The organism is Corynebacterium mastitidis DSM 44356, assembly GCF_000375365.1.
GTDB classification, from domain to species: domain Bacteria; phylum Actinomycetota; class Actinomycetes; order Mycobacteriales; family Mycobacteriaceae; genus Corynebacterium; species Corynebacterium mastitidis.
Genome location: NZ_AQXB01000004.1, coordinates 1 through 54,868, shown reverse-complemented (window position 1 = coordinate 54,868; position 54,868 = coordinate 1). Strand labels below are relative to the sequence as shown.

Below are 54,868 nucleotides of genomic sequence, written 5' to 3'. Positions count from 1 at the left end.
CGTCACCAGGTATTCCGTGGGCGTGGAGACTTCGCGCAGCACCACCGCCTCGTCCTCGGCCAGCGGGGCGGGGCTGGTGCCCAACGCCACCAGCACCCGGTCCGGGGTGGTGCACACCGACCAGGTGCGCGCGCCCTCCTCCGGGTTGTGCGCGGCGATGAGGCCCGGGGCGTCGGGAATGCCCAGGGGGTGCCCGTGGCGCAGCCCGGCCAGCGCCTCGTCCCCGATATCGGCGGGTTCGGCGGGCTCCCCCAGGACGAGCCGGGCCGAGGCCAGGTTCGCCACGGGGTGCACCTTCTCCCCCTCCCGGACGTACAGGGCCCCGCTGGCGGCGCGCAGCAGCGGCTCGTCCTCGCCGGGCGTGGGCTTGGGGTCCAGCGCCGCGAGGAGCCCCGCCCCCATCACCAGGAGCAGGGAAAAGACCGCGCCCAGGGTGGCGGCGCGCTGGCGGGTGCGCAGCGGGTCGTGGATCATACGCGCGTCCCCGAACACCAGGCCGTGGTACATCCTGCGGGTCAAAAAGCGATGACCCGATACCTGCGCGTGAGTCGTGGGCGTGAGCAGGCCCCGGTGCTGCGACATCCCCCCGTATCCTTCCCCCGAAAGTCCCCTGTGCTCACCCCATCATAGCAACCGACCCGGCCGCGCCCACCACCGCAAAGCCCCCGCCGAGCCCCGCATGCCCCCGCTAGAAAACCAGCACGGCCGGGAGCGGCCTATTCCTCCACCCGGGCGGGCGCCCCGCCCTCGGTGATCTCGCCCTGCACGGGCCAGTTGGCGTCGTTCTCGGCATCCTCGCTGGGCACGTCCGCGCGGTTATTCGGCTCCGTGGGGCGGTGGAAGTAGGGCTGGTTTTCCTCCTCCTCGGAGGTCGCCACCCCGGCCTCGCCATTGGTGGGCACCGGGTACAGCTCGTCCAGCGGCTCCGGGGAGTTGCCCGGCTCGCGCATCTTCTCCAGCTCCGCGTCCGTGAACGCCTCGTTGACGGCAAAGATCGCCACGTTCTCCTCCGCGTACACCGGCGTCACGCCGGGCGTGTGCCACAGGCCGTCCATCATGCGCTCGTTGCGCGGCTGGGACATCCAGAAGTTCTCCGGGGAGATGAAGATGTAGTTGACGCCCATGCGCTCGGCGGCCTCGTCCACGTGGTTGCGCTCGTTCGGGGCGCCGGGGTTGCCCGCGCCGAGGGCGTTGGGCCACCAGTAGAGCAGGCGGGTGTCGGAGTCCTTGAAGTCGGTGGGCCAGTCGTAGTGGCGCATGACCGTGGGCAGCGAGTTGTAGGCGTACATCCAGCTATGCCCGTCGGCGGGCTCGCCCATGATGATTCCCTCGTAGGCGTGGGGCTGGCGGGCCAGCCACTCGAAGGCGCGCAGGTCCACCTGGCTGACCATGCGGTCATCCACCCGCGAGGAGTTGATGGTCCACTCGGCCCCCTCCTCCATCTGGGACCACAGGTTGGCGTACATCGCCAGCCCCACCGGGAAGGCCAGGATCACCGACGCCACGGCGGAGCCCACCGCCCACTTCTTCACGGGCGCCAGGCACACCAGGCGGATGAGCACGGCCACGCCGATCCCGGCCGCGGCAAAGACCAGCATGGCCACCGGCAACACCAGGCGGTGCGCCATGGAATAGTGCAGGTCGCCGATGGCGCCGAGCGCGTCGCTCCAGAAGCCGCCGAAGGGGCGTAGGGAGTTGACCGCCACCGCCACGGAGAACAGGTACAGCAGCGGGGCCCAGAGGTTGCGCCGCCACCCGATCAGCGCCACCGCCCCGATCCCTGCGGCCCAGAACACCCAGGTCAGGCTCATGCCCTCGAAGGCGTCCACGTGGCGGGTGGTCATCCCGAGCACCTTGGCCCAGGCCTCCCCGTAGGAGATGTCCTCCTCCCCGGAGAAGGCGGCCACCTCCCCGGTGACCTCGGAACCCACAAGGATCTGGGGCAGCAGCAGGACCATTCCCGCCGCGCCCACCGCGCCAAGCAGCCCGACGTCGCGCAGCCGCACCGTCAGCGCCCGGCGCGCCCCCTCGGCCCTGCGCGAGGGCACCCACAGCAGCCAGCACAGCCACCACAGCAGCAGGGCGACGACCACGATGGTCACCGCCGAGGGGTGCATCTGGGCCACGCCCATCAGCGCGGCCGCCGCGGCGTAGCCGAAGCGGGGGTTGCTGGGCACGGTCATGAAGAGAGCGATGACCACGCCGGTGAGGGAGACCGCCGCCACGTAGGGCCAGGCCCCCACGTAGCTTCCCACCCAGTAGCCCGCCGGGGCGCCGAAGATGAGCAGCCCCGCCAGCGCCGCCCCGAGCTGCCCGGTGATGGAGCGCAGCCCCATCATCTTCCAGGCGAGAAGCGCGACGGAGAGCGGGAAGCCCACGCCCGGAATCACCGCGCTGGCCACGTTGACCGCCTCGATCGGGGAGACCCCGGCGATCTGCGCGATGAGGTAGGTGCCAGCGTGCCACCCGCTGGGATAGAACATGGTGGCCTGCGTCTCGATGTTGTGCAGCTCCCCCATCCGGGTGGGGGAGGCGATGCCGGCCTCCATGATCCACCGCACCACGTTGGCGTGCCATTGCACGTCCCAGCCCTGGAACACGTTGTTGAGCCCGTCCGGGGCGCGCTGGATGAACTCCAGGGACTTCCCGATGATGACGTGCGCGCCGAGGATCACGCCGAGGGCGGGCAGGACCCAGGCCGGGTCCAGCAGGCTGCCGCGCCGCCCGCTCGGATCGGTCCACCACTCCCGCAACGTCCGGCGCTGCTCCTCGGGGCGCGCGGGTGCTGCCACCGCCAGGGCCGCCGGGGCCGCGGGCGGCAGCGCCCGCCGATACACCGTGGGGTTGGGATCCATCCCGGTGGCCCTGGCCAGCCAGGTGGCGTCCCCCAGAATGTCCGCGTTGGCGGGCAGGTGCGCCACGGACACCGCCAGGTCGCACCCCCGGTCGCGGCGGGCACCCGCCCGGCCCCGGCGGCGCAGCCCCAGGCCGCGCAGCCACTCATAGCCGTAGCGCCACGCCAGCGCCAGGACGAGGAAGAGGACCCAGATCGCCGCGATGGAGATCACGTCGTAGCGCCACGGGGTCAGCCCGATGAGCCACGCGGCGAGCCCGTAGACGCAAAAGCTCACCGGCATCGCCGCCGCCGCGGCCCAGGGGGTCTTTAACCCGGAGGCCCAGCTCAGGAGGAATCCCGGCAGGGTAAAGATCAATACCGCGAGGTACGCGATCTGGGCAGTATCCATTGAGGGAGACCTTAGGATCCTTTCTAGGTCTAGTGGCAACCCCTAAAGTGTATAGGCACCCGGGTCACCCGGCGAGACCGGCGCACGGCGATCCCTGGTGATGAGGCTGCGCGCGGCCAGCTCCCTGTCCTCGGGATAATCCACCCCCACCAGGCTCAGTCCCCGCGCCGCCGCCACGGGCACCCGCGAGGACCGCGTGCGCTCCCCCAGGAACTCCCCCGCGCGGGCGGGCGGGAACCGCCCCTCCCCCGCCGCGAGGCAGCACCCCACCAGGGCCCGCACCATGGACCAGCAGAAGGCGTCCGCCACCACCTCCGCCTCGTAGAGCTGCGGCTCCAGGGCCGTGGAGGCGTCCCGCCAGCGGAACACCTGAAGATCGCGCACCGTGGTGGCGTGGGGCTTGGCCTTGCAGAAGGCCGCGAAGTCGTGCAGGCCCAGCAGCCGATCCGCCGTCTCCTGCATCACCGCGAGGTCCACCGGCTTGGGCCAGGCGGTGGTGTCCCGGGCGCGCGTGGGCAGCGGCCCGGGGGCCGCCGTGGTCACCCGGTAGAGGTAGCGGCGGCGCAGCGCGGAGAAGCGCGCGTCGAAGCCCTCGGGCGCGAAGGAGCACCCGCTCAGCCGGATGTCCTCGGGCAGCAGGCGGGACAGCCGACGCACCAGCCGGGCGGGGTCGCCTCGCAGGGAGCGCTGCTCCAGGCAGCCCTCGGGGACGTCCGCGTGCGCCACCTGCCCGGCGGCGTGCACCCCGGCGTCGGTGCGGCCCGCCACCGTCAGCGCCACCGGGACCCGCAGCACCAGGGCCAGGGCCTCCTCCAGCACGCCCTGCACGGTGCGCAGCGCGGGGTCCTTCTGGCTGGCCCAGCCGTGGAAGTCCGTGCCGTCGTAGGCGATGTCCAGGCGCAGCCTCCTCGTGTCCGTCACTTGCGCCACCACCCGGCGGCCAGGGCGAGCAGCCACAGCGCGGGGGCGTCACACGCCATGCGCTGATAGTAGCCCACCGGGTTGTCGTAGCCGGTGCCGAAGGCCGCGGCCACCACCAGCGCCGCTCCGAGCGCGGAGAGCGCCAGCAGCGGCCAGGTGGCCGCCGCGAGGGGGCCGCCCATGAGCGCCTTGGGAACGCCCTCGGGCCGGATCAGCGCCCGACTCCGGCGCGCGGTCACCGCCGCCACCGCCATCGCCGCCCACAGGCAGGCCAGCGAGCCCGCCAGCAGGCCGTAGTGGAGGCCGGGGCGCTGCGCGGCGTCCACGGGGAGCGCCACCACCCGGAGGAGACCGGACAGCGCGATCGCCGCGCCCACGGCGGCGGCCCCGTGCCACTGCGCGCGCAGCCGGGCCACGAGCGATCCCGCGCATATCAGCGAGACCGCCAGGGCCGCCCCGCCGATCACGAACCACAGGTGCTGCGGGCTGCACGCCACACGCGGGACGAAGAAGTCCTCCACCGGCGCGCAGCCGCCCAGGCCGAGGTCGTCGATCATGTTGAGGCGGGGGAGATACTCGCCGCGCCAACCCACCGCCGCCACCGCCCTGCCCGCGTACCACGCGGCGAGGCCGATGAGGAGCATGAGGGCCGGTAGGCGGAGGGCTTGACGTGGGGCTAGGCGTGAGGCTGCGCGCTTCATAGATAGCAACGCTACCGCACGCCCGCCACGCGAGAGGGCCGGGGCGGAAGGCGCGTCACGCCTGCTCCGCCCCGGCCCTGAGAACCGAGTTGGTCGGGAGATTACTTCTCCTCGGTGGCCTCCTCGGCCTTCTCCGCAGCAGTCTCCTCGGCCGCTTCCGCAACCTCGGTCTCGGCCTGCTTGGAGGCCGCCGCGCGGGTGGCGCGGGTGGCCTCGGTGCTCACGGTCTCCTCGACGACGAGGGAGATCTGGGACATCGGGGCGTTGTCGCCGCGGCGGTTCTCCAGCTTCACGATGCGGGTGTACCCGCCCTCGCGGCCCTCGAACTGGGGGGCGAGCTCGTTGAAGAGGTGGGCCACAACGTCCTTGTGGGGCACCTTCTTGAGCACCTCGCGGCGGTCCGCGACGGTGCCCTTCTTGGCCTTGGTGATGAGCTTCTCCGCGTAGGGGCGGAGCATCTTGGCCCGTGCATCGGTGGTCTTGATGGCACCGTGCTCGAACAGTTGCGCAGCCAGGTTAGACAGAATCTTTCGCTGGTTGCTGGCAGAACCGCCGAGCCGTGCGCCCTTCTTCGGGGTAGGCATGAATAACTCCTCGTGTGAAAATTGAGTTGAGCGGGCGTCTTACTCGTCGGAATCTTCCGCTTCGTCATCCACGAAGTCGCCGGTGGCGGCGTCGTAGCCCTCGAGCACCGTCGGGTCAAAGTCGTCGGGGGCGTCCTTGAGCGTCAGGCCCAGGTTCGCCAGCTTGATCTTGACCTCGTTGATCGACTTCTGCCCGAAGTTGCGGATGTCCAGCAGGTCCGACTCGGTGCACTCCGCGAGCTCACCGACGGTGTGGATCTCCTGGCGCTTCAGGCAGTTGTACGAACGAACGGAGAAGTTCAGGTCCTCGATGGGCATCCCGTAGGCGGCCATGAACTCGGACTCGCGCGGCGAGGGGCCGATCTCGATGCCCTCAGCGGAGGTGTTGAGCTCGTGCGCGAGGCCGAACAGCTCCACGAGCGTCTTACCCGCGGAGGCCATGGCGTTGCGCGGGGTGATGGAGTTCTTCGTCTCCACGTCGATGATCAGCTTGTCAAAGTCGGTGCGCTGCTCCACGCGGGTGGCCTCGACCTTGTAGCTGACCTTGAGCACCGGGGAGTAGATCTGATCCACCGGGATACGGCCGATCTCTCCCCCACCGGTGGGAGCGGCGGGGACGTAGCCGCGCCCGCGCTCCACGATGAACTCGATCTCCAGGCTGCCCTGCTCATTGAGGGTCGCGATGTGCAGATCCGGGTTGTGGATCTCCACCCCGGCGGGGGGCTGAATGTCCCCCGCCGTGATCTCGCCCTCGCCCTGCTTGCTCAGGTACATCACCACGGGCTCCTCGGAGTCCGAGGAAAGAACCATGGACTTGATGTTCAGGATGATGTCGGAGACATCCTCCTTCACGCCGTTGATGGTGGTGAACTCGTGCAGGACCCCGTCGATCTTCACGCTGGTCACCGCCGCGCCCGGGATGGACGAGAGCAGGGTACGACGCAGCGAATTGCCGAGGGTGTAGCCGAAGCCCGGCTCCAGCGGCTCGATGACGAACCGGGAGCGGGACTCCTCCACGACCTCTTCGGTGAGGGTGGGTCGCTGGGAAATAAGCATGGGACTCTCCTTTGGCGCCCGCTATTTGACGCCGGTAGACGGAAAGGGATGGATAACGAGCGTGAGCGATTACTTCGAGTAGAGCTCGACGATGAGCTGCTCCTGCAGCGGCACGTCGATCTGTGCGCGCTCGGGCAACTGGTGCACGAGGATGCGCAGGGTATCGGGCACGACCTGAATCCAGGCCGGCACGACGGCGTCGGCAAGCTGCTCCTGGGCCTCCTCGAACCACTGCATCTTGCGGGAACGCTCGCGAACATCGATGATGTCGTAGCGCGAGACGCGGTACGAGGGGACGTCGATCTTCTTGCCGTTCACGGTGAAGTGGCCGTGGGAGACGAGCTGGCGGGCCTGGCGGCGGGTGCGCGCCAGACCGGCGCGGTAAACCACGTTGTCCAGGCGGGACTCCAGCAGGATGAGCAGGTTCTCGCCGGTCTTACCGGAGAGGCGGTTGGCCTCCTGGTAGTAGCGGCGGAACTGCTTCTCCATCACGCCGTAGGTGAAGCGAGCCTTCTGCTTCTCCTGGAGCTGGAGCAGGTACTCGGACTCCTTGATGCGGGCGCGGCCAGCCTGACCCGGGGGGTAGGGGCGACGCTCGAAGGACATGTCGCCGCCGACGAGGTCAACGCGGAGACGACGGGACTTGCGGGTTGCGGGGCCGGTGTAACGAGCCATAGTTAGTTACCTTTCCTTTCCCTTAAACGCGACGACGCTTCGGCGGGCGGCAGCCGTTGTGCGGGTGCGGCGTCACGTCGGAGATCGAGTTGACCTCGAGGCCGGCGGCCTGGAGGGAACGGATAGCGGTTTCGCGGCCCGAGCCCGGACCCTTGACGAACACGTCGACCTTCTTCATGCCGTGATCCATCGCCTTGCGGGCGGCGTTCTCGGCGGCCAGCTGCGCGGCGAACGGGGTGGACTTACGGGAGCCCTTGAAACCCACGTGGCCGGAGGAGGCCCACGCGATCACATCGCCGTTGGGGGCGGTGATGGACACGATGGTGTTGTTGAAGGTGGACTTGATGTAGGCGTGGCCCTGGGCCACGTTCTTCTTGACGGCGCGGCGGCCAGAGCGGCGGGCGCCAGAGCGAGTCTTCGGAGGCATAGATTACTTCTTCTTTCCGGCGATCGTCTTCTTCGGACCCTTGCGGGTGCGGGCGTTGGTCTTGGTGCGCTGACCGCGAACGGGCAGACCGCGACGGTGACGCAGACCCTGGTAGCTTCCGATCTCAATCTTGCGGCGGATGTCGGCCTGAACCTGGCGGCGGAGGTCACCCTCCACCTTCCAAGAAGCCTCGATCACGTCACGCAGAGCAGAAAGCTGCTCGTCGTTGAGGTCATCGGTGCGCAGGTCGGGAGAGATGCCGGTCTCCTCAAGCAGCTTGGCCGAACGGGCCGGGCCGATGCCGTAGATGTAGGTGAGTGCAACCTCCATGCGCTTGTTGCGCGGGAGGTCCACACCAGCAAGACGTGCCATGTGGCAGTACCTTTCCGGTTGTTACGGTGGTTTTCTCCCCGCTCGCCCCTGCCACGCGGCGCTTTAATCCGGTCCGTGCCCGGACGATGGGCCGTGATTCGCAGGGCTTCAGCCACCGTGGCCGAAGGTTTAAGCAGCGTTCCGGGCGCGATGGCCTCGGGAAAGCCTGGAGCGAGGAGGCGAGAAATTACTTGTAGCGGTAGACGATGCGACCGCGGGAGAGGTCGTAGGGAGAAAGCTCCACCACGACGCGGTCCTCCGGCAGGATACGGATGTAGTGCTGGCGCATCTTACCACTGATGTGGGCGAGAACCTGGTGGCCATTATCGAGCTCGACCTTGAACATTGCGTTCGGCAGGGGCTCGATGACCCGACCCTCCACCTCGATGGCGCCTTCCTTTGCCATATCCTCCAACTCTCCGCTGACATTAGGTGTACGCGATCACGCCCGCCCGGCGCGACGGCGTCGAGCGCAATAAAGGCATGATCGCTGCTAACTGTACACTCAGCCTCCTTGGGGATCAAAAAAGGCGAGCGGGCGCAACGCCCGCTCGCCTCTCGCCCTCCGGGTTCCGCGCCCGGGGCACACGCTTAGTACACGTAGACCATGTCACCGATCTGAAGCTGATCGAAGTACTCCACCGCGTCGTCGTGGTTGAGGTGGATGCAGCCGTGCGAGAGCAGCGAGGTGTTGCCCTGGTGGAAGGCGATGCCGTTGTTGGTGAAGTACACCGCGTACGGCATGGGGGCCTGGTCGAACTCGTAGGAGACCTCGTCCTTGACCTTGCGGTTCACGTAGAAGGTGCCCGTCGGAGTGGCCGTCTCCGGGGACGGGGCACCGGCGGACATCGGAACGGGGCCGTAGGTGACGGTGCCGTTGTCCTGCAGCCACGTGCGGTTGCCCTGCAGGTCGATGCAGGCGCGGGCCTCCGCCGGGCAGGGGGTGGAGGCAAGGTCGGCGGCGCGGGCGTCGGCCTGCTGCTGGGCGGCCACGCGCTCGGCCTCCGCGCGGCGCGCCTCCTCGGCCTGGGCCGCCTGCTCCGCCTCAAGGCGGCGCTGCCCCTCGGCCTGGGCCGGGTCCTGAGTCGCCTCCGGGGTGGGGGCCGCCTCCGGGGCGCTGCTGCCCTGCTCGGTCAGGCCCGGGAAGGCCGTCTCCAGGGAGCCGTCCAGGAGCTGCAGGGCGGGATCGGCCAGCTCCGGGGGGAGCTGACTGGCCTGCTGGTGCAGCGCGTCGCGCACCTGGGCGGCCTGGGACTCCAGGTCCAGACCCGAGGAGGCGGGCACGGGGGAGGCTTCCGCCGCGGACGCGATCGAGGGGGAGGCGAGGAGGGCACCCGTCGCGGTACCAGCGGCAGCGAGGGAGGCCGCCCGACGCCGCGTGGCAGAGGGCTTAGCATGGCGGGGCTTGTATGACATGACCGCAAGTATAGCCCGCCCGCGTGGGGAAACGCTATTGCCCCGCGGGGCGGGGGGTGAGGATCCTCGGCCCCTCGCTCGTGGCCGCCACCGTGTGCTCCCAATGCGCGGCCCAGGAGCCATCGGCGGTGACCACCGTCCAGCCGTCGTCGAGCACCTCGTTGTCCCAGCTTCCCAGGGTGAGCATGGGCTCCACGCACAGCGTGGTCCCCTCCTGGATCACCGGCCCCTTCCCCGGCTTGCCCTCGTTGGCCAGGAAGGGGTCCTCGTGCATCGTGCGGCCGATGCCGTGCCCGCCGTAGCCGTCCACGATCCCCAGCGCCACGCCCCAGCGCTTCTCCGCCCGCCGGGTGGCGGTTTCCAGCGCGTGCGAGACGTCCGTGAGCCGGGCGCCCGGGACCATCGCCGCGACCCCCTGCTCCATCACCCACCGGGTGGCGTCGTTCAGCGCCGCCGCCTCCGGGGCCAGCTCGCCCACGCCGAAGGACCAGGCGGAGTCCCCCACCCAGCCGTCCAGCGTGGCGCCGCAGTCGATGGAGACGAGGTCGCCGCTTTTGAGCACCGTCTCCTTGCCTGGTATCCCGTGCACGATGACCTCGTTGACCGAGGCGCAGATGGAGCCGGGGAAGCCCTGGTACCCGAGGAAGGTCGGATAGGCCCCGGCGTCCCGGATCACGGCCTCCGCCACCGCGTCCAGCTCCAGGGTGCTCACCCCGGGCTTGGCGGCCTCGCGCACCGCGCACAGGGCCCTGCCCACGATCTCCCCCGCCGCCTGCATGGCGTCGAGCTCCCCCGGGGTCTTGCCCGGGATTTTCCTCTTGCCCCTAAAACCCATGTGTTCTCCCTTTCTCTCGCGCTCCGGCGCGGCGCCGTCCGGCTGTACGCATCGGCGTTGCACATCCATAAAAAAATCCCCACGCCGGAGCGTACTCCGTCGCGGGGGTGCTCGTGGCCCGGGGAGGGCTACTCGCCGGCCTTCAGCGCGGCCAGCGTGCGGGCGTTGATCTCCTCCACGTCGCCCTCGGCCTCCACGGTGATGATGTCTTCGCCGTAGTGCTCGATGAGCGGGGCGGTCTCGTCCCGGTACACCTTCAGGCGGGTGCGGATGGTCTCCTCGTTATCGTCGGCGCGGCCACGGGCGAGCATCCGCTCCACCACCACGTCCTCGGAGACGCGGAAGTTCAGCACGCCGTCGAACTTGAGGCCCTTGCGCTCCAGCAGGGCGGTAAGGATCTCCGCCTGCTCCACGGTGCGGGGAAAGCCGTCCAGCAGGAAGCCCTCGGCCGTGTCCGCCTCGTCCAGGCGGGACTCCACCATGCGGGCGGTCACCTCGGTGGGCACGAGCTTTCCGGCGTCGATGTATTCCTTGGCCTCGATGCCCAGGGGGGTTCCCTGGCCGATGTTGGCGCGGAAGAGGTCTCCGGTGGAGATGTGCGGCACGCCCAGCTTCTCCGAGAGGAGCGCGGCCTGGGTGCCCTTGCCAGCACCGGGGGGTCCAAGAAGTACGAGTCTCATTTGAGCAACCCTTCGTAGTTACTTTGCAGAAGCTGGCTTTCGATTTGCTTGACGGTGGTCAGCGCCACGGACACGAGGATGAGCACCGCCGTGCCGCCGAAGGCACCCATGCCCGCGCTGCCCTGCTGGCCGATGCCAAACTCCAGGGCGATGTTGGGAAGCACCGCGATCACGCCGAGGTAGATCGCACCGACGAACAGCAGGCGGTTCATCACGTAGGCGAGGTACTCCGCCGTCGGGCGGCCCGGGCGCTTGCCCGGGATGAAGCCACCGTACTTCTTCATGTTATCCGCCTGCTCGTACGGGTCGTACTGCACGGAGACGTAGAAGTAGGAGAAGAAGATGATCAGGGCGAAGTACAGCACGATGTACTGCCAGGAGGAGGGGGTCTGGAGCACCGAGATGACGTTGCGCTGCCACCAGTTATCCGGCTGCCCCGCGCTGCCCGAGTACACGATCTGGGTGATGAGCACCGGCATGTAGATCAGGGAGGAGGCAAAGATCACCGGGATCACGCCCGCCTGGTTGACCTTCAGCGGCAGGTAGGTGGAGGAGCCGCCGTACTGGCGGCGCCCCACCATGCGCTTGGCGTACTGCACCGGGATGCGGCGCTGGCCCTGCTCCACGAACACCACGCCCACCACGAGCACGATCACGGCGGCGATCACCACGGCGAGCATCAGGCCGCCGGAGTTGTTGAGCACGGAGAGGCCATCGGTGGGCAGGCGGGTGGCGATGCCCGCGAAGATGAGCAGGGACATGCCATTGCCCACGCCCTTCTCCGTAATCAGCTCGCCCATCCACATCACCAGGACCGCGCCGGAGGTCATGGTGATGACGAGCACCACCAGGTCCCACACGGTGCGGTCCGGCACCAGCACCTCCACGCCCTGGCCCAGGAGCTGCTGGCGATCCGCCAGCGCCACGATGCCCGCGGACTGCAGCAGCGCGAGCGCCACCGTGAGGTAGCGGGTGTACTGGGTCATCTTGGCCTGGCCGGACTGCCCCTCCTTCTTGAGCTGCTCGAAGTGCGGGATCACCACGGTGAGGAGCTGCACGATGATCGACGCCGTGATGTAGGGCATGATGCCGATGGCAAAGACCGAGAGCTGCAGCAGCGCGCCGCCGGAGAACAGGTTGATGAGCGAGTACACACTCCCCTGCTCCTGGGTGAGGTCGCGCAGACGCCCGCTAATCTGCGCGTAGTCCACTCCCGGCGAGGGAATCTGCGCGCCAATGCGGTACAAGATGATCATCGCGATCGTGAAGAGAATCTTCCGGCGAAGATCAACATCCTTAAAAGCCTGGATAACGGCGGACACTTATCCTCCTGGCCCCACGCGCGCTCGCCGCTGGGCGATCGAGCACGGCAGAGGTTCTATATCGTTCCAGCCCCTACGCCCCGCATGCACGCGGCCAGGGGCGCCGGACACAATTGACTACACCACCTTACCAGCCTCCCCGGCTTTTCCCATCCCGGGGTGGGGCGCCTAGCCCCTTGGTTCCGGGTCCGACGAACGCAGCCCGGCCCACAGCAGCGCCACGATCCCGGCCCCCACGGCGCCGAGCGCCACGGCAAAGAAAACATCCTCCCCATCCGCGTTCCCGGCGGAGAGCCCCGCCGCCAGCCGCGCCCACCACAGCGCCAGGCCCGCGCCCAGGGCAAAGCCGGTGAGCACGCGGGGAGCGCTGCGGCGGAAGAACAGGGCCACGCCCACCAGCGTCACGCCCGCGCTCGCCAGCGAGAGCCCGCGCAGCAGCGGGGCCTCCCCCTGAAGGATCAGCGCGGAGAGGATCTCTAACACCAGCGCGATCGCCAGCACCGCGCCCGCCAGGTTTGCCCATCCCTTGATGCTCATGGGCCTGAATCTACCTCGCGCGGGCGCGGCGCGCAGCGCCCCCAACGTCCCGGGCACCCCCGCTCCCCCGGCGCCACGCTTAAGCTTCTCGACGCTCACCGCGCCCTCACTGCCCCCCTGACCGCCCCTCTCGGAGCGAGCATAGCAAAGCCGGGCCCCAGCGCCGAGAGGCGCGGGGCCCGGCTGGGCCGTCAAGCGGTAAAAACTACTTGGTGGCGGTCACGGAACCGCCGGCGGCCTCGATCTTCTCCACGGCGGACTTGGAGAACTTCTCGGCGGTGACGCTCAGCTTCACGCTGATATCGCCGGTGCCGAGGACCTTGACCGGCTGCTTCGGGCGCACGAGGCCCTTGGCGGCGATGTCGGCCACGGTGATCTCCCCACCCTCCGGGAAGGCCTTGTTCAGGTCGCCCACGTTGACCACCTGGTAGTAGACCTTGTTCGGGTTCTTGAAGCCCTTGAGCTTCGGCAGGCGCATGTGGATCGGCATCTGCCCACCCTCGAACGCCGCCGAGACCTGCTTGCGGGCCTTGGTGCCCTTGGTACCGCGACCGGCGGTCTTACCCTTGGACGCCTCGCCGCGACCCACGCGGGTCTTGGGCTTGTTTGCACCCTTGGACGGGCGCAGATCGTGGAGCTTGATGATATCGCTCATGTGTTATCTACTCCCCTGCCACTTCTTCGACAACCACCAGGTGGCGCACCATGTTGATCTGGCCACGCACGGCGGCGTTGTCCTGCTTGATGACGCTGTGGCGGATGCGCTTGAGGCCCAGGGCCTCAAGGTTGGCCTTCTGCTTCGGGTTCGCACCCACGATACCGCGAATCTGAGTGATCTTCAGTGCCATTATTAGGCCTCCTGTCCAGCGCGGGCGCGCAGCATACGGGCGGGAGCGACCTCTTCCAGGGTCTTGCCGCGACGGGCCGCGACCTCCTCCGGGCGGACGAGCTGCTTCAGGCCGTCCACCGTGGCGTGCACAACGTTGATGGCGTTGTCGGAGCCCAGGGACTTCGAGAGGATGTCCTGCACACCGGCGCACTCCAGCACGGGGCGGGCGGCGCCACCGGCGATCACACCGGTACCGGGGGCGGCGGGCTTGAGCATCACGCGGCCGGCGGCGGCCTCGCCGATCACCGGGTGGGTGATGGTGCCGGCCACCATGGGCACGCGGAAGAAGTTCTTGCGAGCCTCCTCGGCGCCCTTCTGGATGGCGGCGGGAACTTCCTTGGCCTTGCCGTAGCCCACGCCGACCATGCCCTGACCGTCGCCCACGATCACCAGGGCGGTGAAGCTGAAGCGGCGACCGCCCTTGACCACCTTGGACACGCGGTTGATGGTCACAACGCGCTCGATGTACTTATCGCGCTCGTCGTTGTTGCCGCGGCGGTCGTTGTTGCGCCCGCCGCGACGCTCGTTGTTGTTCTTCTTGTTCTCGTCGGCGGAGCGTCCGCCGTCACGCCGTTCACGTCCCGGCATTACGCGATCCTTCCGTTGATGTTCTGCTGGGTGGCAATCATTAGAACTTCAAACCACCTTCGCGGGCTGCGTCGGCCAGCGCGGCAACGCGGCCGTGGTACTTGTAACCGGCGCGGTCGAACACGACCTTCTCGATGCCGGCCTCCTTGGCGCGCTGGGCGATCAGCTCGCCCACCTTGGCGCCCTTGGTCTTCTTGTCGCCCTCCATCGCCCGGATCTCCGGCTCGATGGTGGAGGCGGCAACCAGGGTGTGGCCGATGGTGTCGTCGATCACCTGCGCGTGCATGTGACGCGAGGAGCGGTGCACCACCAGGCGCGGCGCCTCGGGAGTACCACGCAGGTTCTTGCGAACGCGGAAGTGACGGCGGGCACGGGCGGCGCGGCGGCGCGAGGAGATGTCCTTGCCCACCGGCGTACGCTTCTTGTTCTGTTCTGCGTTGTTGCTCATGCTTACTTACCCGTCTTTCCGACCTTGCGGCGGATCTGCTCACCCTCGTAGCGGATGCCCTTACCCTTGTAAGGATCGTCCTTCCGCAGACGACGGATGTTCGCGGCGATCTGCCCAACCTGCTGCTTGTCGATACCGGCGATGGAGAACTTGGTGTTGCCATCCACGGCAAAGGTGATGCCCTCCGGCGCCTCGATGAGGATCGGGTGGGAGTAGCCCAGGGCGAACTCCAGGTCCTTGCCCTTGGCCTGGACGCGGTAGCCCACGCCGAAGATCTCCATCTTGATGGTGTAGCCCTCGGTGACGCCGACAACGCAGTTGTTGATCAGCGACCGGGAGAGACCATGCAGGGCACGGTTCTTGCGGTGATCGTCCGGGCGGGATACCACAATCTGGTTATCCTCCACGGCCACGGAGATCGGGGCGGGGACGTCCAGGGACAGCGTGCCCTTGGGGCCCTTGACCTCGACGTGCTGGCCGTCGATCTTGGTTTCCACACCGGACGGAATGGCGATGGGAGCCTTACCAACTCGCGACATTGCTTATCACTTCTCCCTTTACCAGACGTAGGCGAGGACTTCTCCGCCTACGCCCTTCTCGCTCGCCTGGCGATCGGTCAGGAGGCCCTGGGAGGTGGAGATGATGGCCACACCCAGGCCGCCAAGGACCGTCGGCAGTTCGGTGGACTTTGCGTACACGCGCAGACCCGGCTTGGACACGCGGCGCAGACCGGAGATGGAGCGCTCGCGCTGGGGGCCGTACTTCAGCTCGAGGGACAGGGTCTTGCCGACCTTGGCGTCCTCGACGGTGTAGTTCGCGATGTAGCCCTCCTGCTTGAGGATCTCGGCGATGTTCGCCTTGATCTTGGAGGACGGCATGGACACGACGTCGTGGTGCGCGTGATTAGCGTTGCGCACGCGCGACAGCATGTCCGCGATAGGATCAGTCATGGTCATAAAGCGACCTATAGCCTTTCTCGTTGCGGTTCCCTAACCCACCGGCGAGGCGTTCTCCGCGTCTCCTTGGGCCACTTGCGCTCTCCCCCGCTCAGTAGCGGGGGCTGCTCGCTGCCACATCACACGCGGTGCGCGTACCCGGCGAGGGGCCTACAACAAAGTAGGTGTTCGATGTATGTATGGAGTATCGCGCCCCGCGGGCACACGGCCGACGGCGCGCAGAAGTCCAGCGTTTAACTGTACCCACCTCGCCCATCGGAGCCAAATCCCCCTAGTGTGGATGCCCATGAGCACCCGCACCCCGCGCGTTTCCGCCCTCCACCTCTCCCCCGACGCCGCCGGGAGCCTCCGCGCCGAGCGCCGCGCGGCCGACGTCCTGGCCGAGGAGGTCCTCACCCTGCGGCTCGATGGCCGCCGATCCTTCCTCATTCCCCGCACGCCCGGGCACGACGTGGAGCTGGCCCACGGCTTCCTCTACGCCCAGGGCCTGATCCGCGACGCCGCGCAGGTTCGCGAGGCCCGCTACTGCGCCGGGGCGCAGGGGCCGGAGGGGTGCAACAGCTACAACGTGCTGGACCTGCGCTCTACCCGCCCCACCGCCAGCGCCCCCGTCCCCGCCGCGCCGCAGGGTGCGGGGGCGGCAACCATCCCCGAGCCAGCCCTGCGCGCGCTCCTTGGCCTCCTGCCCGCGCTCCCCTCGGGCGGCATGCTCCGCGCCGCGATCCTCTCCCCGGAGCATGAGGGCGGGCCCCGCCTCCTGCTGTCCCGGGAGGACGCGCACGCCGCCAACGCCCTGGACAAGGCGGTGGGCGCCCTGCTGCTTCAGCGCCGCGTGCCCGCCACGGGGCTCCACCTCACCCTGAGCTGCCCGCCCACGCTCGACCTCGCGCGCCGCGCCTCGCGGGCGGGCCTCAGCGGCGTGTTCTCCCCCGCCCCGCCCACCGCCGCCGCGGTGGAGCACGCCCGCGCCCACGGGCTCCTCCTCGCGCGGGCGGGCGGGACCCCGCAGCGGCGGCCCGTGGTGCTCTACTCGGGCGCGCCCTCCGGCGGGGCATAGAAAAAAGGGCGGCCCCGGTCCACCCGGGGCCGCCCTGCGCGCGGGCCCTCCGCCCGCCGTGGGGTCCTAGTGCAGGATGCTCTGGTCGCCCGCCGGGATGCTGCCGCAGGTGCTGGGGGCGGGCTTGCCCTCGAAGCGCTCCCGCATCCACTTAGCCGCGTTCACGTACCAGGTGATGCCGCCGGTCACGTGCGGCACGGGGTGCTCCTCGTACTGCACGGGCACGCCCGCGGCGCAGTACTTGTTCGCCAGGGCGCGGGAGTCGTCGGCCACCATCACGCCGTCGCCCGCCTTGCCGATGCCGCGCTGGAGGTCCACCGTGCCGATGGCCTCGCCGCCCACGCCCTGCGTGTAGTAGAAGGGGACGGTCGGGTCCGGGCCGATGCCCATGTTCACCTTGCGCACCACGTCCACCAGCTCCGGGATCGAAGCCGGGTCGCGGTACTCCGGCTTGACCAGGGACTCCCAGGTCAGCCCCGGCGCGGAGCCCACGACCTCGGCGATGGAGGCGTTCTCCACGCGCTTGAGCATCATCTGGCCGAAGTCGTTGAAGTACTTGGCCAGGTCCACCCCGTAGGCGCGGGAGAGCCCCACCACGGCCATGAGCTGGATGGGCGCCCAGTAGGCGGAGCCGCTGACGTAGCCGATGTTGTTGATCGGGTTGACCAGCACGCCGCCGGTGGCCGCGCCCACGAGGTTGTCGTTGATCTCCGGGGCGTAGGTGGGGGCGAGCTGCGCCGCCCAGTTGGTGGCGATCGCCCCGCCGGAGTAGCCGAACAGGCCCACGGGGGCGTCGGCGGACAGGCCGGTGTCCGGCACGGCCAGCGCGGCGCGGATGCCGTCCAGGGCGGTGGTGCCGTACTCCGGGCCCGCCACGAAGTTGGCGCTCTGCCCCTCGATGTCCGCGAAGGCCACGGCGTAGCCCTGGGCCAGGAAGGCCACGACCTCGGCGGCCTCGGCGGCGCCGTAGCCCATCGTCCCCATCGAGATGTCGCCCGCGACCGCGCGCGAGGGAGCGTGGTTGGGGTCCAGGGAGTCGTAGATGGAGTGCATGGACACGAGCTTGCCGTTGCTCGGGGCGGTGGGCGCGAGCACGGAGGTGATGCCGTGGGTCTTGTTGCCCTGGGCGTCGGTGGTCACGTAGCGGATCTGGGTGACGTCCACCGGGGTGGGCAGGCCCAGGGCGTGGTAGGGCAGGTGGCGCACGCCGAGCACCTCGCCGGGGTTGCGCCCGGAGAGGTCCTCGTGGTTTTCAAAGAAGCTGCGGTCGCTCTGCACCACGGAGGAGCCGCCCAGCGGGGCGCCCTCGTGCGACCCCTCCACGGAGGGAAGGGCCACCGCGGGTGCCGCCGGGAGCGCCACCGTCACTGCGGTGAGGAAAGCAAGCAGGCGAGTGCTTTTCACGTTTACCATCCAATCTTTTTCCACGCGTGTACCGGCTATCGCCGAGGCCCCGATCCATCAGGGGAAATTCAGGTGAAGTATAGCCAGGAGATATTTTCTCCAGAAATCATAACAAATTCTTGTTGCGCATGTTACTTGTGTGACTAGTGGGATGTAACGGACCCACGCCGACCCCTCCCCGAAAGGACAGACATGACCCAACCGATCCTCCCCAAGGCCGAGGCCGCCGCCCTGATCGACGCCCGGCGCATCCGCACGGGCACCGCCTGGGCGGACCTGGCCCGGCTTATCGATGCCCCCGTGGTATGGACCACCGCCGCGCTCCTCGGGCAGCACCCGCTGGGCGCCGAGCAGGCCGAGGCGATCGCGCGCCACCTCGGATTCGAGGGCGCCGAGCGCGCCGCCCTGGTGGAGTCCCTGCGCGCGCAGCCCACGCGCGGCGGCGACCCGGCCGCGAAGAACGACCCCACCATCTATCGCCTCCACGAGGCGCTGTCCGTCTACGGGCCCGCGCTCAAGGCGCTCATCCACGAGGAGTTTGGCGACGGCATCATGAGCGCCATCAACTTCCAGGTGGACCTGCGCCGCCGCCCGGACCCGGACGGGGACCGCGTGGTCATCACCCTCGACGGCAAGTTCCTGGACTACCGCTGGTAATCCCCTCCCCCAGATACGGCAAAGGACCCCGGCGCGAGCCGGGGTCCTGCAACGCTCAAGAGCGAGTGCTAGGCCTCCTTGGCCTGCATCTTGCCCTCGCCGTCCTTGAACGGGAAGCCCAGGAGGCGCAGGAGGGAGCGACCCTCCTCGTTGTTCGTGGCGGTGGTCACCACGGTGATGTCCATGCCGCGCGGACGGTCAACCTTGTCCACGTCGATCTCGTAGAACATCGTCTGCTCGGTCAGGCCGAAGGTGTAGTTGCCGTGGCCGTCGAACTGTGTGTCGGAGAGACCCCGGAAGTCGCGGATACGCGGCAGCGCCACGGTCAGCAGGCGATCCAGGAACTCCCACATGCGGTCGCCGCGCAGGGTCACCTTGGCGCCGATGGGCATGCCCTCGCGCAGCTTGAAGTTGGCGATGGACTTGCGGGCGCGGCGGATCTGCGGCTTCTGGCCCGTGATCAGGGTCAGGTCCTCGATGGCGCCGTTGATGAGCTTGGAGTCGCGGGCGGCGTCGCCCACACCCATGTTCACCACGATCTTGGTCAGACCGGGGATCTGCATGACGTTCTCGTACTCATACTTCTCGTTGAGCTTGGCGCGGATCTCTTCGCGGTAGACGGTCTTGAGCCGCGGGGTGTAGTTCTCGCTCATTAGATGTCCTTCCCGTTGCTACGCGCGATGCGGACCTTCTTGCCGTCCTCGTCGAAGCGGTAGCCGACGCGGGTGGGCTTGCCCTCGGAGTCGAGCACCATCACGTTGGAGACGTGGATGGGGGCCTCCTGGGTGACGATGCCGCCGGACTCGGCGCCGCGCTCCGGGGCGGAGTTCGCCACGTGCTTCTTGATGCGGTTCACGCCCTCGACGAGCACCTTGTCATTCTTCGGGAAGGCCTGAATGACCTTGCCCTGCGCGCCCTTGTCGGGCCCGGAGATCACCTGGACCATATCGCCCTTGCGGATCTTCACCTAGATCACCTCCGGTGCCAACGACACAATCTTCATGAACTTCTTCTCGCGCAGCTCGCGGGCCACCGGCCCGAAGATGCGGGTGCCGCGCGGCTCGCCATCGTTCTTGATGAGCACGGCGGCGTTCTCGTCGAACGCGATGTAGGAGCCGTCCGGGCGACGGGTCTCCTTCTTGGTGCGCACGATCACGGCCTTCACCACTTCACCGGCCTTCACGTTGCCGCCGGGGGTGGCCTCCTTGACAGTGGCGACGATGGTGTCGCCAATGCCAGCAAAACGTCGGGTGGAGCCGCCGAGCACGCGGATGCACAGGATCTCCCGGGCACCGGTGTTGTCGGCGACCTTCAGACGCGATTCTTGCTGAATCACTACTGGTCTCCTGACCTGGTTTCATGTGCGCCAGATTTCCGCCCTGCGCGCACGCGGTCTACGTACATATCGCGCCATGCACTCCGCCTGCTCCGGCGGGCGACGAACCATGTGGTCGAAGGGTCTCGGCGAGGGGGCTCGGAACGCACCCCCAGGCCGACCTGCATACGCAACCTGCACATTAAAACACCAGCGCGGCGGCGGAATCAAATCCGCGTCACGCCTGCTTCTCGGCCACCCGGGGGTCCACGGTGAGCAGGCGGTCCCCGTGCTCCACCTCGGCGGGCAGGGCCAGCGCCGGGTTCACGGCCCCGGTGCGCTTGGAGTTGGACACCACCACCGGGGTGGTCAGCTCGTAGCCCGCCTCGCGGATCGCCGCCATATCGAACTCGCAGAGCAGATCCCCGGCGCGCACCTCGTCCCCCTTGGCCCTGTGCGGGGTGAAGTGCTGCCCCTTGAGGTTCACCGTGTCAAAGCCGATGTGCATGAGCACGTCCACCGGCTTGCCGTCGGCGTCCTGGCCGCGCACCGCGAAGGCGTGCCCGGAGGGGAAGGCCACCACGACCTTGCCGTCCACGGGGCTGTACAGCGCGCCCACGGTCGGCTCCACCGCGGCGCCCGCGCCGAGCTTGCCCGCCGCAAACATGGGATCGCTGACCTCGGAGAGCGCCACCGCCCGCCCGGTCAGGGGGGCCACCAGGTCGATGGCGCCCTCCGCCGCCCGGGGAGCCGGATCGACACCGGCCCCGGTTCCCCCCGCCGCAGGAGCGGCGGCAGCCCCCGCGCCCGCGGCGTCCGGGTCTATCGAGCCGCGCTGGCGCACCAGGTAGCGGCCGTAGAACCAGGCGGCGGCGAAGGCCAGCGCAAACACGAGCACAGCGCAGAGCAGGAACTGGCCCCAGTCGTTGCGGCGGATGGAGACCACGCCGATGAATCCCGCTGCGCCCAGCGCGGTGGCCTTGACGTCGAGCAGCGCCACGAGGGCGCCGCCCACCGCGGCCGCGCCCAGGCCCACGAAGAACGGCCAGCGCAGGCGCAGGTTCACGCCGAACACGGCGGGCTCGGTGATGCCGAACAGGGAGGACACGCCGGTGGCACCGGCGAGCCCCTTGAGCTTTTCGCCGCGCGCGAGCGTGTAGACCGCGAGGGTGACCGCGCCCTGGGCGATGTTGGCCATGGAGGCGATGGGGAAGATGAAGGAGCCGCCCTCCGCCCAGAGCTGCATCTCGAAGGGTGGGAAGGACTGGTGCAGGCCCGTGATCACGATGGGCGTGTACACCAGGCCGAAGAGGAAGCCTCCCACCGGCCCGGCGAACTCGTAGCCGGAGGAGAGCCCGGCCCCGAGGGCGTCGCCCAACCAGCGCATGGCCGGGCCCACGGCCACGAAGGTGGCAAAGCCGGTGAGAAGCAGCGAGAGCAGCGGGGTGAGCAGGAAGTCCGCCGTGCCGCTGAGCCGCTTGTGCAGGAACTTCTCGATGGTAGCCAGGAGGTAGGAGACCACCAGCACCGGCAGCACCGTGCCCTGGTACCCGGCCTGGGCTACCTGGAGGCCAAAGACGTCCCAGTACGTCATCGTGCCGTTGGAGACGGTCTCCGCAACCTCGTAGCCGCTGACCAGGGAGGGCATGACCATCGCCATGCCCATGCCCGCGCCCAGGAACTCGTTGCCGCCGAAGCGCTTGGTGGCGGTGAAGCCCACCAGGATCGGCAGGAAGGCGAAGGGGGCGCTGGCCAGGAGGTTCACCAGCTCCGCGAAGCCCTGAAGCTGCGGCACGCTGTCCACCAGGGCGGTGCTCGCGGGGTCGCTGGTGTCCTTGGCGGTGAGCACGTTGTACAGGGCCATGAGCAGGCCGCCGCCCACCAGGATGGGAATGAGCGGCACGAAGATGTCCGCCAGCGCCTTCACCGCGCGGGTAAACCAGTTGCCGCCCCGGGTGGCCACGTCCTTGAGCTCCTCGGTGCTCACGGCGATGGACTTGGAGGTCAGCGAGTCCAGCTCCGCGAACACCGTGTCCACGTCGCCGGGGCCCACGATGATCTGGAACATGCCCCCGGAGCTGAAGGTGCCCTTGAGGTCGGGGTCCTCGTCCAGGGCGGCCGTGTCCACGCGGCCCTCGTCCTTGAGCACCATGCGCAGGCGGGTGGCGCAGTGCGCCGCCGCGACGATGTTGTCCTCGCCGCCCACCGCGTTGAGCACGCGCCCGGCGACCTTGTGGTGGTCCATGTGTGTTCCTCTCGATTGTCAGGAAAACGTTGTGTTAGCTCATAACCTCGGGCCGCGCCCAGTCCCCGTCGGGGTAGGCCTGCAGGCTGGCGGTCGCCGCGCCGTCGGCGGCGTAGATCTCCACCGCCGCGCCGTCGAGGAGCACCGTCAGCTCCCCCGGCCCGGCGCGGAAGGTGCGGGTGTCCGCCGCGTTGCCGTCGCCCCGGTCCAGCCCGCGCACCGCACCGCCCAGGCGGCTGACGCTCAGCGCCCCCGCCTGGGCGTCGTAGCCCAGCCGCACCACCTCGGCGCCGGTGGCGTCGCGCAGGGCGATCCGCGCGTCGCGGTCGCCCAGGCGGGTGGTCCACGCGGCCCCCTGCGGCGCCAGCGGCTCCTGGTAGAGGCGCCCGCCGCGCAGGGTCACCCGGCGCGGCACGGTGAGCATGTGCACCCAGCCGTCGCGGGCGGTGGGGGTGTCGTCCCGGCCGGGCATGCCCATCCAGGCGAGCATGATCGCCTCTCCCCCGGTACTCCCCGGGGCGGCGATGAGCTGCGGCGCGTAGAACTCGTGGCCGTAGTCCAGCTCGCTAAAGCCCCGGGTAACCTCCAGGGTGGTGCCGCGCAGGTGCCCCACCAGGTAGCCACAGCGGTCGGGGTCCGCCAGGTGGGTGAGAAAGACGTCGGGGTTTTCCGGCAGCATCTCCTCGACCTCGTCGAGGCCCTGGGGGCAGATCACCAGGACGTCGTACTCCCGGCCGTCCTCCTGATCCACCATGCGCAGCAGGTTCGGGCACTCCCACATGTAGCCCTCGGGGATCATCAGGGGGCTCTCGCCCTCGCGGGCGCCAGGGGCGACCACGCAGCTCAGCTCGCCCTCGAGGTCCCAGGAGCGCAGGTCATCGGAGGCATAGAGCACGGCGGTGCCGGTGGCGTCGGCGCGCTGGGCGCCCAGGATCATCCGCCAGGCGCCCTCGCGCTCGGGGTGGGGGGTGATGTGGGGGTCGCGGTAGTGCCCGGTGTATCCCGGGGCGGGGCCGTCGATCAGCGGGTTGGCGGGGTCGCGCCGGTAGGACTCCGGGTTGCCCGGCTCGCCGCTAAACCGCACGCGGTTTTGCGAGGGGACGCGGCGGCCGCCCTCCTTGAGGTTCCCGGTGTAGAAAAGCTCCACCCCGCCCCCGGGCAGCGGCACGGCGCAGCCGGAGTAGCAGCCGTGGCGGTCGTAGGGCTCCACCGGCTCCAGCACGCTCCGGCCCTCCTGCGGGCGCCAGGCGCGCTCGCCACCGGTGGGGATCCGCGCGTAGCCCCAGCCGGTGCGCTTGGGGGTCTCGGGGAACACCGGGTCATACTGGTAGTGGACGTGCAGCGCGCCGTCGCTCAGGAACACCCCGTTGGGGTCGTTGAGCCGGCCGCGCCGGGGGGCGATGTGATAGGCGGGACGAAGATGTGGACTCGTCATATCCCTGAGTCTATCCGAGAATATGTCTGTTGCTGACCGATTACTTCCGTATATTGGTTCCGTATCCTCCCGTTAGCCTTGTTCCCCGAGAAAAGCCAGGAGCCCGACCATGATTAGCGTGTACGGCGAGGGGCTCATCGACCTCGTCCCCCAGCCCGATTCCGCCGCCGACCCGGCGCTCGCCGCCCTGCGCCCCGCCCTCGGAGGCGGCCCCTACAACGTCGCCGTGGCCGCCGCGCGCCAGGGGGCGTCCGTGAACTTCCACTCCCGCCTCTCCACCGACGCCTTCGGCCAGGCCCTCGCGGACCGCCTGCGCGCCGAGGGCGTGGGCACCGCGCACCTGCAGCGCGGCCCGGAGCCCACCACCCTGGCGGTCAGCGCCCTCGACGCCTCCGGGCAGGCCACCTTCCGCTTCTACAACGAGGGCACCGCGGATCGCCTGGTGGCACCGGAGGCCGCGCCCGCCGACGTCGCCTGCTTCGGCACCTGCTCGCTGGCCTGGGAGCCCGGCGCGGGCCGCTACGCCGAGGTGCTGCGCTCCCTCTCCGCCCGAGGCACGCTCATCGCGCTCGACCCCAACATCCGCCCCTCCTTCGCCACCGAGGCGCACCGCGAGTTCCTGCTCTCGCTGCTGCCACACGTCACCGTGCTCAAGCTCTCCGAGGAGGAGGTGGAGTTCTTCGGCGGGGAGGACGCGCTCGCCGCCCCCGTGGTCGTCACCACCTGCGGCGGCGAGGGCCTGCGCGTGCGCACCGCCGCCCTGGAGCTGCGCGTGTCCTCCCCCAGGGTGAGCGTGGTGGACACCATCGGCGCGGGCGATACCGTGATGGGCACCCTGTTGCGGCTTATCGACGCCGCCGGGCTCGGCCCCGCCGAGGTCGCGGGGCTGGGCGAGGAATCCTGGCGCGAGATGCTTCAGACCTGCGCCGCCGCGGCGGCGATCACCTGCTCCCGGGCGGGCGCGCAGCCGCCCACCCTGGCGGAGCTGGGATAAGCCGGGCAGGCCTCCCCGCGACGCGACGAGGGCCCTCCCGGAACCGCGAGACGGTCGTCGCGCGGTTCCGGGAGGGCCTTTGCTTAAGGAAGGCCGCCGGGCTAGTCGGCCTTCTTGATCACCACCTCCACGTGGCGCTCGCGCGGGGCGGAGCCGTAGTTCTGCCGCCCCACCGGCTCCCACGTCATCGAGGAGCCGCAGCGCACCCGCTGGCTGGTGTAGTCATCCATGATGAAGCCCCAGGCCAGGGTGCCCTTTTCCCCAGGAAGAAGATCGTAGGGGCCGAGGTTTTGGCCCAGGGACCAGAACATCTCGCGGTTGTACTCCCAGTCGTACTTCTTCTTGATCTCGTCGGTGAGCTTCACCGTGAGGGAGGCGGACCACGTCCACTTTTTCTTCTTGGTCTCCTTGAGCGTCTGCTGCAGGGGAATCACGCCGTCGGTGTCGTTGAAGGAGGACTGCTGCCCCTCCACGTCAAAGTGCGTGTCCTTGAGCACCACGTACTCGCGCACCTGCCCGCGCTGCACGCACCGGCTTCCCGGCTCCGGGCCGCGCTCCTTCTCCTTCAGCCGGGGCACCGGGGCCCAGCTCTCCGGGGTGCGCCCCACGGAGAAGTCCTCGGCGGCCAGCGCCGCCGGGGCCACGCCCGCCAGCAGCGACGCCGAGGCCACCAGAGAGGCCACCGCCGTTACCGTCTTGCCCACGCGCATGGGGATCACGCCTTTCCGTTAATCGTCTGCGAGCCGGGGCCGCCGTCGCCGCCCTTGCCCCACTTGTCCTGCACCGGCACGTAGTTCTGGGTGTAATCGCCCTCGGCGGTGGTGCGGTGCCACACCACAAAGCGGGTGCTCGGCCCCTTGCCGTGGTACGTGCCAAAGTACGGCTCGGTGCGCCACAGGTGCGTCTTCTTGTCGCAGGTGCGCACGCGGCCGATGAACTCCTTCATGTGCACGCCGTAGTCCGCGCGCACGGTCTCGCCCGGCTTCACCTTGATGGGGCCCAGCTTGTCGCCCACCGCCCACTCGGAGGTCTCCACCACGCCGTAGCGGCTCTTGAGTCCCTTGAGGAACACGTCCCAGGTGTTGCCGCTGCTCATCGCCTTGACCGACTCGTTGACCCCCTCGGTGACCTCCAGGGAGTAGCTGATCTCGCGATCCGTCGTATTCGTAAACGAGGTGGTCCCGTTGTAGCGGTCCCACTCGTCCACGATCCACTGCTCCCAGGGGTGGCGCTTGCCGTCCGTGACGGGGTTGCAGCTATCGGTGTTCACAAAGGTGGAACGGTGCTCGTTTTGATCCGGGGAGATCTTCTCCGCCGCGGCGGCGGTGCCCCCGCACATGGTGCTTAAGGCCACGCCCAGGCCACAGGCCGCCGTGATCAGCTTCTTCTTCATCTCCGTGTTCTCCCTACTCCCGCGTGCTCGCCGGGGCGATTAGGCGTCGTTGGAGCGCATGGACACCTTGACGTGGCGCTCCTTGGGGATGGTGCCGTGGAAGGGGCGGCCCTCGTTGACCCAGGTGCCGCCGGAGCAGCGGATGTGGGTGCCCTCGAAGGTCTGGTTGAGGAAGCCGTACTCCAGCACGCCGGTGTAGCCAGGCTTGACCGGGTACGGGCCGAGCGTCTGGCCCACCTCCCAGGTCTGGGAGGACTGGTATCCCGCGTTGAAGGTCACGTGGAAGAGCTTGAGCAGGTCGAAGTCGATGGAGCCGCCCACGTTCCAGGACTTGGTCTTGCCCTCCTTGAGGGTCTGCGTCAGCGGCAGGTTCTCGTCGTTGTAGTTGGCCACGGTGGCCGTGCCCTCCACCTCGAAGCTGCTGGAGGTGATCTTCAGGGACTGCCCGCGCTGCCCCTCAATGGAGCAGGACTCGCCCACCTTGCCCGGCACGACCTTCTGGGCGGCCGAGGCGGCGGGGGCACCGGCGATCACGCCGGCGGTGAGGGCCGTGGCGGCCAGGGTGGAGATGATCTTAGAGCGCATGACGTGGCCTTTCTTTCAGTGTTACGGGCGAGAAAAGCAGGGGTTCGCCCGGTGTGCGCCGCCGCCTTCGGCCTCCCACGTCGGCCTTTCGCGTCAACATCGCACCTTGGAACTGCCTGCAAAGAACTTACGGGTGCAGTATAAAACCCTAAAACACATCTTTAATAGGGGAGAAAGTTCACAGGGGTAGCGTAGTTTTTCTCACACGCGCAAAAATACATAGTGGCACTTTCGGATAAACGGACCGCATGCTGCGCGTTTCCCCGCCGTTTACCCACATCGCGGCCCCGCCCGATCCACATAAAAGATACTTTCGTTCACACCCGTTACACCCCTCCCCTGTGCCCCACCCCGCCTCACCTCCCCAGCGCCCCGCCACAGCGCCCCGCCACAGCGCCCCGCCACAGCGCCCCGCCACAGCGCCCCGCCACAGCGCCCGGAAGCCTGCGCCCGATGCAAGGCTCCGCCGCGCCTCTCAACGCCCCTCTCCTCCCCAAGACCCGGGCTAAAAAAGGAGCAAGGCCCCTCCCTGCCTTAATCGGCCGGGAGGGGCCTTAACATTCTTCTACCCGAAGAACCCGAGCTGGCCTACTTGGCCTTCTCGATGATCTCCACGAGGCGGAAGTGCTTGTCCTTGGACAGCGGTCGCGTCTCCGCGATGCGCACGAGGTCGCCCACGCCGGCGTCCTCGTTCTCATCGTGCACCTTCACCTTGGAGTTGGTGCGCATGATCTTGCCGTACAGGGCGTGGCGCTTGCGGTCCTCGAGCTCCACCACGATGGTCTTCTGCATCTTGTCAGAAACCACGTAGCCGGTGCGGACCTTCTGCGCGCCCTTTTCCTTCTTGGTCACGTTTGCCTCACTCATAATTAAGCCTCAGCTCCCGGGACGACGGACAGGCCAAGCTCGCGCTCGCGGATGACGGTATAGATGCGGGCGATGTCGCGCTTGACCGTCCGCAGCCGGCGGTTGTTGGTCAACTGGCCGGTAGCCATCTGGAAGCGCAGGTTGAACAGCTCCTCCTTGGACTCGGCCAGACGGGTCTCAAGTTCCTCCACGGAAAGCTCGCGGAACTCGTGTGCGGGGGTACCGGTAGCCATTAGAACTGGTCCTCCTTAGAGATGATGCGAACCTTGCAGGGCAGCTTCTGACCGGCACGGCGCAGCGCCTCCACGGCGGTGGCCTTGTCCGGGTAGCTCATCTCGAAGAGAACGCGGCCCGGCTTGACGTTAGCCACCCACTTCTCAACGGGGCCCTTACCGGAACCCATACGCACGCCGAGCGGCTTCTGGGTCAGCGGGCGGTCCGGGAAGATGTTGATCCAGACCTTGCCGCCGCGCTTGACGTGGCGGTTGATGGCGATACGCGCCGCCTCGATCTGGCGGTTGGTGATGTACGCCGGCTCGAGGGCCTGGATGGCGTAGTCACCGAAGTTGATGCGGTTGCCGCCCTTGGACACACCGCGACGCGTGGGGCGGTGCTGGCGACGGTACTTCACGCGCTTAGGAATAAGCATTGCGTTTAGCCCTCCTGCTTCTTCTCAGCGCGGTTACGGCGCTGGCCGCCGCGGCGCGGACGACCGGCGCGGTCACCACGGCCGCGACGCTCGGACGGTGCGTTCAGCTCGCTCTCGCGGCGCCCGCCGACCACGTCGCCCTTGTAGATCCAGACCTTCACGCCGATGCGGCCGAAGGTGGTGTGCGCCTCGTGCACGCCGTACTCGATCTCCGCGCGCAGCGTGTGCAGCGGAACGCGGCCCTCGTGGTAGCGCTCGGTGCGGGACATCTCGGCGCCGCCGAGACGGCCGGAGCACTGCACCTTGATACCCTTGACCTGGGGCTGACGCATGGCGGACTGGATGGCCTTGCGCATCGCGCGGCGGAAGGCCACGCGGTTGGCAAGCTGATCCGCCACGTTCTGCGCCACGAGCTGGGCGTTGGCGTCAACGTTCTTGACCTCAAGGATGTTGAGGGCCACCTGCTTGCCGGTGAGCTTCTCCAGGGACCGCCGGATGCGGTCGGCCTCGGAGCCGCGACGGCCGATGACGATGCCCGGGCGGGCGGTGTGGATGTCCACGCGGACGCGGTCGCGGGTGCGCTCGATCACGACGTCGGCGATGCCGGCGCGCTCGATTCCCTTAGACAGGAACTCGCGGATCTTGATGTCCTCGGCGACGTAGTCCTTGTACTGCTTGTCGGCGTACCAGTGGGACTTCCAATCGGAAGTGATTCCCAGCCGGAGGCCGTGGGGGTGAATCTTCTGGCCCACTACTTGGCCCCTTCCTTCTGGCTCTCGACAACCACGGTGATGTGGCTGGTGCGCTTGCGGATCTGGTAGGCGCGACCCTGGGCGCGCGGCTGGAAGCGACGCATGGTGGGGCCCTCGTCGGCGTAAGCCTCGGAGATCACCAGCGTGCGCGGGTCCAGACCAAAGTTGTTCTCAGCGTTCGCTGCGGCCGAGGCCACGACCTTGGCCACCGGCTTGGCCGCGCCCTGCGGGGCGTACTTAAGAATGGCCAGGGCCTCGGACACGGACTTGCCGCGAACGAGGTCGATCACGCGGCGAGCCTTCATCGGAGTGACGCGAACGTAGCGCGCGGTGGCGCGTGCGGAGGTGATGGTCTCACTCATCGCTTATCGACGTCCCTTCTTGTCGTCCTTGACGTGACCCTTGAAGGTCTTGGTGGGCGCGAACTCGCCCAGCTTGTGTCCGACCATGGAATCGTCGATGAACACCGGCACGTGCTTGCGGCCGTCGTGGACGGCGAAGGTGTGGCCGATGAAGTCCGGCAGGATGGTGGACCGACGGGACCAGGTCTTGATGACCTGCTTGGTGCCCTTCTCGTTCTGAGCATCCACCTTGTTGAGGAGGTGCTCATCGACGAACGGGCCCTTCTTCAGGCTGCGTGGCATTGTGACTTACCTCCTCTTAGCGCTTCTTGTTGGACCGGCGGCGACGCACGATCATGTTGTTGGAGTAACGGTTCGGGTTGCGGGTGCGGCCTTCCTTCTGGCCCCACGGCGACACCGGGTGGCGGCCACCCGAGGTCTTACCCTCACCACCACCGTGCGGGTGGTCAACCGGGTTCATCACCACACCACGGACGGTCGGGCGCACGCCCTTCCAGCGCATGCGGCCGGCCTTGCCCCAGCGGATGTTGATCTGCTCGGCGTTGCCCACCTCGCCCACGCTGGCGCGGCAGCGGATGTCCACGCGGCGGATCTCGGAGGAGGGCATGCGCAGCACGGCGTACTTGCCCTCCTTACCCAGAAGCTGGATGGACGCACCGGCGGAGCGGGCGAGCTTGGCGCCCGCGCCCGGCTTCAGCTCCACGGCGTGGATGGTGGTACCGGTGGGGATGTTGCGCAGCGGCAGGTTGTTGCCCACCTTGATGTCCGCGTTCGGGCCGGCCTCGACCATCATGCCCTGCTTGAGGCCCTTGGGCGCCACGATGTAGCGCTTCTCGCCGTCCACGTAGTGGAGCAGGGCGATGTTGGCGGTGCGGTTCGGGTCGTACTCGATGTGAGCGACCTTGGCCGGGATGCCGTCCTTGTCGTTGCGGCGGAAATCGATCACGCGGTAGCGGCGCTTGTGGCCGCCGCCCTTGTGGCGCGTGGTGATGTGGCCGTGTACGTTACGGCCGCCGGTCTTGTGCAGCGGGCGCAGCAGGCTCTTTTCCGGCTTCGAGCGAGTGATCTCGTCGAAGGTGGAAACGGAGCTGAAGCGGCGACCCGGAGTTGTCGGCTTGTACTTGCGAATAGCCATAATGTGTCCTTACTTCCCGGCACCCTTAGGCGGCCGAACCGCCGAAGATGTCGATGGAGTCGCTGCCCTCGCGGAGGGTGACGTAGGCGCGCTTGGTGGCCTTGCGGCGGCCGAAGCCCGTGCGGCTGCGCTTGCGCTTGCCCTCACGGTTCACGGTGTTCACCGAAGCGACCTTGACGCCGAAGATCTCCTCCACGGCTTGCTTGATGTGGGTCTTGTTGGCGTCCGTGGCCACAAAGAACGTGTAGGTGTTCTGTTCCATGAGGCCGTAGGACTTCTCGGAGACGACCGGCGCGAGGATGATGTCGCGCGGGTTCGCGATCTTAGCCATTAGTTCTCCTCCTTCTCCGCAGCAGCGTCGCTGGAGCGGTTGATGAAGCTGTGCAGAGCCTCCACGGAGAACACAACGTCATCGGAGTTGAGCACGTCATACGTGTTGAGCTGCTCCGGGGTGAGGATGTGAACGTTGGGCAGGTTGTTGGCGCTGCGCTTGGCGTTCAGGTCCTCGCGCCCGATCACCAGCAGCACGCGCTTGCGATCGGTGAGGCGCTCGATGAAGGCGCGGGCGGCCTTCGTCGAGGGCTTCTGGCCCGGGACGAGCTCCTCGATGAGGTGAATGCGCTCGTTCGAGGCGCGGTTGGTCAGGGCGCCGCACAGGGCGGCGGCCTTCATCTTCTTGGGCGTGCGCTGCGAGTAGTCGCGCGGCTGCGGCCCGTGCACGGTGCCACCGCCGGTGAAGTGCGGCGCGCGGATCGAGCCCTGGCGGGCGCGGCCGGTGCCCTTCTGGCGGAACGGCTTCTTGCCGCCGCCGGAGACCATGCCACGCGTCTTGGTGGCGTGGGTGCCCTGGCGCTTGGCAGCAAGCTGCGCGGTGACAACCTGGTGCATCAGAGCCACGGAGGCCTCGCGGTCAAAGATCTCCGCCGGCAGCTCCACCTGGCCGTTGGTCTTGCCGTCCGCGGTGTGGACGTCCAACTTCAGAGTGCTCATGCCTATGCACCGCCCTTCACTGCGGTCTTAACGGTGACGATGCCGCCGCGGTTACCCGGGATCGCTCCCTTGATAAGCAGCAGGTTGGCATCGGCGTCCACCTTCTGAATCTTCAGGTTCTGGGTGGTCACGCGGTCGGAGCCCATGCGGCCCGCCATGCGCTTGCCCTTGAACACGCGGCCCGGCGTCGCGGCGCCGCCGATGCCACCCACGCGGCGGTGAGCGGCCTGGTTACCGTGGGCGGCACCCTGGCCGGCAAAGCCGTGGCGCTTCATGCCGCCGGCAAAGCCCTTGCCCTTGGTGATGCCGGTGACGTCAACGAACTCAACGTCGTTGAAGATCTCCACGGTCACGTCCTGGCCAACCTCGTAGCCGGAGACGTCGTCCATGCGGATCTCGGTCACGTGGCGGCGCGGGGTGACCCCGGCCTTCTTGTAGTGCCCCGCCTGCGGCTTGTTGACCTTGCGCGGGTCAATCTCGCCGTAGGCGATCTGGATGGCGTTGTAGCCATCGGTCTCGGTGGTACGGATCTGGGTGACCACGCACGGCCCGGCCTCCACGACCGTCACCGGGACAACCCGGTTCTGGTCATCAAAGACCTGGGTCATGCCGAGCTTGGTGCCCAGAATGCCCTTGATCTCGTTTTCACTCATTAGTTCTTCTCCGCCAAAGTTTGTCGTCGATCGTCGATCACTGGATGTTCACATCGACGCTGGCCGGAAGGTCGATGCGCATGAGGGCATCGACCGTCTTCGGCGTCGGGTCGAGAATGTCGATCAGGCGCTTGTGCGTGCGCATCTCGAAGTGCTCGCGAGAATCCTTGTACTTGTGGGGAGAACGAATAACGGCGTACACGTTCTTTTCGGTGGGCAGCGGCACGGGGCCGATGACGCGCGCACCCGTGCGGGTCACGGTCTCGACAATCTTGCGTGCCGACGCGTCGATCGCCTCATGGTCATAGGCCTTGAGCCGAATGCGGATCTTTTGTCCCGCCACGCTTATCCTCTTCCTCGCTCGTCCCACATCCACCGGGTCTCCCCGGCGCAGCGGTGGGAATTAGCTTCCTGATGTTCTCTATAACGTTGTCCCAGGCCCGGGGCCAGCAGGCGCAACGCCAGTTTCTTACTTGACCGCCATGACGTCACCGGTGATTCCGTACGGGCTTGCATAGCAAAGGCACCGCAGTTCACCAGCCGCTCGGGATCTGGTCAAGCCGTAAGGAACACAGGGCCTTCACGGGGAAAGCGTGGTCCTTGCGTACTGCCGCTGTTTATTTGCCATGCCCCTTCTCCGGTTTCCACTCTCGGGAATGCCGCGCCTGAATCCGGCCGACCTACCCCGATCCTGGAGCCTTCCTTGCGGCCTCCGCCCGGGGGCGGCTCCGCAAACAAAGGTGTCATGTTCGCCTCACCATCGGCGCGCCTCTCCCCGCCGCACTCGGAGCGCGGGCACGGAAAAACGACGCCGTGTTAAAGCAACCCTGGTATTAAACCACGCTCCCGGCCCTGATGCAAACTTCACTTTTCCCGGCCGTTTACCCTGCTGAGCAGGAGCGGAGTTGCTTTCCCCACCCATATTGATAGGCCAACCCCCTATTGCTCGCCCGGCATCGTCTATATACTAGCGGCCGTACCTTGCTGGCCATATCTATAAGAAGGAGCATCATGGCTGAGAAGAACACGAACACGGGTGCCAAGAACAACCAGGGCAACCCCAACAAGAACTCCTCCACGGAGGTGGCTCGCAACGATGCCCTGAGCACCGAGCATGGCCGCACCGTGATCGAGGACCAGGTGGTGGGCAAGATCGCCGGCCTGGCGGCCCGCGAGGTCTCCGGCGTCCACGCCCTCGGCGGCGGCGGCGCCCGCATGCTGGGCTCCATCCGCGAGTCCTTCGGCGCCTCGGAGAACGTGCAGCAGGGCGTGGACGTGGAGGTCGGCGAGAGCCAGGCCGCCGTGGACCTGTCCATCGTGGCCGAGTACGGCGTGGCCATCCACGAGCTGGCCGAGGCCATCCGCCGCAACATCATCAAGGCCATCGAGCGCATGACCGGCCTTGAGGTCACCGAGGTCAACGTGACCGTCACCGACGTCCACCTGGATGGCGACGACAACGAGGAGTCCAAGGAGCAGCCCTCCGAGGACGCCCCCCGCCGCGTCCAGTAGCGCCTCACCGTTTCACCACTGATCTCTCGCACGCCTAGGAGGCCCGCCCGTGTCCGTTACTGATCCCCTTCCCTACGAGGACGCCGAGGAGCTGGCGCGCACCCTGCGCTCCGTTCCCGGCGTGGCCGATCTTCACTCCGGGACCTTCGGGGAGGCCTCGCTGCTCTATCCGGGGCAGCGCGTGCGTGGTTTGCGGCTACGCGAAGGCTCCCGCCTCGAGGTTCACCTCGTGGCGGATCTGGACGCCACCGCTAATCTGCACCACCTGGCGGAGGAGGTGCGCCGCGTAGCCCACCGCGCCACGGGTTTTGCCGTGGACGTGGTGATCGCGGACGCCGCCTCCCCCGCCGCATAGGGCGCACCCCGCCCACCGGCCGCTTTTACACAGACGCTACTGAAATCGAGGAAGATTTCAATGAATAACATGACCCTCATCGGCATCGCTTTCGGCCTTGCCGTGGCCCTCGCCACCGCCTTCGGCGGCTTCGGCGGCTTCGTCGCCGCCCTGATCTTCGGCGCCCTCGGCGGCGTCGTCGGGGCGCAGATCGAGGGGCGCATCGACCTGCGCGCCTTCTGGGATAGCCTGACCTCCGGACGAGGTGGTAGGGGGTGAGCACCGGCGGCCGCATTTTCATCACGGAACGCGCCGTCTCCCGCATCGTCGCGGCCGCTGCCAGCTCCGTGCCCGGCACCACGCAGGTGGGTAAGACGCTCGACCGGATCGCCGCGCGGAGCTTTCCCCGCTACGACGTGCTGGTGGACGCCGATCGCGGCGTGGCCTCCATCGAGGCCCTCATCGCGGTGACCTGGCCCGCCCCGGTCACCCGCGTCGCGGAGGAGGTGCGCGCCACCATCACCGATTGGGTTACCGGCATGACCGGCCTGCGCGTCACCCACTGCAACATCGTGGTGGGCGCCGTGGTCAAGGGCCAGCAGCGGGTGACGGCGGAGCTTATCGACGCCGCCCCGGATCTCCCCTCCCTGCGCCCGGTGACGGTGCGCGAGCCGAAGGCCGTGCCCCCCGCCGCCATCGCGGAGGGCCCCAGCCGGGTGCGGTTGCGCCCGGTCACCGTGGCCTCCGAGGATCGGCCCGCCCCCGAGGTGGTCGTGGCCCCGGAGACCCCGCTGGCCCCCATCACCGTGGCCTCGGACGACCGCCCGGCCCCGGAGGTGCGCACCGCACCCGAACGCCCGTTGACCCCCGTCACGGTCACCCCGTGGCACCCGCTCAGCCCTGCGGCACAGGACAAGAAGGGAGAACGTCGTGTCCGATAAACGACGCCCCGGCTACGGCCAGGAGCCCAAGGCCTCCCCCGCCGCGCGCTGGGTATCCATCCTGCTCGGCCTCGGCTTCATCGGCCTCGCCGTGGTGGCGGGCCGCGAGCTGTGGCTGCACTACACCGAGGAGGCGGACACCCAGAGCTGGGTGCTGCCGCTCATCGACAACCTGGCGCAGGGGTCCTTCCAGCAGTGGATGATCCCGGCCTCCATCGTGGCCGCGCTGGTGGGCCTGGTGCTCGTCCTGGTGGCGCTCAAGCCGCGCTCGCGCGGCTACCTGCCCCTGGAGTCCGAGGTCTCCCTGTGGGCGCGCCCGGTGGACATCGCCCGGTACACCACGGCCACCGCCAAGCGCGTGCCGGGGATCACCGCGGCCTCCACCCGGGCCCGCAAGGGATCGGTGCGGCTGCACGCCACGGCCACCAGCGGCGATAGCACGGTGGAGCAGCGCGTGCACGAGAGCGTGCACCAGAACCTGGACCCCCTGGTGGGCAACACCATGAACCTGAAACTCAGCATCGATAACTCCGCCGGAGGTGAGCAGAAATGAGCCGTGCGCTCTCCGCTATTGACAGGATCATCCTGATCCTCCTCGGCCTGCTCTGCCTCGCCGGCGGGGCCTGGGGCATCGGCTCCTGGCTGCGGTTCGAGCCGGTGCAGCGCCTCACCGAGCGCCTCGACGCCTCCGTGCTCGACGGCGCGGAGGCCTCCCCCTGGTTCCTCGCGGCCCTGTGGGGCGTGATGATCCTGGGGGCCCTCCTGGGGCTGTGGTGGATCGCCGCCAACCTGCGCCGCCGGGGCTTCAACCGGCTGCGCTCCCAGGCGTCCAGCGCGCACGGGTCTATCGACATCAGCATGGCCCGTATGGCCTCCGCCGTGGACGAGTCCCTGGAGGACGTCACCGGCGTCACCCGGGTGCGCCACAAGGCCGCCATGGATCGTTCCCGGCCCACCATCGCCTGGACGATCCGCGCGGAGGCCACCACCGACCTGGTGGAGCTGCGCGGCGCCATCGAGCGCAACGAGGAGGATCTGCGCGCCGCCCTGCCGGGGATCGACGTGGACAGCGTGTACAAGATCAACCTCGCCCCGGTGGCCTCCTCCGCCTCCTAGAGGCGGTGGGCCCCGGCGATTAGCTGAGCGGGAGCAGGGCGTCAACGGCGCCCAGCTCCCGTTTTTCTGTGCCGTCGCGCAGCCGCAGCACCAGGGGCTCCCCGACGGCCCCGGATTCGATCCGCTCCCAGCGCAGGCGGGTGTGGCTCACGCTGCGCCGCTGCTTCTCGTAGAGGTGGATCGCGTGCCCGATCACCGCCAACCCGCCGCCATGAAGGCGGCAGGCGTAGGCGGCGTCCCCCAGGCTCCGTCGGCTCAGCCCGCCGAGGTCGCGCGGGCGGCCCGCCAGGGCGTCGATGGAGCGGATGACCCCCAGCCGGTGCGGGATGCCCTCCTCGTCCCCGAGGATCAGGGGCGCGCCCACGCGGCCGCTCAGCAGCTCCCCGTAGGTCCACCAGGTGGGTTGTCGGCGCGGATCGGGGTCCCGCACGATCACCGCGCGCTCCCCCGGGTGGATGCTCACCAGCTTCTCGGGGGCCGTGGTGCGCACGAGCACGGGCTCCTCGCCCACGGCCACGGGGTGCTCCCGCAGCAGCGCGCGCAGCTCCGCCGCCACCTGCTCGTCCTCCGCGCCCCAGCCGATGCCCCGGTTTTCGAGGATCCCCCACAGCTCCGAGAGCGCGAGGTCCGGCTGCGCCTCCCAGGCGTCGCGGAGGAGGTCGAGCAGCGGGGCGATCCTCGTGGGGTCCTTCATCGGGTGGGCGTCCTTTCCGGGGTCGGTGTTATCCCATGCGAAAGGGGCCGCCCCTCCGGGTGGAGGAGGCGGCCCCTGCGTGCGCCTATGCGCTCAGGCGGTCAAGTATTACTTGATCACCTTGGTCACGCGGCCGGCGCCCACGGTGCGGGAGCCCTCGCGGATGGCGAAGCGCAGGCCCTCGTCCATGGCGACGGGCTGGATCAGCTCGACGCGCATGTCCACGTTGTCGCCCGGCATGACCATCTCGGTGCCCTCGGGGAGGTGCACAACGCCGGTCACGTCGGTGGTGCGGAAGTAGAACTGCGGGCGGTAGTTGTCGAAGAACGGGGTGTGGCGGCCACCCTCGTCCTTGGACAGCACGTACACGGAGCCCTCGAACTCGGTGTGCGGGGTGTAGGCGCCCGGAGCGATGACGACCTGGCCGCGCTCCACGTCCTCGCGCTTGATGCCGCGAAGCAGCAGACCGCAGTTGTCGCCGGCCTCGGTGTAGTCCATCATCTTGCGGAACATCTCGATGCCCGTGACGGTGGTGTGCGTGGACTTCTCCTTGATGCCGATGATGTCGACATCCTCGTTCAGGTTCAGCTTGCCGCGCTCCACACGACCGGTGACCACGGTGCCGCGGCCGGTGATGGTGAAGATGTCCTCGATCGGCATCAGGAACGGCTTGTCGGTCTCGCGCTCCGGATCCGGGATGGAGTCGTCGCAGGCCTGCATGAGGTCCACGATGGACTGGGTCCACTTCTCGTCGCCCTCAAGAGCCTTCAGGGCGGAGATGTGAACGATCGGGGCCTCCTCGTCGAACTCCTGCTCGGCGAGCAGCTCGCGGATCTCCATCTCCACGAGCTCGATGATCTCCTCGTCATCCACCATGTCGCACTTGTTCAGGGCGACGAGGATGTAGGGCACGCCCACCTGACGGGCGAGCAGCACGTGCTCGCGGGTCTGCGGCATGGGGCCGTCGGTAGCGGCAACCACGAGGATAGCGCCGTCCATCTGGGCGGCACCCGTGATCATGTTCTTGATGTAGTCGGCGTGGCCCGGGGCGTCAACGTGAGCGTAGTGACGCTTCGGGGTGGAGTACTCGACGTGGGAGATGTTGATCGTAATGCCACGCTCCTTCTCCTCCGGCGCCTTGTCAATGGCGTCGAAGGCGAAGGCGGTGTTCTCATCCGGGTACTGGTCAGCCAGCACCTTGGTGATGGCGGCCGTGGTGGTGGTCTTACCGTGGTCCACGTGACCGATGGTACCGATGTTGACGTGCGGCTTTGTACGCTCGAACTTCGCCTTTGCCACTGTATGTCCTCCTGGACTTCATGGTGGCTACGACTCTCGCAGCCACATATTAACGGGAGCCACCTCCGCGCGGAGCGAGAGGGCTCGCGCAGGGCAGCATTTACACAACGTGCCAGTTACTTGATCCTAGATTTATGCGCACGGAATATCAAGCCAGATCCGCGCCCACAAACCGCATCGGGATGCGCCCCAGGGGCCGTAACGGCCGCCTGCGCACCCGCCCCGGGCGGATGAACAGGGGGCCGCTACGGCACGACCCCGGGACCCTCGCCGGCGGCACGCGCCCCGGCGAGGAGCAGCGGCAGTGATGGTACCCGAGGGCACCTCACCGCCTGAGCGCGGGGCTACTTGTTGCCGTTGCGCTCGTCAATGATCTCCTGGGAGACGCTGGAGGGCACCTCGCCGTAGGAGTCAAAGACCATGGAGTAGTTGGCGCGGCCCTGCGTCTTGGAGCGCAGGTCGCCCACGTAGCCGAACATCTCGGACAGCGGCACCTTGGCCTTGACCAGCTTGGCGCCCGCGCGATCCTCCATCGCGGAGACCTGGCCACGGCGGGAGTTGATGTCGCCGATGACCTCGCCCATGTACTCCTCGGGCGTGGTCACCTCCACGGCCATGAGCGGCTCCAGCAGCACCGGCTTGGCCTTGGCCACGCCCTCCTTGAGGGCCTGGGAACCGGCGATCTTGAAGGCCATCTCGGAGGAGTCCACCTCGTGGTAGGCACCATCGAGCAGGGTGGCCTTGACGTTCACCAGCGGGAAGCCCGCCAGGAAGCCGTACTGCATGGCATCCTGCACGCCGGCGTCCACGGAGGGGATGTACTCCTTGGGCACGCGGCCGCCGGTGACGGCGTTCTCGAACTTGTAGATCGCGGACTCGCCCTCCTCCAGCTCGTCCTCCGCCGGGGCGTAGGGCTCGAAGGCCATGATGACCTTGGCGAACTGGCCGGAGCCACCCGTCTGCTTCTTGTGGGTGAACTCGAGCTTCTCCACGGCCTTGCGGATGGTCTCGCGGTAGGCCACCTGCGGGGCGCCCACGTTGGCCTCCACCTTGAACTCGCGCTTCATGCGGTCCACGAGCACGTCCAGGTGCAGCTCGCCCATGCCGCCGATCACGGTCTGGCCGGACTCCTCATCCAGCTCCACGGTGAAGGTGGGGTCCTCCTCCGCGAGCTTCTGGATGGCCACGCCCAGCTTCTCCTGGTCGGACTTGGTCTTGGGCTCGATGGAGACCTTGATCACCGGGTCCGGGAAGTCCATGGACTCCAGGATGATGGGATCGCTCTGGGAGCACAGGGTGTCACCCGTGGTGGTGTCCTTCAGGCCGATCACGGCGTAGATGTTGCCGGCGTGGGCAAAGTCCACCGGGTTTTCCTTGTTGGCGTGCATCTGGAAGAGCTTGCCGATGCGCTCCTTCTTCCCCTTGGTGGAGTTGAGCACCTGCTCGCCCGGCTCCATCGTGCCCGAGTACACGCGCACGAAGGTCAGCTTGCCAAAGAAGGGGTGCGCGGCGATCTTGAACGCCAGCGCGGACAGCGGGGACTCGTCGGAGGGCTTGCGGGTCAGCTCCACGGACTCGTCGCCCACCTTGTGGCCGTGCACCTCTCCGACGTCCAGGGGCGTGGGCAGGTAGTCCACGACGGCGTCGAGAAGCGGCTGCACGCCCTTGTTGCGGTAGGCGGTACCGCACAGCACCGGGTAGATCTCCGAGGCCACGGTCATCTTGCGGATGGCGGCCTTGATCTCCTCGACCGTCAGCTCCTCGCCGCCGAAGTACTTCTCCATGAGGGCCTCGTCGGACTCCGCCACGGCCTCCAGCAGCTTCTCGCGGTACTCCTCGGCCTTCTCCTGAAGATCCGCGGGGATCTCCTGGTACTCCGGCTCCGCGCCGACCTCGACCTTGCCCGGCCACACGATGGCCTGCATGTTGATGAGGTCCACCACGCCGTCGAAGTCATCCTCCGCGCCGATGGGAAGCTGGAGCACCAACGGCTTGGCGCCCAGGCGATCCACGATGGTGCCCACGGTGTAGTAGAAGTCCGCGCCGAGCTTGTCCATCTTGTTCACGAAGCAGATGCGCGGCACGTCGTACTTGGCGGCCTGGCGCCACACCTGCTCGGACTGCGGCTCCACGCCCTCCTTGCCGTCAAAGACGGCCACGGCGCCGTCGAGCACGCGCAGGGAGCGCTCCACCTCCACGGTGAAGTCCACGTGGCCCGGCGTGTCGATGATGTTGACCTGGTGGCCCTCCCAGAAGCAGGTCACGGCGGCGGAGGTAATGGTGATGCCGCGCTCCTTCTCCTGCTCCATCCAGTCGGTGGTGGAGGCGCCGTCGTGCGTCTCGCCCACCTTCCGGTTGATGCCGGTGTAGAAGAGGATGCGCTCGGTCGTGGTGGTCTTACCGGCATCGATGTGCGCCATGATGCCGATGTTGCGGACCTTCTTGAGATCCTTAAGCACTTCTTGTGCCACAGTCATACCCCAACTTGATTGTTGTGGCCGCCGCCGCCACGCCGCCGGGATCGACCGGGGCGCGGCACGCCAGCGTGCCGGGTGGATAATTCTCGTTCAATTGTGCCATTGTTTGCCGCCGCAGGCATGGCGAGCGGGGCGCTCGCGCGTCCCCCGCCGCGCCGCCTGGCGACGCCGCGTAAGAAAAGGACGACCCTACGCGGCCATCACGCGCCCGGAACGCCGGTGCGGCCGCGCGCACGCGCGGGCCGACGCACCGCGCCGCGGGGGTGATGCTGCGAAAGGGGCCGTCCTCATCTCTATGGCAACGCTCGCCGTGATTACCAGCGGTAGTGGGCGAAGGCGCGGTTGGCCTCGGCCATCTTGTGCGTATCCTCGCGGCGCTTCACGGAGGCGCCCAGGCCGTTGGAAGCATCCAGGATCTCGTTGGCCAGGCGATCCATCATGGTGTGCTCGCGGCGCTGGCGGGTGAACGTGACCAGCCAGCGCAGGGCCAGGGTGTTGGAGCGGCCCGGCTTGACCTCCACCGGGACCTGGTAGGTGGCACCGCCCACGCGGCGGGAGCGAACCTCCAGGTCGGGGCGGATGTTGCCCAGGGCCTTCTCCAGGGTGCCCACGGGATCGGTGCCGGTCTTCTCGCGGCACTTCTCCAGCGCGCCGTAGACGATGCGCTGGGCGGTGGACTTCTTGCCGTCAAGGAGAACCTTGTTCACCAGCTGGGTGACCAGCTCGGAATCGTAAACCGGATCCTTGATAATCTCGCGCTTCGGTGCTCGGGACTTACGCATGGTGCTTTACTTCTCCTTCTTCGCGCCGTAACGGGAACGAGCCTGCTTACGATCCTTCACACCCTGCGTATCGAGGGCGCCGCGAATGATCTTGTACCGCACACCCGGGAGATCCTTCACACGACCGCCGCGCACGAGCACCATGGAGTGCTCCTGCAGGTTGTGGCCCTCACCCGGGATGTAAGCGGACACCTCGATGCCGGAGGTCAGGCGCACACGCGCGACCTTACGCAGAGCGGAGTTCGGCTTCTTAGGGGTGGTGGTGTACACACGGGTGCACACGCCGCGGCGCTGGGGAGAACCCTTCAGCGCAGCGGTGGCCACCTTGGTGGACTTGGAGTGGCGGCCCTTGCGGACCAGCTGCTGAATAGTGGGCATAAACCATCCTCGGTTGAACTGAACAGTTTTATGGCAAACATGCAAAAATAGGGGCTCTTCTCCGGGGCCCTACCGCACGTCCGCCTCCGACCCACGATGGTTGCCAGCATTGCGTGCCGACGCCCAGGGGCCAGGGGGATTGTCCCGCATACACGGGAGACTCAGTTAAGGCTACACCTCGGCGGAGGGGGTGGCAAATGAGGCTGGGGAGGGGTGCGGGGAAACTTCGACCCCCGCCGCGCGCAATATAATTGGCATACATCACGCCCCCACCAGCGGAGGTACCCCGGCCATGAGGAACTACACCCTGCGGCTCGTCACCGCCCCCGTGCAGCGTGGCGCCTGGGACGCGCACTACGGCTTCCTGGACGCCGTACCGGGGGCGTCCCTTCTTGAGAACCCGGCGGCGCCGGAGATCGTCCTTGACCTCGACCCACGATCCGGCCACGGCAAACCGCCTCGCCGTGGGCCTGGCGAACCGCCTCGGCCTGGACGTCATCCGGGTGTCCGTTACGGCCGAGCACCCCGGTGAGCGTCTCGCTGGTGGATCGCTCGCCAGCGGGCCGTGAGGGCGCACCGCGCCAACCCCTCATTCGGGGCCCGTACCCCACCGATACTCGTCCCTGCCCTGGAGGAGCCGCTGATACACCTCCTCGCCCAGGTATTCTCGCGCCTCCCGTGGCACGTAGCCCCAGCAGAATCCGCCGTTCGGGGCGATGAGCGCCGGCTCCTCGTGCCCGGGTTCAAGGGAGCCGATCTCCTCATGGAAGTGCAGCGCCATGAGCATCGCCGGGTCCTCCTCCACCGTGGCGCACCTCTCCCAATACCGCCGCCACTGCTCGTCGGTGAGCTCGATGCGCACCACCGTCCCATCCGCACCGCGCCAGCGCAGCGCCCCCTCCGCGGTGAAGAACTCCCCCTCCGGCACCGCCGCGCAGAACCGGCGGCGCACCTCCTCCACGCTCATCCCTTCCCGGTCTTCTTGAGACATTGCCGTCTCCCCTTCCAATCCGACATATCGGGGCCATGTGTCCGGTTATACTCTGTCCACGCCCCTCTTATCTGACATATATGGCAGATATGTCAGATAAGGCCCTCTTGATGCTGTGAGCAGCCCCCTCTTGGGTGAAACCGTTTACGCGCGGTACACGGTAGACCGATGCCCGAGATCAAGCACCACGATCACCACCGTGTGATCCACGATCTCAGCCACCAGGCGGTAGTCGCCTACTCTCCACCGCCATAAGCCCGATTTTGTGGCTACGAGGGCCTTGCCCCGCGAGCGGGGATCATCCAGCGCCGCCACTTCCTTCAGAAAGTTACGCACCCGCACCTGAACGGGCTTGTCGAGTTTACGGAAGGCCTTAGCGGCCCGCGGTGTAAACTCAATCCCCCAAACCACACTCCACCTCTAGCTGATCGAGGGAAATAGTGCGCAGGTCACCGCGGCGAACCGCCTCGGCCTCGGCCCTCAGGGTATCAAGATATTCCTGCTCATCGAGGTATCGATCCACCGCCTCGCGCAGATAGAACGCCACCGGCCGCCCCGTGGATCGCGCCAAGGCATCAAGGCGCGCCTTCTGCTCCTCATCGACGCACAAAGAGATAACCGCACTCATAAGGACATATATACACCGGGACGCACCCCACCCCGGAAAACTGAGCCCCAACCAAGCCAAAGGCCCGCCCCTCCCCTCTCGGGAGGAAGCGGGCCTTATAGCCGCAGGGGTGTCACACCCTACATGTCGAACGCCTCGTCCAGCGGCACGGAGGCGCCGGTGAACTCGCCGAAGCCGTCGTCTCCGTAGATGGCCTCCCCGTAGGTGGGGATGGCATAGGCGGCGTTGCGGGCCTCCTCGGTGGGCGTGACCGTGATGTTGCGGTAGCGCGAGATACCCGTACCGGCCGGGATGAGCTTACCGATGATCACGTTCTCCTTCAGGCCGATGAGCTTGTCGGAGCGCTTGTTGATCGCGGCGTCCGTGAGCACGCGGGTGGTCTCCTGGAAGGAGGCCGCCGAGAGCCAGGACTCCGTGGCCAGGGAGGCCTTGGTGATGCCCATGATCTCGCTGCGCAGCTCGGCGGGGTTGCCCCCGGCGGCGAGCGCCTCCGCGTTGGCGGCCTTGGCCTCGGAGAGGTCCACGAGGGTTCCGGGGAGGAACTCCGTGGAGCCGGAGTCGATCACGGTGCCGCGCCGCAGCATCTGGCGGATGATGATCTCGATGTGCTTGTCGTGGATCGCCACGCCCTGGGTGCGGTACACGGCCTGCACCTCGTCGATGAGGTGCTTCTCCACGCCGCGGCGGCCCAGGACCTCCAGCACGTCGTGCGGGTCTGCGGGGCCGCGCAGCAGGCGCTCGCCCACCTCCACGTGGTCGCCCTCGCGCAGGGCGCGCTCGATCATGGCGTCCGGGTTGGACTCCATCGGGCGGCGCACCTGGGCCAGGCCCTGGCGCTTGGAGAGCTTCTCGTACACCACGTTGTCGCCGCCGTCGTCCGGGGTGATGGTCAGGGTGTAGAAGTTGCCCTCGTCCTCGAGGTGGATGGTGCCCGCCACGGAGGCGATCGGCGCGCGGTTCTTGGGCACGCGGGCCTCGAAGAGCTCCTGCACGCGGGGCAGGCCGCCGGTGATGTCGCCGCCCACACCGCCCTGGTGGAAGGTACGCATGGTGAGCTGGGTGCCGGGCTCGCCGATGGACTGCGCGGCCACGATGCCCACGGCCTCGCCGATGTCCACCAGGTGCCCGGAGGCCATGGACTTGCCGTAGCACTTGGCGCACACGCCGGTGGGCGTCTGGCAGGTCATCACGGAGCGGACCTTGACCCACTCCACGCCCGCGGAGACGAGCCCCGCCACGGTGGCCTCGGTGAGGTCCGCGCCGGCCTCGAGCACCACGGCGCCCTCGGCGTTGGTGGCGTCCGTGGCCAGCACGCGGCCCGCCACGGAGGTCTCCACGAACTCGTGGGCGCGGTAGCCGGACTCGGTGCCCGGTGCGGCCACCGCCACGGGCACGCGCACGCCCTGGCGGGTGCCGCAGTCGTCCTCGCGGACGATGACGTCCTGGGCCACGTCCACCAGGCGTCGGGTGAGGTAACCGGAGTCGGCGGTACGCAGGGCGGTATCGGCCAGGCCCTTGCGGGAGCCGTGGGAGTTGTTGAAGTACTCCAGCACCGAGAGGCCCTCGCGGAAGGAGGTCTTGATCGGTCGGGTGATGTAGTCACCCTTGGAGTTCACCACCATGCCCTTCATGCCGGCCAGGGTCCAGATCTGGCGCATGTTACCGGCGGCGCCGGACTTCACGATCATGGGGATCGGGTTGTCGTCCGGGTAGAGGTCCTCCACGGCCTCGCCCACCTCGTTGGTGGCGGCCTGCCACAGCTCCACGAGGCGGTCGTAGCGCTCGCGCTCGGTGAGCGCGCCCTGCTGCCAGTACTTGCGCTCGATCTGACGGGCCTCGTCCTCGTAGCGCTCCAGGATGTCCGTCTTGTTGGGCAGCACCAGCACGTCGGACATGGAGATGGTCACGCCGGAGCGGGTGGCCCAGTAGAAGCCGGCGTCCTTCATCTTGTCCATGGTCTGCGCCACGGTGATCATGGGGTACTTGGCGGCGAGGTCGTTAATCACGTCGCCCAGCAGGATCTTGCCGGAGCCGCCGCCCTTACGCACCATCACGCCCTCGAGGTAGGGGTAGTCCCAGGGCAGCAGCTCGTTGAACATGATGCGGCCCAGGGTGGTCTCCGCCAGCCATTCCTGGCCGCGCTCCCAGCCCTCGGGGAACTGCTCCACCTCCACGTCCTCCGGGGGACGCAGGTGGGAGATGCGCACCTTGATGGGCGCCTGGAGGCCCAACACGCCGCGGTCGCGGGCCATGATGGCCTCCGCCATGGAGGTGTACTCGCCCTCCGCGGGGCGGTCCTCGGTGGCCGGGGTGTAGCGGCCCTGGCCGCCGATCTCGTCCTCGCCCTTGTCCATGGTCAGGAAGTACAGGCCCGTGACCATGTCCAGGCGCGGCATGGCCAGGGGCTTGCCGGACGCCGGGGAGAGGATGTTGTTCGAGGCCAGCATGAGCACGCGCGCCTCGGCCTGGGCCTCGGCGGACAGCGGCAGGTGGACGGCCATCTGATCGCCGTCGAAGTCGGCGTTGAAGGCCTCGCAGGCCAGCGGGTGGAGCTGGATGGCCTTGCCCTCCACGAGCTTGGGCTCGAAGGCCTGGATGCCCAGGCGGTGCAGGGTGGGGGCGCGGTTGAGCATCACCGGGTGCTCGGAGATGGCCTCCTCCAGCACGTCCCACACCTCGGGGCGCTGGCGCTCCACCATGCGCTTGGCGCTCTTGATGTTCTGCGCGTAGTCGTGCTCCACCAGGCGCTTCATCACGAAGGGCTTGAACAGCTCCAACGCCATGAGCTTGGGCAGGCCGCACTCGTGCAGCTTGAGCTGCGGGCCCACGATGATCACGGAACGTCCGGAGTAGTCCACGCGCTTACCCAGCAGGTTCTGGCGGAAGCGGCCCTGCTTGCCCTTGAGCAGGTCGGAGAGGGACTTCAGCGGGCGGTTGCCCGGGCCGGTCACGGGGCGGCCGCGACGCCCGTTGTCGAACAGCGCGTCCACGGACTCCTGCAGCATGCGCTTCTCGTTGTTCACGATGATCTCGGGCGCGCCGAGGTCGATCATGCGCTTGAGGCGGTTGTTGCGGTTAATCACGCGGCGGTACAGGTCGTTGAGGTCCGAGGTGGCAAAGCGGCCGCCGTCGAGCTGCACCATGGGGCGCAGCTCCGGGGGGATCACCGGGATGGCGTCCAGCACCATGCCGGCGGGGTCGTTGCCGGAGCGCTGGAAGGCCGCCACGACCTTCAGGCGCTTGAGGGCGCGCATCTTCTTCTGGCCCTTGCCGTTGTTGATGATCTCGCGCAACTGCTCGGCCTCGGCGTCGAGGTCAAAGTTGCGGATGAGCGTCTGGATGGACTCCGCGCCCATGCCGCCGGTGAAGTAGTCCTCGTAGCGGTCCACCAGCTCGGCGTAGATCGTCTCGTCGATGATCATCTGCTTCGGCGCCAGCTTGATGAAGGTCTGCCAGATCTCCTCGAGGCGCTCCACCTCGCGCTCGGCGCGCTCGCGGATGTGCTGCATCTCCTTGTTGGCGGCGTTTTGCACCTTGCGGCGGGCATCCGCCTTGGCGCCGGCGGCCTCCAGCTCGGCCAGGTCCTCCTCGAGCTTCTGCGCGCGCTCGGCGATCTCGGACTCGGCGTCGGCCTCCACGTCCTTCTTCTCCAGCAGCATCTCCGCCTCCAGGGTGGACTGGTCGGCGTGGCGCGCCTCCTCATCCACCGAGGTGATGATGTTGGCGGCAAAGTAGATGATGCGCTCGAGGTCCTTGGGCGCAAGGTCCAGCAGGTACCCCAGGCGGGAAGGAACGCCCTTGAAGTACCAGATGTGGGTGACGGGTGCGGCGAGCTCGATGTGGCCCATGCGCTCGCGGCGCACCTTGGACTTGGTCACCTCCACGCCGCAGCGCTCGCAGATGATGCCCTTGTAGCGCACGCGCTTGTACTTGCCGCAGGCGCACTCCCAGTCCCGGGTGGGACCGAAGATGCGCTCGCAGAACAGGCCGTCCTTTTCCGGCTTGAGGGTGCGGTAGTTGATGGTCTCCGGCTTCTTCACCTCGCCCTTGGACCAACGACGGATGTCGTCAGCAGTGGCTAGGCCAATGCGAAGCTCGTCGAAGAGGTTTACGTCGAACACGTAACTCCCTTTCCCCTCCCCTGGCGGGAGGGATTGAGATGGCGGATAAGACTTAAGGGGTCTGGTTGTGCTTAGGCGATGTCGGCATCGGAGCGCTCGTCGCGGGACAGGTTGATGCCCAGCGAGGTCGTGGCCTCCATGTCGTCATCGGAGCCGGAGAGCTCCATCGGCGTGCCGTCCGCGGAGAGCACCTCCACGTTCAGGCACAGGGACTGCAACTCCTTGAGCAGCACCTTGAAGGACTCGGGGATGCCCGGGTCCGGGATGTTCTCGCCCTTGACGATGGCCTCGTACACCTTCACGCGGCCCATCACGTCGTCGGACTTGATCGTCAGCAGCTCCTGGAGGGTGTAGGCCGCGCCGTACGCCTGCATGGCCCACACCTCCATCTCGCCAAAGCGCTGACCACCGAACTGCGCCTTACCGCCCAGCGGCTGCTGGGTAATCATGGAGTACGGGCCGGTGGAGCGGGCGTGAATCTTCTCGTCCACCAGGTGGTGCAGCTTGAGCATGTACATGTAGCCCACGGACACCGGGTACGGGAAGGGCTCGCCGGAGCGGCCGTCGAGCAGCATCGTCTTGCCGTTGCCGTCCACCATGACGTCGCCGTCGCGGTTGGGGCGGGAGTTGGCCAGCAGGCCCGCCACCTCGGTGTTGGTGGCGCCGTCGAACACGGGGGTCGCGGTGAGCGAGCCCGCCGGGACGTCGTACAGCTCCTTGGGGAGGGTCTTGAGCAGCTCGGCGTTCTTCTCGTCCTCCGGGTCCACCTGCCAGCCCGCGGCCGCCAGCCAGCCCAGGTGCGTCTCCAGCACCTGGCCGATGTTCATACGGCGCGGCACGCCGTGGGTGTTCAGGATGATGTCCACCGGGGTGCCGTCGGCCATGAAGGGCATGTCCTCGGGCGGCAGGATCTTGCCCACCACGCCCTTGTTGCCGTGGCGGCCGGCCAGCTTGTCGCCGTCCTGGATCTTGCGCTTCTGCGCCACGTACACGCGGATCATCTCGTTGACGCCGGCGGCGAGGTCGTCGTCGTCCTCGCGGGAGAACCGGCGCACGCCGATGACCTTGCCCGTCTCGCCGTGGGGCACCTTCAGGGAGGTATCGCGCACCTCGCGGGCCTTCTCGCCAAAGATGGCGCGCAGCAGGCGCTCCTCCGGGGTCAGCTCCGTCTCACCCTTGGGCGTGACCTTGCCCACCAGGATGTCGCCCGCGCGCACGTCCGCGCCGATGCGCACGATGCCGCGGTCGTCGAGGTCGCGCAGCACGTCCTCGGAGACGTTGGGGATCTCCCGGGTGATCTCCTCGGCGCCCAGCTTGGTATCGCGGGCGTCGATCTCGTGCTCCTCGATGTGGATGGAGGTCAGGATGTCCTCCTCCACCACGCGCTGGTTGAGGATGATGGCGTCCTCGTAGTTGTGGCCCTCCCACGGCATGAACGCCACGAGGAGGTTGCGGCCCAGCGCCATCTCGCCGTTGTGGGTGCCGGGGCCGTCGGCAAGCACCTCGCCGGCCTCCACGCGCTGGCCGATCTTCACCAGCGGGGTCTGGTTGTAGCAGGTGCCCTGGTTGGTGCGCTCGAACTTGCGCAGCATGAAAGTATCGCGCTGGCCCTCGTCGTCCATGATGGTGATGAAGTCCGCGGAGACGTTCTCCACCACGCCCGCGCGCGGGGCGATCACCAGGTCGCCCGCGTCGTAGGCGGCGCGGTACTCCATGCCGGTGCCCACCAGCGGGGCCTCGGAGCGCAGCAGCGGCACGGCCTGCTTCTGCATGTTCGCGCCCATGAGGGCGCGGTTGGCGTCGTCGTGCTCCAGGAAGGGAATCATGGCGGTGCCCACGGAGACCATCTGGCGCGGGGAAACGTCCAGGTAGTCCACGCCCTGGGCGGTGCTCACCTGGATGTCCCCGTCCTTCACGCGCACCTCGATGCGCCCCTGGGTGATGTTGCCCTCGGCGTCCACCTCGGTGGAGGCCTCGGCCACGGCAAAGCGATCCTCCTCGTCCGCCGTGAGGTACTCCACCTCGTCGGTGACCTTGCCGTCCACCACCTTGCGGTAGGGGGTCTCGATGAAGCCGAAGGGGTTGACCCGGGCGTAGGTGGCCAGGGAGCCGATCAGGCCGATGTTCGGGCCCTCGGGGGTCTCGATGGGGCACATGCGGCCGTAGTGGGAGGGGTGCACGTCGCGCACCTCGATGCCCGCGCGCTCGCGGGAGAGGCCGCCGGGGCCCAGCGCGGAGAGGCGGCGCTTGTGGGTCAGGCCCGAAAGCGAGTTGTTCTGGTCCATGAACTGCGAGAGCTGCGAGGTGCCAAAGAACTCGCGGATCGCCGCAGAGACCGGCCGCACGTTAATCAGGGAGGTCGGGGTAATGGACTCCGCGTCCTGCGTAGTCATGCGCTCGCGCACCACGCGCTCCATGCGGGAGAGGCCCACGCGCACCTGGTTCTGGATCAGCTCGCCCACGGTGCGCAGGCGGCGGTTGCCAAAGTGGTCGATGTCGTCCGTCTCCACCGGGATGACCTCGCCCGTGGGGGAGGTCATGGTGCGCTCGCCCGCGTGCAGGCGCACGAGGTACTCCAGGGTGGTGGCGATGTCCTCTTCCGTGAGCGTCATCAGGCCGTCGTGGTCCCCGCCCAGGCCCAGCTTGCGGTTGACCTTGTAGCGGCCCACCTTGGCCAGGTCGTAGCGCTTGGCGCGGAAGAAGGCGTTGTCCAGCAGGGACTGCGCCAGCTCGCGGGTGGGCTGCTCGCCCGGGCGCTGCTTGCGGTAGATCTCCAGCAGGGCCTGGTCGGTGTTCTCCACGCCGTCGTTTTCCAGCGTGGACATCATGATCTCGGAGAAGCCAAAGCGCTCGCGGATCTGCTCCGTGGTCCACCCCAGCGCCTTGAGCAGCACGGTGACCGGCTGACGGCGCTTGCGGTCGATGCGCACGCCCACGGTATCGCGCTTGTCCACGTCGAACTCCAGCCAGGCGCCGCGCGAGGGGATCACCTTCACGGAGTGCAGGGGGCGTTCCGTGGACTTGTCGATGGTCTGATCGAAGTACACGCCGGGAGAGCGCACGAGCTGCGAGACCACCACGCGCTCCGTGCCGTTCACGATGAACGTTCCCTTGTCCGTCATCATCGGGAAGTCGCCGATGAACACGGTCTGGGACTTGATCTCCTGGGTATCGTTGTTAATGAACTCAGCCGTGACGTACAGCGGAGCCGAGTAGTTAATGTCCTTGTCCTTGGACTCCTCGATGGAGTTCTTCACCTCTTCGAAGCGAGGCTCCGACAGGGACAGCGACATGTTGCCGGAGTAATCCTGAATCGGAGAGAGTTCATCGAGAATATCCTCAAGACCACTGGTGATGCGCGCCTCGGGGCCGCGCTCCTCCTGCTGGCGGGCGCGCCACTGCGGCGTGCCAACGAGCCAGTCAAAGGAATCACGCTGCACGTCAAGGAGGCCCGGGATCTCAATAGGCTCCGTGTACTTAGCAAAGGAGTAACGCTTCGGAGCTCCGGGGGTATCGGCCACTGACTTGGTCTGGCGGGAGACTGCCAAGATGGGTCCTTCCAGCACCTCACGCGGAGTGCCGGTTGCATGGGCCAACAACCGTGCACATCCGCTGGTAGTTTTAGCATTTTCACTGCTGTGGACACCCGCCCCAGATAGCACAAAATCACCTTGTCAAATTGGCTTTTCAAAGCCAAGCGATCAAGGTTACGGTGTGTACCGGAGACGGATTCCAGCGCAACGAAGTAGCCTATACCACTTTCAGCCCGCGCGCAAGGTCACGTTCGGCCCATGCGTATCGACGCCGCCCGCCGGGCGCACGCCGCCCTCAGCGACGCCCCGGCCGCAGGGCCCCGATCGCGCCCAGCGCCACGAGCGCGACCCCGAGGCCGATCCCCGCCCAGGACCATACCCCCACGCGCGGGCGATCCGCCACTCGCTGCGCCGCAGCGAGAAGTTCCTCGGACTGCTGGGGTTCCAGCCTCCCGTCGAAGGCAAGGACCTGCTCCCGCTTGGCCCCGTCCGCGGTGCCGTAGTAATCATCAATCTTCTCCCGAAGATCCACCACCAGGCCGGAGGCACGATCCACATAATAATCCCGCGTGGCGGAATGGAACAGGAAGCCGCGCCCGTCCTCCCCCTCCCCCGCCTCCGGGAAGTCCGTGGTATTAAACACCCCCGGGTACAGCCGGGCCACGTTGGTGGGCTCGATCACCTGGCGGAAGTGGTAGACCTCGCGCCCCTCCCGCTCCTCGACGCCCTCGAAGCTCGCCGGGGCGGTGCCGCGCAGGGTCTCATCGAACACCTCGTAGCCCTGCTCTTCCACGGGCGAGGGGAACTTCCACCACACCCCGGGCGCCGCCACCTCCTCCGTGGGGCTGGCGAGCTGCTGGCTCAGCACCGCGGAGCCCGTGCCCCGCCCGGTCACGCGGTCCACCCCGTAGCTCCACACCTGGGCGGAGATGAGGCGCTGCGCCTCCTCCTGGCGGCTCTCCCGCAACTGCGTGGTGCCCACGCGGGTCATCACCGTCTCTTCCGAGGAGGGCTCCTCCAGCGTGAGGTGCGTCTGGCGCACCACCGGGGTGGTCACCACCGGGCGGTTCGAGTCCGCCAGCACCATCGACTCCGCGGCGTCGTCCCGCACCGTCCACGTCAGTTCCCCCAGGTCCAGCGGGAGGCGGCTATCCTCCTGGATCACCCTGGGCGCCAGCGCCCCCGCAACAAGGAGGGCCGCGCCTACGCCCATGAGGAGCACGGAGACAACGCGAGAGGTTGGAAGCATGACCACGATGGTACCCGCTGGCTGCCCGCCCCCGCGTCGTGTCCTCGTGAGGGACTCGTAAAGGTTCATCGGGGGTGGGGGCGCGCCCTGCGCACAAGGGAAGGCCCCCTGCGGGGTTATCCACCAACCACATGGGGCCTCTCGCCCATTCACAGCCCTAGGCACCGCCGAGGCGCCCGGCCACTGTCACTCCCCTAGATCTGAGAGGGCATGCCCTCCTCGAACACCAGGGAACCAGACGGAATCGCCTTAATCGAGCGACGCGGCGTCTTCGGGGCCACGGCCTTACCCACCTCGGGAGCACCCTCGGTGACAACCGTGACGTTCTTGTCCTTCTTCGCCGCCTTGACCTCATCGGACGGGGCCGGCTTCAGCACATCCTGCGCCGTCACCGTCTGCGCCTCATCGTTGATGTCGTGGTGGACAGCCACCACCTCACCATCGGCGTTACGCAGCGTCTCGAAGGCAACCTGCTCGGAGCAATCGCCATCGGTCACCGCGATCGGGACATTGATCTGACCGTTGGCCACCTGCGGCACGAACGTCACCTTGGCGGTGGCACCCGTGGACTCGCCGGAGGCCTTGCACATCAGCTCGGCAGACAGCTCGTACTTCTTACCCGGAACCAGGTTCTCGAAGCTGACCGTGTCCACCACCGTCGCACCGGCCACCAGGGCACCGTGATCCTCGATCGCAGCGTCCGTGGTGATCTTCGGCTCGGGCTTACCAGGCTTGGCCGGCTTAGCCTCGGGCTTCTTACCCGGCTTGGGGCTGACGTCCTTGGCGGGCTGCTCAGGCTCCTCGCCCGGCTTCGGGGTCGTAGCGTGAGCAGGATCCACATTCGAATCCACCTTCTCGCCCGGCTTGTGCTCCTTGCCATCAGCATCCGTCCACGGAACCTCATTGCCATTCTCATCCACCGGAACACCAGAAGCCTTCGCCTCATCAGCATGCAGCTTCCCAGCCTCCGGAGCCTTGATCTTCGCAACAAAGTTCACCGACTCACCAACCTTGATGTCCTGCTTAGCAGGAGTAATCTCACCAAGCTCGATACCCGCGGTATCCGCATCCGTCAGCTCATCAGCAACAGACACATCCTTCAGATCCAGACCACCAGTGTTGGTCACCACAAAGGTCACCGTCAGCTCCTGATCCGCATCCTTAGCAACAAACGCCTTCGAGGAATCCTGAGCATCCACCACACCATCAGCACCAGGCTGATCCTGCGGCTTCTCCTCACCGGTGAACTCCTGCGTACCGATGTACTTCTTCAGCTCAAGCTTCGGAGTACCCGGGGTCTCCTCAGAGTTCACGGTCTGTGCGGCATCGTTGATGTCCTTGTGCTCCGCGATCGCGTTCGGCTTCGAAGCATCCGGGGTCTCATTGCCCTTGGCATCGACAACCTTCGAGGTCAGCTCCTCGAACGCCACCGCAGACGACACGTCCTTGGCATTCGCGTTGAACGTGATGTCCACGTCCACGGAACCGTCAACGGACTCCGCGTCCGAGGCCGGCGTGGTGAACGTCTTCTCACCGGAACCGATCACTCGGCTCTGGTCATCCTTGTCCACCATCTGAGCACGCAGCGTGTACTCCGTGCCCGGCTTCAGGCCCTCGTACGAGACCGTATCCACGACCTTGCCGCCCGGGGCGATCTCCATCGTCTTCGGATCCACCGACGTCTTAATCGACGGCTCCAAATCAGACGGCTCCGCAGGCTCGGAGGTCACCGACGTCGTCGGCTCCTCCGTCTCCACAGGCTCCTGGGAAGAAGGCTGCGGCTCCGGCTTCTTCGAAGACGGCGTGGGCTCATCGGAAGAATCATCCGACGGGTTGACCACCGGGTTCTCCGGCTGCTCCGACGGCGGCACGGACTCGGACGGCTTACCGGGGTTCGGCTTGGTCTCGTCCTTGACCTCGTAAGTCACCGTCTGCTTCGCGTCGTTGATGTCCTTGTGATCCGCGATCACATCACCCGAAGGCTTCGAACCATCAGTCAACTCCTCAGCACGATGCTCCTGAGCCTTCTCATCAGCAGAGGTCAGCGTCTCAAACGCCACCGCAGAATCACCAGACTCCAACAAGCCAGCCTTCAGCGGAATCTCCACCACCACAGAACCAGACACAGAACCATCATCGTTCTTCACGAACTCATCCAGACCAGACTCATCCGCCGTAAAGGTCTTCGAACCCGTCGCACCAGCAATCTCAGAAGAATCAGACTTCTTCATCAACTGCGCATCCAACGTGTACGAAGCACCCTCAACCAGGTTCTCCACCGTCACCGTGTCAAACACCGTCTGATCCTCGTCGGAAGCGAAGGCCTCAACCTTGCTGTCCTTATCAACCGAGGCCGAGGTGGCAATCTCCGGCGTGAACTCAGGCTCGGTCACGGTGTGAGCCTGATCCTCCTGAGACTCAACAGGCGTACCAGGCTCCTTGACAACAGGATTACCCTGCTCATCAACCTGCGGCTTGCCATCCTCATCGACCGGGGTGAAGCTCGTCGGCTCACCCTCCTCATCAACAGGAGTACCAGCAACATCAGCCTTATCCGCGTGCAGCTTACCCGCCTCCGGCGCCTTCAGATCGCCCACAAAGACCATCTTCTCGCCCACCGGCAACAGCTTCTGCTTCTCAGCATCCACCGCATGGATATTGCTCACCT

Annotated in this window: 62 protein-coding genes (1 of these 62 cut by a window edge); 9 read left to right on the top strand and 53 right to left on the bottom strand. The window is 67.5% G+C overall.

The genetic code is table 11. The features are described from left to right. The 21 genes from eccB to rpsH all read right to left on the bottom strand — a co-directional run. A protein-coding gene (gene eccB, locus B140_RS0105635) for a type VII secretion protein EccB (protein ID WP_083912247.1) crosses the window boundary here: on the bottom strand, positions 1 to 582 show its 5' portion. Its footprint begins 789 nt before the window's first position; 582 of the gene's 1,371 nt are visible here — the first part of the coding sequence; its start codon is at positions 580 to 582; the stop codon falls past the left edge of the window. Positions 583 to 716: 134 nt separating this feature from the next. Further along, complete coding sequence (locus tag B140_RS0105630) at positions 717 to 3,245, bottom strand: DUF6541 family protein (protein ID WP_018118376.1); 2,529 nt, start codon at positions 3,243 to 3,245, stop codon at positions 717 to 719. 42 nt (positions 3,246 to 3,287) lie between these two features. Then, positions 3,288 to 4,166: a tRNA pseudouridine(38-40) synthase TruA gene (gene truA / locus B140_RS0105625; protein WP_018118375.1), complete on the bottom strand. Its 879-nt coding sequence runs from the start codon at positions 4,164 to 4,166 to the stop codon at positions 3,288 to 3,290. Continuing rightward, positions 4,163 to 4,810: a hypothetical protein gene (locus B140_RS0105620; protein ID WP_018118374.1), complete on the bottom strand. Its 648-nt coding sequence runs from the start codon at positions 4,808 to 4,810 to the stop codon at positions 4,163 to 4,165. Before B140_RS0105620 ends, truA begins: the two co-directional genes overlap by 4 nt. A gap of 158 nt (positions 4,811 to 4,968) precedes the next feature. Continuing rightward, complete coding sequence (gene rplQ / locus B140_RS0105615; RefSeq protein WP_018118373.1) at positions 4,969 to 5,451, bottom strand: 50S ribosomal protein L17; 483 nt, start codon at positions 5,449 to 5,451, stop codon at positions 4,969 to 4,971. Between the two features lie 39 nt (positions 5,452 to 5,490). Further along, the gene (locus B140_RS0105610) at positions 5,491 to 6,507 is read right to left on the bottom strand and encodes a DNA-directed RNA polymerase subunit alpha (protein WP_018118372.1); all 1,017 of its coding nucleotides are present in this window, start codon (positions 6,505 to 6,507) and stop codon (positions 5,491 to 5,493) included. A 69-nt stretch (positions 6,508 to 6,576) separates the two neighbouring features. Continuing rightward, on the bottom strand, positions 6,577 to 7,182 hold the full coding sequence (gene rpsD, locus B140_RS0105605; RefSeq protein WP_018118371.1) for a 30S ribosomal protein S4: 606 nt from the start codon (positions 7,180 to 7,182) through the stop codon (positions 6,577 to 6,579). A gap of 22 nt (positions 7,183 to 7,204) precedes the next feature. Further along, positions 7,205 to 7,609 carry a 30S ribosomal protein S11 gene (gene rpsK / locus B140_RS0105600; RefSeq protein ID WP_018118370.1) on the bottom strand — a complete coding sequence of 135 codons (405 nt, stop codon included), beginning with the start codon at positions 7,607 to 7,609 and terminating at the stop codon, positions 7,205 to 7,207. A 3-nt stretch (positions 7,610 to 7,612) separates the two neighbouring features. Next, positions 7,613 to 7,981, bottom strand: coding sequence for a 30S ribosomal protein S13 (gene rpsM / locus B140_RS0105595; protein WP_018118369.1), 369 nt, complete (start codon positions 7,979 to 7,981; stop codon positions 7,613 to 7,615). 187 nt (positions 7,982 to 8,168) lie between these two features. After that, positions 8,169 to 8,387, bottom strand: a complete 219-nt coding sequence (gene infA / locus B140_RS0105590; protein ID WP_018118368.1) for a translation initiation factor IF-1 — start codon at positions 8,385 to 8,387, stop codon at positions 8,169 to 8,171. A 185-nt stretch (positions 8,388 to 8,572) separates the two neighbouring features. Next, positions 8,573 to 9,397, bottom strand: coding sequence for a L,D-transpeptidase (locus tag B140_RS0105585; RefSeq protein ID WP_026166034.1), 825 nt, complete (start codon positions 9,395 to 9,397; stop codon positions 8,573 to 8,575). Positions 9,398 to 9,431: 34 nt separating this feature from the next. Next, positions 9,432 to 10,232, bottom strand: coding sequence for a type I methionyl aminopeptidase (gene map, locus B140_RS0105580; protein WP_018118366.1), 801 nt, complete (start codon positions 10,230 to 10,232; stop codon positions 9,432 to 9,434). Positions 10,233 to 10,360: 128 nt separating this feature from the next. Further along, a complete protein-coding gene (locus B140_RS0105575; protein ID WP_026166033.1) occupies positions 10,361 to 10,912 on the bottom strand; it encodes an adenylate kinase in 552 nt (183 codons plus the stop codon). Beyond that, positions 10,909 to 12,234, bottom strand: coding sequence for a preprotein translocase subunit SecY (gene secY / locus B140_RS0105570; protein ID WP_026166032.1), 1,326 nt, complete (start codon positions 12,232 to 12,234; stop codon positions 10,909 to 10,911). Before secY ends, B140_RS0105575 begins: the two co-directional genes overlap by 4 nt. Positions 12,235 to 12,402: 168 nt before the next feature. Then, positions 12,403 to 12,771 (bottom strand): hypothetical protein, encoded by a 369-nt coding sequence (locus B140_RS0105565; RefSeq protein WP_018118363.1) that lies wholly within the window; start codon positions 12,769 to 12,771, stop codon positions 12,403 to 12,405. Between the two features lie 205 nt (positions 12,772 to 12,976). Beyond that, on the bottom strand, positions 12,977 to 13,426 hold the full coding sequence (gene rplO / locus B140_RS0105560) for a 50S ribosomal protein L15 (protein ID WP_018118362.1): 450 nt from the start codon (positions 13,424 to 13,426) through the stop codon (positions 12,977 to 12,979). 7 nt (positions 13,427 to 13,433) lie between these two features. Continuing rightward, positions 13,434 to 13,619, bottom strand: a complete 186-nt coding sequence (rpmD, locus tag B140_RS0105555; protein WP_018118361.1) for a 50S ribosomal protein L30 — start codon at positions 13,617 to 13,619, stop codon at positions 13,434 to 13,436. Between the two features lie 2 nt (positions 13,620 to 13,621). Next, a complete protein-coding gene (rpsE, locus tag B140_RS0105550; RefSeq protein ID WP_018118360.1) occupies positions 13,622 to 14,248 on the bottom strand; it encodes a 30S ribosomal protein S5 in 627 nt (208 codons plus the stop codon). Between the two features lie 40 nt (positions 14,249 to 14,288). Beyond that, positions 14,289 to 14,696 (bottom strand): 50S ribosomal protein L18, encoded by a 408-nt coding sequence (gene rplR, locus B140_RS0105545; RefSeq protein ID WP_026166031.1) that lies wholly within the window; start codon positions 14,694 to 14,696, stop codon positions 14,289 to 14,291. Positions 14,697 to 14,698: 2 nt separating this feature from the next. Next, positions 14,699 to 15,235 (bottom strand): 50S ribosomal protein L6, encoded by a 537-nt coding sequence (gene rplF, locus B140_RS0105540; RefSeq protein ID WP_018118358.1) that lies wholly within the window; start codon positions 15,233 to 15,235, stop codon positions 14,699 to 14,701. An 18-nt stretch (positions 15,236 to 15,253) separates the two neighbouring features. Next, the gene (rpsH, locus tag B140_RS0105535; protein ID WP_018118357.1) at positions 15,254 to 15,652 is read right to left on the bottom strand and encodes a 30S ribosomal protein S8; all 399 of its coding nucleotides are present in this window, start codon (positions 15,650 to 15,652) and stop codon (positions 15,254 to 15,256) included. A gap of 286 nt (positions 15,653 to 15,938) precedes the next feature. Here rpsH and B140_RS0105530 point away from each other — a divergent pair, with 286 nt between their 5' ends. Beyond that, positions 15,939 to 16,709: a formate dehydrogenase accessory sulfurtransferase FdhD gene (locus B140_RS0105530; RefSeq protein WP_018118356.1), complete on the top strand. Its 771-nt coding sequence runs from the start codon at positions 15,939 to 15,941 to the stop codon at positions 16,707 to 16,709. 66 nt (positions 16,710 to 16,775) lie between these two features. On the opposite strand, the gene B140_RS0105525 is transcribed toward B140_RS0105530, so the two are convergent. Continuing rightward, positions 16,776 to 18,113 carry a lipase family protein gene (locus B140_RS0105525; protein WP_244874395.1) on the bottom strand — a complete coding sequence of 446 codons (1,338 nt, stop codon included), beginning with the start codon at positions 18,111 to 18,113 and terminating at the stop codon, positions 16,776 to 16,778. Between the two features lie 192 nt (positions 18,114 to 18,305). Here B140_RS0105525 and cynS point away from each other — a divergent pair, with 192 nt between their 5' ends. Beyond that, positions 18,306 to 18,770, top strand: coding sequence for a cyanase (gene cynS, locus B140_RS0105520; protein ID WP_018118354.1), 465 nt, complete (start codon positions 18,306 to 18,308; stop codon positions 18,768 to 18,770). 68 nt (positions 18,771 to 18,838) lie between these two features. On the opposite strand, the gene rplE is transcribed toward cynS, so the two are convergent. The 5 genes from rplE to B140_RS12060 all read right to left on the bottom strand — a co-directional run bounded on the left by rplE (position 18,839) and on the right by B140_RS12060 (position 23,765). Further along, entirely contained in the window at positions 18,839 to 19,423 is a 585-nt protein-coding gene (gene rplE, locus B140_RS0105515) for a 50S ribosomal protein L5 (RefSeq protein ID WP_018118353.1), read from the bottom strand. Beyond that, on the bottom strand, positions 19,423 to 19,737 hold the full coding sequence (gene rplX / locus B140_RS0105510; protein ID WP_018118352.1) for a 50S ribosomal protein L24: 315 nt from the start codon (positions 19,735 to 19,737) through the stop codon (positions 19,423 to 19,425). The genes rplE and rplX overlap by 1 nt, the downstream gene beginning before the upstream one ends. Further along, positions 19,738 to 20,106, bottom strand: coding sequence for a 50S ribosomal protein L14 (gene rplN / locus B140_RS0105505; protein ID WP_018118351.1), 369 nt, complete (start codon positions 20,104 to 20,106; stop codon positions 19,738 to 19,740). It lies immediately after the preceding gene. 217 nt (positions 20,107 to 20,323) lie between these two features. Then, positions 20,324 to 22,330: a sucrose-specific PTS transporter subunit IIBC gene (locus tag B140_RS0105500; RefSeq protein WP_018118350.1), complete on the bottom strand. Its 2,007-nt coding sequence runs from the start codon at positions 22,328 to 22,330 to the stop codon at positions 20,324 to 20,326. Positions 22,331 to 22,364: 34 nt separating this feature from the next. Further along, positions 22,365 to 23,765 carry a glycoside hydrolase family 32 protein gene (locus B140_RS12060; protein WP_018118349.1) on the bottom strand — a complete coding sequence of 467 codons (1,401 nt, stop codon included), beginning with the start codon at positions 23,763 to 23,765 and terminating at the stop codon, positions 22,365 to 22,367. Between the two features lie 109 nt (positions 23,766 to 23,874). On the opposite strand from B140_RS12060, the gene B140_RS0105490 reads away from it, so the two are divergent. Next, positions 23,875 to 24,759 (top strand): carbohydrate kinase family protein, encoded by an 885-nt coding sequence (locus tag B140_RS0105490; protein WP_018118348.1) that lies wholly within the window; start codon positions 23,875 to 23,877, stop codon positions 24,757 to 24,759. Positions 24,760 to 24,860: 101 nt separating this feature from the next. Here the strand turns inward: B140_RS0105490 and B140_RS0105485 are convergent, their stop codons facing one another. The 14 genes from B140_RS0105485 to rpsJ all read right to left on the bottom strand — a co-directional run bounded on the left by B140_RS0105485 (position 24,861) and on the right by rpsJ (position 32,488). After that, entirely contained in the window at positions 24,861 to 25,478 is a 618-nt protein-coding gene (locus tag B140_RS0105485; protein ID WP_018118347.1) for a hypothetical protein, read from the bottom strand. After that, positions 25,475 to 26,152, bottom strand: coding sequence for a hypothetical protein (locus tag B140_RS0105480; protein WP_018118346.1), 678 nt, complete (start codon positions 26,150 to 26,152; stop codon positions 25,475 to 25,477). The genes B140_RS0105485 and B140_RS0105480 overlap by 4 nt, the downstream gene beginning before the upstream one ends. 39 nt (positions 26,153 to 26,191) lie before the next feature. Next, positions 26,192 to 26,737: a hypothetical protein gene (locus B140_RS0105475; RefSeq protein ID WP_018118345.1), complete on the bottom strand. Its 546-nt coding sequence runs from the start codon at positions 26,735 to 26,737 to the stop codon at positions 26,192 to 26,194. A gap of 588 nt (positions 26,738 to 27,325) precedes the next feature. Then, on the bottom strand, positions 27,326 to 27,604 hold the full coding sequence (gene rpsQ, locus B140_RS0105470) for a 30S ribosomal protein S17 (protein ID WP_026166028.1): 279 nt from the start codon (positions 27,602 to 27,604) through the stop codon (positions 27,326 to 27,328). A gap of 2 nt (positions 27,605 to 27,606) precedes the next feature. Continuing rightward, positions 27,607 to 27,837: a 50S ribosomal protein L29 gene (gene rpmC / locus B140_RS0105465; RefSeq protein ID WP_018118343.1), complete on the bottom strand. Its 231-nt coding sequence runs from the start codon at positions 27,835 to 27,837 to the stop codon at positions 27,607 to 27,609. Continuing rightward, the gene (gene rplP, locus B140_RS0105460) at positions 27,837 to 28,253 is read right to left on the bottom strand and encodes a 50S ribosomal protein L16 (protein ID WP_018118342.1); all 417 of its coding nucleotides are present in this window, start codon (positions 28,251 to 28,253) and stop codon (positions 27,837 to 27,839) included. The genes rpmC and rplP overlap by 1 nt, the downstream gene beginning before the upstream one ends. A gap of 5 nt (positions 28,254 to 28,258) precedes the next feature. Then, positions 28,259 to 29,005, bottom strand: coding sequence for a 30S ribosomal protein S3 (gene rpsC, locus B140_RS0105455; RefSeq protein WP_018118341.1), 747 nt, complete (start codon positions 29,003 to 29,005; stop codon positions 28,259 to 28,261). Then, positions 29,005 to 29,367 (bottom strand): 50S ribosomal protein L22, encoded by a 363-nt coding sequence (rplV, locus tag B140_RS0105450; protein WP_018118340.1) that lies wholly within the window; start codon positions 29,365 to 29,367, stop codon positions 29,005 to 29,007. Before rplV ends, rpsC begins: the two co-directional genes overlap by 1 nt. Positions 29,368 to 29,370: 3 nt before the next feature. Then, positions 29,371 to 29,649 carry a 30S ribosomal protein S19 gene (gene rpsS / locus B140_RS0105445; protein ID WP_018118339.1) on the bottom strand — a complete coding sequence of 93 codons (279 nt, stop codon included), beginning with the start codon at positions 29,647 to 29,649 and terminating at the stop codon, positions 29,371 to 29,373. 16 nt (positions 29,650 to 29,665) lie between these two features. Beyond that, a complete protein-coding gene (gene rplB, locus B140_RS0105440; protein WP_018118338.1) occupies positions 29,666 to 30,502 on the bottom strand; it encodes a 50S ribosomal protein L2 in 837 nt (278 codons plus the stop codon). A 25-nt stretch (positions 30,503 to 30,527) separates the two neighbouring features. Continuing rightward, positions 30,528 to 30,833 (bottom strand): 50S ribosomal protein L23, encoded by a 306-nt coding sequence (gene rplW, locus B140_RS0105435; protein ID WP_018118337.1) that lies wholly within the window; start codon positions 30,831 to 30,833, stop codon positions 30,528 to 30,530. Continuing rightward, positions 30,833 to 31,492: a 50S ribosomal protein L4 gene (rplD, locus tag B140_RS0105430; RefSeq protein WP_026166027.1), complete on the bottom strand. Its 660-nt coding sequence runs from the start codon at positions 31,490 to 31,492 to the stop codon at positions 30,833 to 30,835. The genes rplW and rplD overlap by 1 nt, the downstream gene beginning before the upstream one ends. A gap of 2 nt (positions 31,493 to 31,494) precedes the next feature. After that, positions 31,495 to 32,145 carry a 50S ribosomal protein L3 gene (gene rplC, locus B140_RS0105425; protein ID WP_018118335.1) on the bottom strand — a complete coding sequence of 217 codons (651 nt, stop codon included), beginning with the start codon at positions 32,143 to 32,145 and terminating at the stop codon, positions 31,495 to 31,497. A gap of 37 nt (positions 32,146 to 32,182) precedes the next feature. Next, positions 32,183 to 32,488, bottom strand: coding sequence for a 30S ribosomal protein S10 (gene rpsJ, locus B140_RS0105420; protein ID WP_018118334.1), 306 nt, complete (start codon positions 32,486 to 32,488; stop codon positions 32,183 to 32,185). Positions 32,489 to 33,156: 668 nt separating this feature from the next. On the opposite strand from rpsJ, the gene B140_RS0105415 reads away from it, so the two are divergent. The 6 genes from B140_RS0105415 to B140_RS0105390 are packed head-to-tail and all read left to right on the top strand — an operon-like array spanning position 33,157 to position 36,048. Next, positions 33,157 to 33,657, top strand: coding sequence for an Asp23/Gls24 family envelope stress response protein (locus B140_RS0105415; protein WP_018118333.1), 501 nt, complete (start codon positions 33,157 to 33,159; stop codon positions 33,655 to 33,657). 49 nt (positions 33,658 to 33,706) lie between these two features. Further along, positions 33,707 to 34,012, top strand: coding sequence for a hypothetical protein (locus tag B140_RS12055; protein ID WP_018118332.1), 306 nt, complete (start codon positions 33,707 to 33,709; stop codon positions 34,010 to 34,012). Positions 34,013 to 34,072: 60 nt separating this feature from the next. After that, positions 34,073 to 34,270 (top strand): hypothetical protein, encoded by a 198-nt coding sequence (locus B140_RS0105405; RefSeq protein WP_018118331.1) that lies wholly within the window; start codon positions 34,073 to 34,075, stop codon positions 34,268 to 34,270. Beyond that, the gene (locus B140_RS12955; protein WP_018118330.1) at positions 34,267 to 34,932 is read left to right on the top strand and encodes an Asp23/Gls24 family envelope stress response protein; all 666 of its coding nucleotides are present in this window, start codon (positions 34,267 to 34,269) and stop codon (positions 34,930 to 34,932) included. Before B140_RS0105405 ends, B140_RS12955 begins: the two co-directional genes overlap by 4 nt. After that, positions 34,922 to 35,485, top strand: coding sequence for a DUF6286 domain-containing protein (locus B140_RS12045; RefSeq protein ID WP_018118329.1), 564 nt, complete (start codon positions 34,922 to 34,924; stop codon positions 35,483 to 35,485). Before B140_RS12955 ends, B140_RS12045 begins: the two co-directional genes overlap by 11 nt. Then, positions 35,482 to 36,048 carry a hypothetical protein gene (locus B140_RS0105390; protein ID WP_018118328.1) on the top strand — a complete coding sequence of 189 codons (567 nt, stop codon included), beginning with the start codon at positions 35,482 to 35,484 and terminating at the stop codon, positions 36,046 to 36,048. Before B140_RS12045 ends, B140_RS0105390 begins: the two co-directional genes overlap by 4 nt. A gap of 19 nt (positions 36,049 to 36,067) precedes the next feature. Here the strand turns inward: B140_RS0105390 and B140_RS12040 are convergent, their stop codons facing one another. The 12 genes from B140_RS12040 to B140_RS0105330 form a co-directional block, all read right to left on the bottom strand. Further along, on the bottom strand, positions 36,068 to 36,742 hold the full coding sequence (locus B140_RS12040; RefSeq protein WP_018118327.1) for a hypothetical protein: 675 nt from the start codon (positions 36,740 to 36,742) through the stop codon (positions 36,068 to 36,070). 108 nt (positions 36,743 to 36,850) lie between these two features. Continuing rightward, positions 36,851 to 38,041, bottom strand: coding sequence for an elongation factor Tu (gene tuf / locus B140_RS0105380; protein WP_018118326.1), 1,191 nt, complete (start codon positions 38,039 to 38,041; stop codon positions 36,851 to 36,853). Between the two features lie 344 nt (positions 38,042 to 38,385). Next, positions 38,386 to 40,512, bottom strand: coding sequence for an elongation factor G (fusA, locus tag B140_RS0105375; protein WP_026166026.1), 2,127 nt, complete (start codon positions 40,510 to 40,512; stop codon positions 38,386 to 38,388). A 320-nt stretch (positions 40,513 to 40,832) separates the two neighbouring features. Continuing rightward, positions 40,833 to 41,300 (bottom strand): 30S ribosomal protein S7, encoded by a 468-nt coding sequence (rpsG, locus tag B140_RS0105370; RefSeq protein ID WP_018118324.1) that lies wholly within the window; start codon positions 41,298 to 41,300, stop codon positions 40,833 to 40,835. A gap of 6 nt (positions 41,301 to 41,306) precedes the next feature. After that, positions 41,307 to 41,678, bottom strand: a complete 372-nt coding sequence (rpsL, locus tag B140_RS0105365) for a 30S ribosomal protein S12 (protein ID WP_018118323.1) — start codon at positions 41,676 to 41,678, stop codon at positions 41,307 to 41,309. A gap of 589 nt (positions 41,679 to 42,267) precedes the next feature. Next, complete coding sequence (locus B140_RS0105360) at positions 42,268 to 42,669, bottom strand: hypothetical protein (RefSeq protein WP_156801671.1); 402 nt, start codon at positions 42,667 to 42,669, stop codon at positions 42,268 to 42,270. A 144-nt stretch (positions 42,670 to 42,813) separates the two neighbouring features. After that, complete coding sequence (locus tag B140_RS0105355; protein WP_244874403.1) at positions 42,814 to 43,011, bottom strand: type II toxin-antitoxin system RelE family toxin; 198 nt, start codon at positions 43,009 to 43,011, stop codon at positions 42,814 to 42,816. A 52-nt stretch (positions 43,012 to 43,063) separates the two neighbouring features. Continuing rightward, on the bottom strand, positions 43,064 to 43,297 hold the full coding sequence (relB, locus tag B140_RS0105350; RefSeq protein WP_018118320.1) for a type II toxin-antitoxin system RelB family antitoxin: 234 nt from the start codon (positions 43,295 to 43,297) through the stop codon (positions 43,064 to 43,066). A gap of 119 nt (positions 43,298 to 43,416) precedes the next feature. Then, positions 43,417 to 47,418 (bottom strand): DNA-directed RNA polymerase subunit beta', encoded by a 4,002-nt coding sequence (locus tag B140_RS0105345; RefSeq protein ID WP_018118319.1) that lies wholly within the window; start codon positions 47,416 to 47,418, stop codon positions 43,417 to 43,419. A gap of 71 nt (positions 47,419 to 47,489) precedes the next feature. After that, complete coding sequence (gene rpoB, locus B140_RS0105340; protein WP_083912245.1) at positions 47,490 to 50,984, bottom strand: DNA-directed RNA polymerase subunit beta; 3,495 nt, start codon at positions 50,982 to 50,984, stop codon at positions 47,490 to 47,492. 262 nt (positions 50,985 to 51,246) lie between these two features. Next, positions 51,247 to 52,200 carry a cell envelope lipid trafficking protein PgfA gene (gene pgfA, locus B140_RS0105335; protein ID WP_026166023.1) on the bottom strand — a complete coding sequence of 318 codons (954 nt, stop codon included), beginning with the start codon at positions 52,198 to 52,200 and terminating at the stop codon, positions 51,247 to 51,249. A 194-nt stretch (positions 52,201 to 52,394) separates the two neighbouring features. Continuing rightward, a partial coding sequence (locus B140_RS0105330; protein ID WP_211208146.1) for a VaFE repeat-containing surface-anchored protein occupies positions 52,395 to 54,868 on the bottom strand: 2,474 nt, incomplete at its 5' end.

Excerpts from the sequence above, each read along its gene's own strand:
- rplD (WP_026166027.1), bottom strand. The coding sequence starts at position 31,492 with ATGAGCACTCTGAAGTTGGACGTCCACACCGCGGACGGCAAGACCAAC.
- rpsH (WP_018118357.1), bottom strand. The coding sequence starts at position 15,652 with ATGACCATGACTGATCCTATCGCGGACATGCTGTCGCGCGTGCGCAAC.
- rpmC (WP_018118343.1), bottom strand. The coding sequence starts at position 27,837 with ATGGCTACCGGTACCCCCGCACACGAGTTCCGCGAGCTTTCCGTGGAG.
- rplR (WP_026166031.1), bottom strand. The coding sequence starts at position 14,696 with ATGAGCAACAACGCAGAACAGAACAAGAAGCGTACGCCGGTGGGCAAG.
- rplQ (WP_018118373.1), bottom strand. The coding sequence starts at position 5,451 with ATGCCTACCCCGAAGAAGGGCGCACGGCTCGGCGGTTCTGCCAGCAAC.
- infA (WP_018118368.1), bottom strand. The coding sequence starts at position 8,387 with ATGGCAAAGGAAGGCGCCATCGAGGTGGAGGGTCGGGTCATCGAGCCC.
- map (WP_018118366.1), bottom strand. The coding sequence starts at position 10,232 with ATGGGTTTTAGGGGCAAGAGGAAAATCCCGGGCAAGACCCCGGGGGAG.
- rpsE (WP_018118360.1), bottom strand. The coding sequence starts at position 14,248 with ATGCCGGGACGTGAACGGCGTGACGGCGGACGCTCCGCCGACGAGAAC.
- rpsK (WP_018118370.1), bottom strand. The coding sequence starts at position 7,609 with ATGCCTCCGAAGACTCGCTCTGGCGCCCGCCGCTCTGGCCGCCGCGCC.
- B140_RS0105490 (WP_018118348.1), top strand. The coding sequence starts at position 23,875 with ATGATTAGCGTGTACGGCGAGGGGCTCATCGACCTCGTCCCCCAGCCC.
- rpsQ (WP_026166028.1), bottom strand. The coding sequence starts at position 27,604 with ATGAGTGAGGCAAACGTGACCAAGAAGGAAAAGGGCGCGCAGAAGGTC.
- B140_RS0105610 (WP_018118372.1), bottom strand. The coding sequence starts at position 6,507 with ATGCTTATTTCCCAGCGACCCACCCTCACCGAAGAGGTCGTGGAGGAG.
- B140_RS0105415 (WP_018118333.1), top strand. The coding sequence starts at position 33,157 with ATGGCTGAGAAGAACACGAACACGGGTGCCAAGAACAACCAGGGCAAC.
- rplF (WP_018118358.1), bottom strand. The coding sequence starts at position 15,235 with ATGTCGCGAGTTGGTAAGGCTCCCATCGCCATTCCGTCCGGTGTGGAA.
- rplB (WP_018118338.1), bottom strand. The coding sequence starts at position 30,502 with ATGGCTATTCGCAAGTACAAGCCGACAACTCCGGGTCGCCGCTTCAGC.
- rplP (WP_018118342.1), bottom strand. The coding sequence starts at position 28,253 with ATGCTTATTCCTAAGCGCGTGAAGTACCGTCGCCAGCACCGCCCCACG.
- B140_RS0105630 (WP_018118376.1), bottom strand. The coding sequence starts at position 3,245 with ATGGATACTGCCCAGATCGCGTACCTCGCGGTATTGATCTTTACCCTG.
- B140_RS0105575 (WP_026166033.1), bottom strand. The coding sequence starts at position 10,912 with ATGAGACTCGTACTTCTTGGACCCCCCGGTGCTGGCAAGGGCACCCAG.
- B140_RS0105360 (WP_156801671.1), bottom strand. The coding sequence starts at position 42,669 with ATGTCTCAAGAAGACCGGGAAGGGATGAGCGTGGAGGAGGTGCGCCGC.
- B140_RS0105620 (WP_018118374.1), bottom strand. The coding sequence starts at position 4,810 with ATGCTCCTCATCGGCCTCGCCGCGTGGTACGCGGGCAGGGCGGTGGCG.
- B140_RS0105530 (WP_018118356.1), top strand. The coding sequence starts at position 15,939 with ATGAGCACCCGCACCCCGCGCGTTTCCGCCCTCCACCTCTCCCCCGAC.
- rpsG (WP_018118324.1), bottom strand. The coding sequence starts at position 41,300 with ATGCGTAAGTCCCGAGCACCGAAGCGCGAGATTATCAAGGATCCGGTT.
- B140_RS0105565 (WP_018118363.1), bottom strand. The coding sequence starts at position 12,771 with ATGAGCATCAAGGGATGGGCAAACCTGGCGGGCGCGGTGCTGGCGATC.
- B140_RS0105390 (WP_018118328.1), top strand. The coding sequence starts at position 35,482 with ATGAGCCGTGCGCTCTCCGCTATTGACAGGATCATCCTGATCCTCCTC.
- B140_RS12040 (WP_018118327.1), bottom strand. The coding sequence starts at position 36,742 with ATGAAGGACCCCACGAGGATCGCCCCGCTGCTCGACCTCCTCCGCGAC.
- rplV (WP_018118340.1), bottom strand. The coding sequence starts at position 29,367 with ATGAGTGAGACCATCACCTCCGCACGCGCCACCGCGCGCTACGTTCGC.
- relB (WP_018118320.1), bottom strand. The coding sequence starts at position 43,297 with ATGAGTGCGGTTATCTCTTTGTGCGTCGATGAGGAGCAGAAGGCGCGC.
- rpsL (WP_018118323.1), bottom strand. The coding sequence starts at position 41,678 with ATGCCCACTATTCAGCAGCTGGTCCGCAAGGGCCGCCACTCCAAGTCC.
- rpsD (WP_018118371.1), bottom strand. The coding sequence starts at position 7,182 with ATGGCTCGTTACACCGGCCCCGCAACCCGCAAGTCCCGTCGTCTCCGC.
- B140_RS0105405 (WP_018118331.1), top strand. The coding sequence starts at position 34,073 with ATGAATAACATGACCCTCATCGGCATCGCTTTCGGCCTTGCCGTGGCC.
- B140_RS0105500 (WP_018118350.1), bottom strand. The coding sequence starts at position 22,330 with ATGGACCACCACAAGGTCGCCGGGCGCGTGCTCAACGCGGTGGGCGGC.
- rpsM (WP_018118369.1), bottom strand. The coding sequence starts at position 7,981 with ATGGCACGTCTTGCTGGTGTGGACCTCCCGCGCAACAAGCGCATGGAG.
- B140_RS0105480 (WP_018118346.1), bottom strand. The coding sequence starts at position 26,152 with ATGAAGAAGAAGCTGATCACGGCGGCCTGTGGCCTGGGCGTGGCCTTA.
- B140_RS12060 (WP_018118349.1), bottom strand. The coding sequence starts at position 23,765 with ATGACGAGTCCACATCTTCGTCCCGCCTATCACATCGCCCCCCGGCGC.
- rplE (WP_018118353.1), bottom strand. The coding sequence starts at position 19,423 with ATGAGCGAGAACTACACCCCGCGGCTCAAGACCGTCTACCGCGAAGAG.
- cynS (WP_018118354.1), top strand. The coding sequence starts at position 18,306 with ATGACCCAACCGATCCTCCCCAAGGCCGAGGCCGCCGCCCTGATCGAC.
- rplC (WP_018118335.1), bottom strand. The coding sequence starts at position 32,145 with ATGAGTGAAAACGAGATCAAGGGCATTCTGGGCACCAAGCTCGGCATG.
- rplW (WP_018118337.1), bottom strand. The coding sequence starts at position 30,833 with ATGGCTAAGATCGCGAACCCGCGCGACATCATCCTCGCGCCGGTCGTC.
- B140_RS0105475 (WP_018118345.1), bottom strand. The coding sequence starts at position 26,737 with ATGCGCTCTAAGATCATCTCCACCCTGGCCGCCACGGCCCTCACCGCC.
- pgfA (WP_026166023.1), bottom strand. The coding sequence starts at position 52,200 with ATGCTTCCAACCTCTCGCGTTGTCTCCGTGCTCCTCATGGGCGTAGGC.
- rpmD (WP_018118361.1), bottom strand. The coding sequence starts at position 13,619 with ATGGCACTGAAGATCACTCAGATTCGCGGTATCGTGGGTGCGAACCCG.
- rpsS (WP_018118339.1), bottom strand. The coding sequence starts at position 29,649 with ATGCCACGCAGCCTGAAGAAGGGCCCGTTCGTCGATGAGCACCTCCTC.
- rplO (WP_018118362.1), bottom strand. The coding sequence starts at position 13,426 with ATGAGCGATATCATCAAGCTCCACGATCTGCGCCCGTCCAAGGGTGCA.
- B140_RS0105585 (WP_026166034.1), bottom strand. The coding sequence starts at position 9,397 with ATGTCATACAAGCCCCGCCATGCTAAGCCCTCTGCCACGCGGCGTCGG.